The organism is Clostridium acetobutylicum ATCC 824, assembly GCF_000008765.1.
In the GTDB taxonomy this organism is placed as follows: Bacteria; Bacillota; Clostridia; order Clostridiales; family Clostridiaceae; genus Clostridium_S; species Clostridium_S acetobutylicum.
In genome coordinates this window covers 1,726,617-1,784,287 of sequence record NC_003030.1, presented here as the reverse complement: position 1 = coordinate 1,784,287, position 57,671 = coordinate 1,726,617, and the positions used below count along the sequence as shown (strand labels likewise).

At 30.9% G+C, this 57,671-nt stretch carries 59 protein-coding genes, 3 pseudogenes, 1 riboswitch and 1 other annotated feature (1 of these 64 only partly in view); of the genes and pseudogenes, 20 read left to right on the top strand and 42 right to left on the bottom strand.

The genetic code is table 11. From position 1 onward, the window contains the following. Nucleotides 1-392 precede the first annotated feature (392 nt). From CA_RS08555 to CA_RS08515, 10 genes and pseudogenes are all read right to left on the bottom strand, one after another. Complete coding sequence (locus tag CA_RS08555; RefSeq protein ID WP_010964950.1) at nt 393-941, bottom strand: T6SS immunity protein Tdi1 domain-containing protein; 549 nt, start codon at nt 939-941, stop codon at nt 393-395. A 10-nt stretch (nt 942-951) separates the two neighbouring features. Then, a complete protein-coding gene (locus tag CA_RS20420; RefSeq protein WP_207651125.1) occupies nt 952-1,350 on the bottom strand; it encodes a polymorphic toxin type 15 domain-containing protein in 399 nt (132 codons plus the stop codon). A gap of 114 nt (nt 1,351-1,464) precedes the next feature. Further along, a pseudogene (locus tag CA_RS20415) lies at nt 1,465-2,058 on the bottom strand (hypothetical protein); the annotation flags it as partial. A gap of 487 nt (nt 2,059-2,545) precedes the next feature. Beyond that, on the bottom strand, nt 2,546-3,031 hold the full coding sequence (locus tag CA_RS08545) for an ankyrin repeat domain-containing protein (RefSeq protein WP_010964949.1): 486 nt from the start codon (nt 3,029-3,031) through the stop codon (nt 2,546-2,548). 15 nt (nt 3,032-3,046) lie between these two features. Continuing rightward, complete coding sequence (locus tag CA_RS20210; RefSeq protein WP_010964948.1) at nt 3,047-4,180, bottom strand: GH-E family nuclease; 1,134 nt, start codon at nt 4,178-4,180, stop codon at nt 3,047-3,049. Next, complete coding sequence (locus tag CA_RS20205) at nt 4,092-4,886, bottom strand: T7SS effector LXG polymorphic toxin (protein WP_242663052.1); 795 nt, start codon at nt 4,884-4,886, stop codon at nt 4,092-4,094. Before CA_RS20205 ends, CA_RS20210 begins: the two co-directional genes overlap by 89 nt. Before the next feature lie 101 nt (nt 4,887-4,987). Then, nucleotides 4,988-5,260, bottom strand: coding sequence for a hypothetical protein (locus tag CA_RS08535; RefSeq protein WP_010964946.1), 273 nt, complete (start codon nt 5,258-5,260; stop codon nt 4,988-4,990). Between the two features lie 13 nt (nt 5,261-5,273). Then, on the bottom strand, nt 5,274-5,591 hold the full coding sequence (locus CA_RS08530) for a hypothetical protein (protein WP_241393156.1): 318 nt from the start codon (nt 5,589-5,591) through the stop codon (nt 5,274-5,276). Continuing rightward, complete coding sequence (locus CA_RS08525; protein WP_010964944.1) at nt 5,578-5,964, bottom strand: DUF4176 domain-containing protein; 387 nt, start codon at nt 5,962-5,964, stop codon at nt 5,578-5,580. Before CA_RS08525 ends, CA_RS08530 begins: the two co-directional genes overlap by 14 nt. A 158-nt stretch (nt 5,965-6,122) precedes the next feature. Beyond that, nucleotides 6,123-6,266, bottom strand: coding sequence for a hypothetical protein (locus tag CA_RS08515; RefSeq protein ID WP_165842652.1), 144 nt, complete (start codon nt 6,264-6,266; stop codon nt 6,123-6,125). A 466-nt stretch (nt 6,267-6,732) separates the two neighbouring features. On the opposite strand from CA_RS08515, the gene CA_RS08510 reads away from it, so the two are divergent. Beyond that, nucleotides 6,733-7,581: a CvfB family protein gene (locus CA_RS08510; RefSeq protein WP_010964943.1), complete on the top strand. Its 849-nt coding sequence runs from the start codon at nt 6,733-6,735 to the stop codon at nt 7,579-7,581. Nucleotides 7,582-7,652: 71 nt separating this feature from the next. On the opposite strand, the gene CA_RS08505 is transcribed toward CA_RS08510, so the two are convergent. Then, nucleotides 7,653-8,462 (bottom strand): flagellin, encoded by an 810-nt coding sequence (locus CA_RS08505; protein ID WP_010964942.1) that lies wholly within the window; start codon nt 8,460-8,462, stop codon nt 7,653-7,655. A 276-nt stretch (nt 8,463-8,738) separates the two neighbouring features. Between CA_RS08505 and CA_RS08500 the strand changes: the two genes are divergently transcribed. Both CA_RS08500 and CA_RS08495 read left to right on the top strand, forming a co-directional pair. After that, the gene (locus tag CA_RS08500) at nt 8,739-9,449 is read left to right on the top strand and encodes a ferritin-like domain-containing protein (RefSeq protein ID WP_010964941.1); all 711 of its coding nucleotides are present in this window, start codon (nt 8,739-8,741) and stop codon (nt 9,447-9,449) included. A gap of 120 nt (nt 9,450-9,569) precedes the next feature. Beyond that, nucleotides 9,570-10,388 carry a deoxyribonuclease IV gene (locus CA_RS08495; RefSeq protein ID WP_010964940.1) on the top strand — a complete coding sequence of 273 codons (819 nt, stop codon included), beginning with the start codon at nt 9,570-9,572 and terminating at the stop codon, nt 10,386-10,388. Here the strand turns inward: CA_RS08495 and hydE are convergent. From hydE to CA_RS08420, 15 genes are all read right to left on the bottom strand, one after another. Next, a complete protein-coding gene (gene hydE / locus CA_RS08490; protein ID WP_010964939.1) occupies nt 10,385-11,437 on the bottom strand; it encodes a [FeFe] hydrogenase H-cluster radical SAM maturase HydE in 1,053 nt (350 codons plus the stop codon). The two genes, CA_RS08495 and hydE, sit on opposite strands and share 4 nt — an antisense overlap. 14 nt (nt 11,438-11,451) lie before the next feature. After that, a complete protein-coding gene (locus CA_RS08485) occupies nt 11,452-12,672 on the bottom strand; it encodes a M16 family metallopeptidase (RefSeq protein ID WP_010964938.1) in 1,221 nt (406 codons plus the stop codon). 65 nt (nt 12,673-12,737) lie between these two features. Continuing rightward, the gene (locus CA_RS08480) at nt 12,738-13,304 is read right to left on the bottom strand and encodes a DJ-1 family glyoxalase III (RefSeq protein ID WP_010964937.1); all 567 of its coding nucleotides are present in this window, start codon (nt 13,302-13,304) and stop codon (nt 12,738-12,740) included. 12 nt (nt 13,305-13,316) lie between these two features. Next, the gene (locus CA_RS08475; RefSeq protein ID WP_010964936.1) at nt 13,317-16,181 is read right to left on the bottom strand and encodes a DNA topoisomerase IV subunit A; all 2,865 of its coding nucleotides are present in this window, start codon (nt 16,179-16,181) and stop codon (nt 13,317-13,319) included. Nucleotides 16,182-16,201: 20 nt separating this feature from the next. Then, complete coding sequence (locus CA_RS08470; RefSeq protein WP_010964935.1) at nt 16,202-18,154, bottom strand: DNA gyrase/topoisomerase IV subunit B; 1,953 nt, start codon at nt 18,152-18,154, stop codon at nt 16,202-16,204. 127 nt (nt 18,155-18,281) lie between these two features. Next, on the bottom strand, nt 18,282-19,343 hold the full coding sequence (locus CA_RS08465; protein ID WP_010964934.1) for an iron-containing alcohol dehydrogenase family protein: 1,062 nt from the start codon (nt 19,341-19,343) through the stop codon (nt 18,282-18,284). Beyond that, the gene (locus CA_RS08460) at nt 19,340-19,999 is read right to left on the bottom strand and encodes an MtnX-like HAD-IB family phosphatase (protein WP_010964933.1); all 660 of its coding nucleotides are present in this window, start codon (nt 19,997-19,999) and stop codon (nt 19,340-19,342) included. Before CA_RS08460 ends, CA_RS08465 begins: the two co-directional genes overlap by 4 nt. An 18-nt stretch (nt 20,000-20,017) precedes the next feature. Further along, nucleotides 20,018-20,860, bottom strand: coding sequence for a DegV family protein (locus CA_RS08455; protein ID WP_010964932.1), 843 nt, complete (start codon nt 20,858-20,860; stop codon nt 20,018-20,020). 106 nt (nt 20,861-20,966) lie between these two features. Next, a complete protein-coding gene (locus CA_RS08450) occupies nt 20,967-21,608 on the bottom strand; it encodes a lactate utilization protein (RefSeq protein ID WP_010964931.1) in 642 nt (213 codons plus the stop codon). A gap of 48 nt (nt 21,609-21,656) precedes the next feature. Further along, nucleotides 21,657-22,529, bottom strand: coding sequence for a pyridoxamine kinase (locus tag CA_RS08445; protein WP_010964930.1), 873 nt, complete (start codon nt 22,527-22,529; stop codon nt 21,657-21,659). A 12-nt stretch (nt 22,530-22,541) separates the two neighbouring features. Then, nucleotides 22,542-23,468: a radical SAM protein gene (locus CA_RS08440; RefSeq protein WP_010964929.1), complete on the bottom strand. Its 927-nt coding sequence runs from the start codon at nt 23,466-23,468 to the stop codon at nt 22,542-22,544. 215 nt (nt 23,469-23,683) lie between these two features. Next, nucleotides 23,684-23,878, bottom strand: a complete 195-nt coding sequence (locus CA_RS08435; RefSeq protein WP_010964928.1) for an alpha/beta-type small acid-soluble spore protein — start codon at nt 23,876-23,878, stop codon at nt 23,684-23,686. A 511-nt stretch (nt 23,879-24,389) separates the two neighbouring features. Continuing rightward, nucleotides 24,390-24,725 (bottom strand): hypothetical protein, encoded by a 336-nt coding sequence (locus tag CA_RS08430; RefSeq protein WP_010964927.1) that lies wholly within the window; start codon nt 24,723-24,725, stop codon nt 24,390-24,392. Nucleotides 24,726-24,758: 33 nt separating this feature from the next. After that, nucleotides 24,759-24,962, bottom strand: coding sequence for a hypothetical protein (locus tag CA_RS08425; protein ID WP_010964926.1), 204 nt, complete (start codon nt 24,960-24,962; stop codon nt 24,759-24,761). Nucleotides 24,963-25,110: 148 nt separating this feature from the next. Then, nucleotides 25,111-25,308: a hypothetical protein gene (locus CA_RS08420; RefSeq protein WP_010964925.1), complete on the bottom strand. Its 198-nt coding sequence runs from the start codon at nt 25,306-25,308 to the stop codon at nt 25,111-25,113. Between the two features lie 158 nt (nt 25,309-25,466). Between CA_RS08420 and CA_RS08415 the strand changes: the two genes are divergently transcribed. The 3 genes from CA_RS08415 to CA_RS08405 all read left to right on the top strand — a co-directional run bounded on the left by CA_RS08415 (nt 25,467) and on the right by CA_RS08405 (nt 27,507). Continuing rightward, entirely contained in the window at nt 25,467-25,862 is a 396-nt protein-coding gene (locus tag CA_RS08415) for a hypothetical protein (protein WP_010964924.1), read from the top strand. 117 nt (nt 25,863-25,979) lie between these two features. Next, nucleotides 25,980-26,732 carry a glycosyltransferase gene (locus CA_RS08410; protein ID WP_010964923.1) on the top strand — a complete coding sequence of 251 codons (753 nt, stop codon included), beginning with the start codon at nt 25,980-25,982 and terminating at the stop codon, nt 26,730-26,732. 4 nt (nt 26,733-26,736) lie between these two features. After that, the gene (locus tag CA_RS08405; protein WP_010964922.1) at nt 26,737-27,507 is read left to right on the top strand and encodes a glycosyltransferase; all 771 of its coding nucleotides are present in this window, start codon (nt 26,737-26,739) and stop codon (nt 27,505-27,507) included. Between the two features lie 57 nt (nt 27,508-27,564). Here the strand turns inward: CA_RS08405 and CA_RS08400 are convergent, their stop codons facing one another. Both CA_RS08400 and CA_RS08395 read right to left on the bottom strand, forming a co-directional pair. Beyond that, the gene (locus CA_RS08400) at nt 27,565-29,304 is read right to left on the bottom strand and encodes an ABC transporter ATP-binding protein (protein WP_010964921.1); all 1,740 of its coding nucleotides are present in this window, start codon (nt 29,302-29,304) and stop codon (nt 27,565-27,567) included. A gap of 111 nt (nt 29,305-29,415) precedes the next feature. Next, nucleotides 29,416-30,796, bottom strand: a pseudogene (locus CA_RS08395) (MATE family efflux transporter). Between the two features lie 364 nt (nt 30,797-31,160). Continuing rightward, nucleotides 31,161-31,438 (top strand) — a binding site (T-box leader). Between the two features lie 61 nt (nt 31,439-31,499). Here CA_RS08395 and brnQ point away from each other — a divergent pair. Further along, nucleotides 31,500-32,822: a branched-chain amino acid transport system II carrier protein gene (gene brnQ / locus CA_RS08390; RefSeq protein WP_010964918.1), complete on the top strand. Its 1,323-nt coding sequence runs from the start codon at nt 31,500-31,502 to the stop codon at nt 32,820-32,822. A gap of 149 nt (nt 32,823-32,971) precedes the next feature. After that, nucleotides 32,972-33,346, top strand: a complete 375-nt coding sequence (locus tag CA_RS08385; protein WP_010964917.1) for a Zn-finger containing protein — start codon at nt 32,972-32,974, stop codon at nt 33,344-33,346. A gap of 41 nt (nt 33,347-33,387) precedes the next feature. Here the strand turns inward: CA_RS08385 and CA_RS08380 are convergent, their stop codons facing one another. Then, a complete protein-coding gene (locus CA_RS08380) occupies nt 33,388-33,756 on the bottom strand; it encodes an HIT family protein (protein ID WP_010964916.1) in 369 nt (122 codons plus the stop codon). A 189-nt stretch (nt 33,757-33,945) separates the two neighbouring features. On the opposite strand from CA_RS08380, the gene CA_RS08375 reads away from it, so the two are divergent. Next, nucleotides 33,946-34,221 carry a DUF1599 domain-containing protein gene (locus CA_RS08375; RefSeq protein ID WP_010964915.1) on the top strand — a complete coding sequence of 92 codons (276 nt, stop codon included), beginning with the start codon at nt 33,946-33,948 and terminating at the stop codon, nt 34,219-34,221. 19 nt (nt 34,222-34,240) lie between these two features. Further along, complete coding sequence (locus CA_RS08370; RefSeq protein ID WP_010964914.1) at nt 34,241-34,972, top strand: DUF434 domain-containing protein; 732 nt, start codon at nt 34,241-34,243, stop codon at nt 34,970-34,972. Between the two features lie 39 nt (nt 34,973-35,011). Here CA_RS08370 and CA_RS08365 read toward each other — a convergent pair whose 3' ends face one another. From CA_RS08365 to CA_RS20200, 8 genes and pseudogenes are all read right to left on the bottom strand, one after another. Next, the gene (locus tag CA_RS08365; RefSeq protein ID WP_010964913.1) at nt 35,012-35,917 is read right to left on the bottom strand and encodes a 2-dehydropantoate 2-reductase; all 906 of its coding nucleotides are present in this window, start codon (nt 35,915-35,917) and stop codon (nt 35,012-35,014) included. Nucleotides 35,918-35,966: 49 nt separating this feature from the next. Further along, on the bottom strand, nt 35,967-36,416 hold the full coding sequence (locus CA_RS08360) for a methylglyoxal synthase (RefSeq protein WP_010964912.1): 450 nt from the start codon (nt 36,414-36,416) through the stop codon (nt 35,967-35,969). 163 nt (nt 36,417-36,579) lie between these two features. Next, nucleotides 36,580-37,113, bottom strand: a complete 534-nt coding sequence (locus CA_RS08355; RefSeq protein WP_010964911.1) for a 2'-5' RNA ligase family protein — start codon at nt 37,111-37,113, stop codon at nt 36,580-36,582. Between the two features lie 44 nt (nt 37,114-37,157). Further along, nucleotides 37,158-37,469: a DUF2325 domain-containing protein gene (locus CA_RS08350; protein WP_010964910.1), complete on the bottom strand. Its 312-nt coding sequence runs from the start codon at nt 37,467-37,469 to the stop codon at nt 37,158-37,160. 135 nt (nt 37,470-37,604) lie between these two features. Then, the gene (locus tag CA_RS08345; protein ID WP_010964909.1) at nt 37,605-38,444 is read right to left on the bottom strand and encodes a methyl-accepting chemotaxis protein; all 840 of its coding nucleotides are present in this window, start codon (nt 38,442-38,444) and stop codon (nt 37,605-37,607) included. 27 nt (nt 38,445-38,471) lie between these two features. Then, nucleotides 38,472-40,493 (bottom strand): methyl-accepting chemotaxis protein, encoded by a 2,022-nt coding sequence (locus tag CA_RS08340; RefSeq protein ID WP_010964908.1) that lies wholly within the window; start codon nt 40,491-40,493, stop codon nt 38,472-38,474. 431 nt (nt 40,494-40,924) lie between these two features. Further along, on the bottom strand, nt 40,925-41,395 hold the full coding sequence (locus tag CA_RS08335; RefSeq protein WP_010964907.1) for a hypothetical protein: 471 nt from the start codon (nt 41,393-41,395) through the stop codon (nt 40,925-40,927). A gap of 137 nt (nt 41,396-41,532) precedes the next feature. After that, nucleotides 41,533-42,389 (bottom strand): annotated as a pseudogene (locus tag CA_RS20200) (IS1595 family transposase); the annotation flags it as partial. A 244-nt stretch (nt 42,390-42,633) separates the two neighbouring features. Here CA_RS20200 and CA_RS08320 point away from each other — a divergent pair. Beyond that, nucleotides 42,634-44,265, top strand: a complete 1,632-nt coding sequence (locus CA_RS08320; protein WP_010964904.1) for an NAD-dependent malic enzyme — start codon at nt 42,634-42,636, stop codon at nt 44,263-44,265. Between the two features lie 62 nt (nt 44,266-44,327). On the opposite strand, the gene CA_RS08315 is transcribed toward CA_RS08320, so the two are convergent. Further along, the gene (locus CA_RS08315) at nt 44,328-44,888 is read right to left on the bottom strand and encodes a tyrosine-type recombinase/integrase (protein WP_010964903.1); all 561 of its coding nucleotides are present in this window, start codon (nt 44,886-44,888) and stop codon (nt 44,328-44,330) included. A 291-nt stretch (nt 44,889-45,179) separates the two neighbouring features. Here CA_RS08315 and rpsD point away from each other — a divergent pair, with 291 nt between their 5' ends. From rpsD to CA_RS08280, 7 genes are all read left to right on the top strand, one after another. Continuing rightward, a complete protein-coding gene (rpsD, locus tag CA_RS08310; protein ID WP_010964902.1) occupies nt 45,180-45,770 on the top strand; it encodes a 30S ribosomal protein S4 in 591 nt (196 codons plus the stop codon). 147 nt (nt 45,771-45,917) lie between these two features. After that, complete coding sequence (locus CA_RS08305) at nt 45,918-46,814, top strand: metal ABC transporter substrate-binding protein (protein ID WP_010964901.1); 897 nt, start codon at nt 45,918-45,920, stop codon at nt 46,812-46,814. 107 nt (nt 46,815-46,921) lie between these two features. Next, nucleotides 46,922-48,025, top strand: a complete 1,104-nt coding sequence (locus tag CA_RS08300; protein WP_010964900.1) for a permease — start codon at nt 46,922-46,924, stop codon at nt 48,023-48,025. 12 nt (nt 48,026-48,037) lie between these two features. Further along, nucleotides 48,038-48,775, top strand: a complete 738-nt coding sequence (locus CA_RS08295; RefSeq protein ID WP_010964899.1) for a TIGR03943 family putative permease subunit — start codon at nt 48,038-48,040, stop codon at nt 48,773-48,775. A gap of 134 nt (nt 48,776-48,909) precedes the next feature. Beyond that, a complete protein-coding gene (locus CA_RS08290; protein WP_010964898.1) occupies nt 48,910-50,340 on the top strand; it encodes an anion permease in 1,431 nt (476 codons plus the stop codon). Nucleotides 50,341-50,362: 22 nt separating this feature from the next. Next, complete coding sequence (locus CA_RS08285; protein WP_010964897.1) at nt 50,363-51,994, top strand: NAD-dependent malic enzyme; 1,632 nt, start codon at nt 50,363-50,365, stop codon at nt 51,992-51,994. Between the two features lie 122 nt (nt 51,995-52,116). Next, nucleotides 52,117-52,998, top strand: a complete 882-nt coding sequence (locus CA_RS08280; protein ID WP_010964896.1) for a LysR substrate-binding domain-containing protein — start codon at nt 52,117-52,119, stop codon at nt 52,996-52,998. Here the strand turns inward: CA_RS08280 and crcB (CA_RS08275) are convergent. Further along, a complete protein-coding gene (gene crcB / locus CA_RS08275) occupies nt 52,993-53,346 on the bottom strand; it encodes a fluoride efflux transporter CrcB (protein WP_010964895.1) in 354 nt (117 codons plus the stop codon). The genes CA_RS08280 and crcB (CA_RS08275) overlap by 6 nt on opposite strands. A gap of 13 nt (nt 53,347-53,359) precedes the next feature. Next, nucleotides 53,360-53,779, bottom strand: a complete 420-nt coding sequence (crcB, locus tag CA_RS08270; protein ID WP_010964894.1) for a fluoride efflux transporter CrcB — start codon at nt 53,777-53,779, stop codon at nt 53,360-53,362. A 48-nt stretch (nt 53,780-53,827) separates the two neighbouring features. After that, nucleotides 53,828-53,891, bottom strand: a riboswitch (Fluoride riboswitch). Between the two features lie 260 nt (nt 53,892-54,151). Here crcB (CA_RS08270) and CA_RS08265 point away from each other — a divergent pair. Further along, entirely contained in the window at nt 54,152-55,429 is a 1,278-nt protein-coding gene (locus tag CA_RS08265; protein WP_010964893.1) for an MFS transporter, read from the top strand. Between the two features lie 2 nt (nt 55,430-55,431). Here the strand turns inward: CA_RS08265 and CA_RS08260 are convergent, their stop codons facing one another. Next, complete coding sequence (locus CA_RS08260; protein ID WP_014518928.1) at nt 55,432-56,361, bottom strand: ribonuclease Z; 930 nt, start codon at nt 56,359-56,361, stop codon at nt 55,432-55,434. Between the two features lie 364 nt (nt 56,362-56,725). Between CA_RS08260 and CA_RS08255 the strand changes: the two genes are divergently transcribed. Next, nucleotides 56,726-57,289 carry an AAA family ATPase gene (locus tag CA_RS08255; RefSeq protein WP_010964891.1) on the top strand — a complete coding sequence of 188 codons (564 nt, stop codon included), beginning with the start codon at nt 56,726-56,728 and terminating at the stop codon, nt 57,287-57,289. Between the two features lie 24 nt (nt 57,290-57,313). Here CA_RS08255 and CA_RS08250 read toward each other — a convergent pair whose 3' ends face one another. Then, nucleotides 57,314-57,671, bottom strand: the end of a protein-coding gene (locus CA_RS08250) for a sensor histidine kinase (protein WP_010964890.1). 1,001 nt of this gene lie beyond the right edge of the window; 358 of the gene's 1,359 nt are visible here — the last part of the coding sequence; its start codon lies beyond the right edge, outside the window; its stop codon occupies nt 57,314-57,316.

The window sequence follows — 57,671 nt, the reverse complement described above, 5'->3', positions numbered from 1 at the left end:
TGCTTATACTTGTACAACTGTTAAAAAGATTTTAATTACCTATCAATTTCTATTAAATCAGTATCTTTAGCCTTTATTTAACACTTTTAAAATTTTAATGCCACTCTTGTTCACAGTCTTTAAAATCTCTGTTTTCTGATGTGTTATCGTCGCTTTTGAATATAGTTCTTTTGAATTATGTATTTACAGCATATATTAACTGCTAAAAAAATGAACCAGCCTACTTGACTTAAGCTGATTCATTTCATCTTTTCACTGCATTATTTAGATTATGCAGTGAATAAATTTATTAAACTATTATACTTCCAACAATATTTTATGAGCTAAGTTTTATGCATTTATATTTTTATAGTTTTGTAATAAGTGCTCATCTGTAAATAGGCTAATTTTTATTATTCAATTTTACCTACCATTTGTGTAATTAATTCTATATGCTCTTTTATCTTTACTTTTTTTAAGTTTTCTACTTTTTCACTGCCGCCAAGACCTAGTAAAGGTACATATCCAAAGCATTCATCATATTGAATTAATCCTAGATTCTTTATAGCCTCATTATATTTATCTATTTCTAAATATTTTTCTATGAAATAATCATCTTGTAAATCGCTAAAGAAGTATTTAAACCCCGATGATATTATCTGAAAATTCCCTTTTTTATATCTAATTATCCCTATATATTTATTTTCTTCCCATGTAATAATATCTCCAAAAGCCGTTATAAAAATAGGTATTGATACATCTGCTCTAAAATAAGACATTTCTATAATTGGGCTATATTCATCTGGATTAATTACTTTTAAATATCCATCTAAGATGCTTCCAAATCCATATTCAGTCCAAACTGATAATAATTCTGTTGGTAATTTTTCTCTATACTTTTTAATAGTATCATCATTAGCTCTAATATTTATATCAAACTTTTTAAATAAATAATTATTCATTTTTTTCCTCCTAATATGTTAATTTTACATTTAAGTAATTACTTTTCCTTTCAGCATCAGTCATATTTTTAGCCATTGATTGAATTTGCTCATCAACAGCATCTATTCTATATTTCCATTGAGCCCCAATGGATGAGTTGATTCCTTTATCACCCATTCCACCAATATTCAATGGATTTCCTCCTGCAATTTGGTCTGGATTATGCAATGCCGCTTGTGTATCTAACCAATTTTGTGCTTGTGTTTCTGCTTCTTTTAATGACATTCCAGAGCTTCTTAGTTCATCAACTTTATCAGCTAAGGCTTTATCTCTTGCAGCCTGCTGAGCCATATTTCCTTCTATTGCTCTACCTTCTTCAATATATCTTTCTCTATTCTTTAAATACTCATCAACTGTCAATTTGTTCATGCCAGCTTCTTGGTCAGCTAATTGTCTTGCAAATTCATCCTCGTCATATTTAGTCTTATAATTAAACTTTACTTCAACTTCATCTATTTTTGATATAGATTGCTCAGCTTTAACTGCCCCCTTATCTCCACTCTTAACGGCCTTCACAAAGTTATCCTTAATATCTCCAACTCCATTTTTAAAATTCTTCACTACTTCACTAAACTCTATATTAGGTCCTACACTAACTCGACCTACACCGGGCATTTCAACTTCTACTTGACGAGTTAATCCTTTTAAATCTTTTCCTGTATTTTTTAATACCTTGCCAAAACTTTTTACCGCTTCTCCTGACGCTGGTAACAGCTTTCCATTTACAAATCCTGCTTCTTTTTTAACATCATCAAGTGTTCTTCCTTGTAAATTAATTATATTCTTAGCACTTTTTGCACTTGAAACAACGACAGACTTTGTTAAATCACCTATAGCACCTTTACCTTCACTAAGTACTGTACGCAAATCTGCAACCTTACTACCAAGGTTATCAACGGTTCTCCATGGTAAAGTAGCAATATTCTTAGCATTTTCTACACTTGAAACAGCGATGGATTTCGAAAATGTACCTACTTTACCAAGTAAACTTTCCGCCTTGCTTGCCTTACCAGCCGCGGCACCTATATCTCCTGGAGCAACAAGTACACTTGCGACAACTCCAGTTGTTTGTCCTATAGCATAGGCATTTCCACTGCTTTTTAATATTGATATATTATATTTTTAGATTGCTATTATTGAAATATTTATCACTTGATTTATTTCAATCTTATATCTTCTTATCAGTCATATGCACCCTACCACTCGTTACAATTTCCTAGTGCCTAGTTCCAATTCTCTAGTCATTCTACTCAGTTAACTTATTATTATGTCCATAATTTCGTTAACTTTTAAGTGAAATTATTGAACCTAGAATTTCCTTAGCTTTCAGCTTACGGTGCTTTTTATCCCTAGTTATCTTAGATTCTATAAATATCTCCTAATATAAAAAAAGATTAATGCCCCAATCACTGAAACATTAATCTTTTTAACTTCTTTCACTGCATTATTTAAGTTATGCATTATTACATTTCTTTCATTCTATTGTTTTAACTATATTCTGTTATTTATTATTTTTATGCAGTTAATTACTTCTTCATTTTATATCCACTTTAAATTATTAATGCTATTCTTTTTTTCTTAGCATTTTTATTAACTTTTCATTTCCTACTTGGATAGCAAAATCTAATGGTGACCTTCCAGCATTATTTTTAGTTTCTACATCTGGACTATACTCCATAAATAATTCTACCATATCATAGTATCTACCTTTACAATTAAAAACCGCAGTCCATAATGCATTATTATAATACTTATCTCTTATATTTATGTCCCCTCCATGTTTTAAAATACATTTAGCTACATCTATATTGGGATAATTACATATATAATGTAATGCAGTTTGTCCAACTTCGTTAGTAATATTTACATCAATCCCATTTTCTATCAAAAACATTGCTATATCAAATTTTAATCCTGAAATTGCATAATGCAATAATCCTGAACCTGATTCACTTTTATCATTTATATTTTCAATTTTAAAAGATTCTTTAAAAGCACCTAAATCTCCGAATTTGGCTAAAGTATAAATATCTGCTTTTTTTGTTGGCATTTTATCATCTCCTCTTTATTCATATTTATGGCTTCTATTTGCTGATGGGCTTTCTGGTCTATAATTATTAGGATTTCTATACCATTCTAAAAATTCCTTCTTTGTAATTTCTCCATCTATATATTTTTTATGCCACTCGCTATATTTATTTTCTGGTGTATGTCCCATATCCCATTGACCAGCTCTAGATTTACTTGTGTCCCAGGATAATTCTTCTCCAGTATTTGGGTCATAAACCTTACCATCAATATCCTTTGCACTATTCCATACATCTTTTACTTGATTTTTCCCATATTTAGGTCTCATTTTGGGATTAGAATACGCCTTAGGTTTCTGAATTTTTATCTTATTAGCATCAGCCGTCCCCTCAGACATCTTACCTTTAATCCATTGTGCATACCTATCTTCACATATTTTATCTGCATCTACATGTTCTATATTTTCCTCATTTATTTTGCTAAAAATTGAGCCATCATCGCCTGCAGCCTGAAACGCATATCTGATACCATTACCTTGACCAAGTGCTGTACTCAAATCTGTAAACTTACTCCTAAGATTATCGATCGTTCTTCCTGGTAAATTAATTATATTCTTAGCACTTTTTGCACTTGAAACAGCAACGGATTTTGAGAATGTACCTACTTTACCAAGTAAACTTTCCGCCTTGCTTGCCTTACCAGCCGCAGCACCTATATCTCCTGGAGCAACAAGTACACTTGCGACAACTCCAGTTGTTTGTCCTATAACATAGGCATTTCCACTACGAATCTGATTCCACCAGTTTCCAATACTTTTACCAACTTGTGCTTGTGCTTCAGGATTTGTTGCCAAAGTATAAACTGCTTTTCCCGTATCATATACACTAAACTGCCACACTCCTCCAGCCGTTTGAATAGCACTATCGCCTAAACCAGCTACAAACTTTGCGACGGGATTTCCTGTTTTCACTAAAGGCTCTCCAATGTTTTTGTTATACCATTGTAAAGCCCCATTTGTCAAGTTTCCCATTATGTTAAAACTATTGCCAGTTGTTGCCATTGAGGCATGATTGATAGCACTATTAATACCACCTGCAATGAGAACAACACCAAAACCCGCTCCAACTCCTGTCACAACAAGCACTGTTCCTGCAGCAACTTGCAATAGCATCCCAAATTAGTCCGATGCGTCCATCTTTTTGAGCTTCCTCTTTTGCTTCTTCAGCCATTCGTTTCTGGTCAGTAGTATAGTTCTTACTAATACTATTCCAATTAGCCTTAAAAGCTTTCTGATTATCGGGATTTTGCGCATAATTTGCATTAACCTCAAAAGCATTCACAAAATCCTTACTTATAAGCTTGCTAAAGCTTCCCGGACTATAAGAATATCCACGTGGAACCGAAAGCGTACTCTTCAATAGAGATGTTGTCTGTGCAATTAAATCTTGAACTTGATTGAAGCCTGGGTCTGACTGTTCGTAATCATTCCATTTATTATTGAGATTACTTACTATTTCTTTCATGGTGCCCATATCTTTAGCAACATTGAAGAGACGTTTGCTGCCTGCTCCTCTTAGCGATATAATATCCTCCGCTTCATCTGAAATAGCTTTTAACTTATTGCCAATAGAGGTAAAATCAGATTGGTGTGAGCTTAGATTATTCTTATGGGCATCAAAATCCTCTTTAATGAGCTTGAAACTCTCGTCACTATCCACTTCTAAATAACCTTTAACATACTTTCCAAGTGCCATTTCATAATTGTTAAGGAGCAGCTCTAGTGTTTGAATCAAGGTCATATGTACTTCGTTAATATAGGCTTTCATTGCATTAGCTGCGTTGCCTTTTATGGCATTAGTTTGGCTTAATTGAGTCATTGCCTGACTCAATTCATCAAGGGGCTCTGTCCTATTTTTAATTCCTAGCGCAATCCTAACGGAAAGGTCAGTCAGTTCCTCATAATATAGTTCACTATTACTCATCGTTTTGCCCCCTCAGCATCCGTTTTCTCAATATTGACACCCAATTGGCGAAACTCCTTTAAGTCATGTGCTGCCATTTCTCCATAAGAACTCACCAATTTTGTGAGATCATCGTAAATTTTGAAAATGGTATGTATTTTATCGACTTTAAGGTGATCATATTTGTTGTCTAAACCATTTCTAACTCCTGCTACCTTCGATGCAATTTTTCCAACCTTCATAACTTGAGTTTTATGTTTGTTAGTATTAACTGATACCTCGTTTCCCATATCCTTCCCCCTCCTAAAAAGCTGTAATGGCAAGGGCTTTTGTCTTCATCCATTTATCATCAATGGACCAAGCTAAACTGTACATCTTACTCTTACATGTTGAAATCGCTTCTTCAATTTCTGGTGCTGTCCTTGCTAATTCGTCACTGGCTTTTTTATATTCATCGTCAAACTGACTTTTTTTCACTTTTCCGGACCAATTCGTTGTTCCAGCTGTTTTGAATTGTGTAAAGTCCAAGCCATAAGTATCATCTAACAAATCCGAAAGTCGATTAACATAACCCTTTAGGCGTATGACTTTATTATATTTTTCTGAATCACTCATCGTCATCCTCCATATCTCTCACAGCTGCAAAAGGATCATCATCAAAGTTTCCTGCCTCTGCTGCGGCTGTTTCTGGTGCTGAAACATTTTCTTTAATTTCTACGCTAGACGCTAAGTACTCTTCTTTAGCTTGACATAGTTGCTCAACCATCAAGGCATCATCATCATCTGTGTATGCTTCTGAAACCACCTTCAAGATGTCTTTGCCATTAAAGTAAGCTACATTTTCATCAATCATCCCTTCAGGATAAAGTATTGCACCATAATCAAAATAATTGTTATTGACTACATTTGCTCTGCTGACAATCATCAATTTTTTGATTGCACCTTTGAGAATTACAATACTTCCAAGTGGTAAAAAACTTTTTTCTTCCATCATTTTTTAACTTCCTTTCCTTTATGTTTCAGTTTATAAAATGGATCATAAGGATTTTCAGGCTCTTTTTTGTGGAGTCTACTGGAGTATCAACGGCTTTTGCCAGACCTTAATCTATAAAGCTTTCAGTTGGCTTGTCCTCATAATCTCTTTGAACCACTTCAGTAATCAAGCATCTTATATTCTATTTTCTTCAGTGAACTATCCACCTTGCTTGCCTTACTATCCATAGCACCTATATCTTTGGGACCCCAAGTACTCTTAAAGCCACCACAGCTGTTTGTCCTATTTCTAGGCATTTCCACTACGAATCTGCTTGCCCAAACTTTCCATGTGTGCTCTTACTTGAGGATTTGCACACAAAGTATAAACTGCTTTTTCTATGTAATATACGCTGAACTAACACATCCCTTCAGCCATTTTAATAGAACCATCTACAAAAACAGTCACAAACTTTGTAGCCTTGCTTCTTTTTTTACTAAATGATCCCTAATATTCCTGTTGTACCATTTTAGAAGCCCACTTGTCAAGTTTATGACTATATTCAAACTATTAACATTTACTGTTATTGACTTCACCTTTAGAAGGAACAATCAAATACTACATGACATTTACATCTCCTACGTAATAGACTACCATTTCAAGTTTTTTCTGAATAATTAATTTAATTTTATACATTAGATAAAAGTGTGTTAAAATAATATAGCGAAAAACTTTATTTAGCTAAAAAGTATAGTTTTTTTGCATTAACTACAAAAGGAGGATTATAACTTGGTTAAAATCGGAGAATATAACGAACTTAAGGTTGCAAGAAAGAGTGATTTTGGTTTATTTCTTGATGCTGAAACCGGAAGCACTAGCGATGATATACTTTTACCAATGAAAGATGTTGAAGAAGATACCATAGAGATAGGTTCTACAATAAAAGTATTTATATATAGAGATTCAAAGGATCGACCTATAGCTACAACAAGAGAACCCTATGCTAAGGTTGGTGACACAGCCTACTTAAAAGTAGTATCAAACACTAAAATAGGTGCTTTCTTAGATTTTGGTCTTGAGAGGGACTTATTTGTTCCAATAAAGGAGCAAAGCTACTTACTCGAACCTGGTAAAAAATATTTATTTTATGTATACCTAGATAAAACAGGAAGGCTTGCTGCTACAACCTATATAGATAAAATACTAGAAGTTTTAGAAGATGAGGATTTACTTAAAAACGAGCTTTCTGGAACTGTATACGGTTTTCAAAGCAACGGAACTATAATGGTAGCCATAGAAAATAAATATCAAGGCGTAATACTTAAAAATGAGTGCTTTATTAAAGTATCTCAAGGTGATGTTTTAAACAATTTAAGATTTAAGAGAAAGTTTGAAGATGGTAGAATTGGCCTAACAACAAGAAAATATCCTAAAGATGAAAGAGTAGAATTAGAGCACAAAATCTATGAATATTTGAAGAAAAACAATGGATTTATGCCTTATAACGATAAAAGCTCTCCTGAAGATATAAAAAGAGTATTTCATGAAAGCAAAAATTATTTTAAAAATGCATTGGGAGGCTTAATGAAAAAAGGTTTAATATCCCAAGATAAAGATGGAACTAAACTTATAAAATAATTTAGTTTTTAATATCATTATAAAAAGGAATCATTTCAAAATAACTATGTCATTTTGAAATGATTCTATTGTTATCCTAGTACACTTAAAGATTCTTTACTTATATCTGTAACTTGAGAAAAAATAGCACTAGTAGCATTTTGAAGCATTGAAAGTCTTGTTTGCTCCATTTGTCCACTTGCCATTTCAGTATCATTTATATTGCTTTCTGTTGCATTAAAATTATATGACATATTTGATAGTGTTTCACTTATTTGCTGAAGATTATTTTGTCCTGCTCCATTTTTAACAAGATATCCGTTTATCTTATCAAATGCAGAATTAACTTGTCCTAAAGCATCATTTGAAGAATCTATGCTGGTCAAATCCAGATTAGATATTCCAAGAGCCTGTGTTGAACAGTCATATAAATCCAACTTAAAATTCACATCTGGATCGTCCATTACCTTTATCTTAATGCTTGCATCCTGTCCTAATATCTTTATTCCATTAAACTCAGAATCCTTAGCTGTACTGTCAATTCCATTTTTTATCTGGTTTATTTCAAGCTGAATTTGCTTTCTATCCGTATCTGTAAGATTTCCATTTAAAGACCTAACCGCAAGCTCTTTTATTCTACCAAGCTGCTTTTCGGTATCCTGAAGTCCTCCATCTATGGTTTGCATAATAGATATACCGTCCTGTGTATTCCTATTAGCCATTTCTAATCCACTTATACGCATGTGAATGTTCTTATATATAGCCAAACCAGAACAATCATCAGAAGCTTTATTCATTATTGAACCAGATGACATTTTATCAGCATTCTTAGACCTCTGAGTGCTTATAGAATAGTCCCTATTAACCAGTTTCTGCAAAACACCAGAATGATTTATTACCACTACTCAATTCACCCCCCGCTCATTAGTAGAATTATATTACAATTTATTTATCGTAGCAGTATGACAAAACTTAAACTATCCCTCTTTATTTTTGGTAGATAACTTGCTAATCTGTCTTAATATGTATTATAGATACATATTAAATAGCATTTAGTAGAATTTATCATGTGACATTTTAAAAGTATTATTAATAAGATATATTGAATACAAATTTATTACAGCATAACAATTTATATAGAATTTAAATTCAAACTAAATTATAGGAGAGATAAAAAGATGGATTACTATGATAAAATAGAGGAAAATTCATATGATGAATATCCAATGGACTACTATGATGAAATAGACGAGCACTTTGAAAGTAAGTCTCATGAAAACTGCTATGATAAGAGAAATAAAAAGTCTTCAGATTGCTACGATAAAAAAAGTAAAAAACCAAGTACTAAAATTTCATGTGAGTCAAAAATACCATTTCCACCAATAGAAGTATGTAAATGCAATATTAGATATGCAAATCTTTTATACGATTCATATGCTTCAAGCGGCGGAAGTGAACTTCAAGCAATAACACAATATATCTATCACCATGAAACTATCTTCAACAAAGAAGTTTCAGATACCCTCTTAAATATAGCAATAGTAGAAATGAGACATCTTGATGCACTAGCTTCCTTGATAGTTAAATTAGGCGGAAGACCTGCTTTCTTTAACAGCAATAGAGATTGGTTTTCCACTGGTCAACTAGCATACGGCGAGAATGTATACAAGCTAGAATGTCCACCTTGTAAGGAAGATTATCTATGCGAAAAATTAACTGCCGATTTAGCAGGTGAAAAAGCTGCTATACGAGGCTATAAAGATTTAATTTGTGAGATAAGCGATCCAAAAGTAAATGCTGTTATTGAAAAAATTATATCAGATGAACAAGTCCATGCTAGAATATTGGAAAGCTTTATAAATAAATACTGCTGTGGAAGTAAAGGTTGAACTTTGATATAATATTTAATAGATTAATTTAGATTTCTAAGATAACAGATGGCATTTTAAACTTTGTCATCTGTTATTACTAATATACACAAAAATTTTCTACATGAAAGGAAGACTATTTTGGATAAATTATTATTTGGAATTTCAGGAATACCTAATGGAAGCGGAAATGAAAAGTTTACATATGAAACAGGAATAGACTATTTAAAAAGCATAGGACTTGATGCCATGGAACTTCCATTTGTTAGAAGCGTTAATATAACAAATAAAAATAGAGAAGGTATTTTAAATAAAAAACATGAGAAGGATTTCTATTTATCTGCTCATGGTTCTTACTTTATAAATTTAAATGCAGAGGAAAATGAAAAACAAGAAGCCTCACTAAAAAGAATTGTGTCTGGTGCTGATGCCTTAAAAAGTGTAGAAGGAAAAAGCTTAATATTTCATCCCGGTTTTTATTTAAAAGATTCAAAGGAAGAAACCTTTAATACCATAAAGGAAAATCTAAAAAAGCTGCCCGATATAGGTGTTGACTATAGGCTTGAAACTACGGGTAAACCTACTCAATTTGGATCTTTAGAAGAAAATGTAGCACTAGCTTCAGAAGTTAAGACCTGCAAGCTCTGTATAGATTTTTGCCACCTTCACGCAAGATATAATGGTCTTTTTAAAACCATAGAAGATTTTGATAAAGTTCTTTCTTATGTAGGTGAAAAACTTGGGGAGGCTGCTCTTAATGATATGCACATACATATGTCTGGAATAAATTACGGTATAAAGGGAGAAAAAAATCACCTTCCCTTTAAAGAAAGTGATTTTCCCTATGAAAAGTGTATAAAATCCTTTGTGAAATTCAACATAAAAGGCTGTATAATATGTGAAAGCCCTCTTCTTGAAAAAGACTCTCTTCTTTTAAAAAGCATTTATGAAGCTTCTTAACCAATAGATTCTTTGTAGCTTTTTTTTCTAAAGCCCTTTGTAGCAGACACTTTTCTATTTATCTTATTTATTTTTAGTGATATACATTGTCTGCAGTGCCCAGGAGTGTCGTTTACGCATATTTTTCCTGGGTAAAGGGCATAGAGCTTTCTATACTCACCTTCTGTAACATTAGGCATAACAACATTTGCACCGCTTGTAAGAGCTATTGATCTTCCATTTGGATAAAGGGATTCCATTGCCGTAGTTGCCGGTATATTTATATCTGGCAGAAGAAGTCTAATCAATGCAGTTACCTTTACACTCATGAAAAACTCTCCACCCTTTTCCTCTCCAAGAGGAGTATCCTCGTTAGGTATAAAAGGTCCTACCCCTATCATATCAGCATCTATTTCCTTAAAAAATAATATATCATCTGCCAAGGATTCTATAGTTTGATTTGGAAGACCTACAAGACATCCAGAACCAACTTCATATCCAAGCTTTCTTAAATTTTTAAGGCAGTTTATCCTATTTTCATGGCTCATTTTAGGGTCTAACTTTTCATACAGTTCTTTATCTGTTGTTTCTATTCTTATTAAATATCTATCAGCTCCAGATTTTCTGTACTCTTCATACTCTTCAAAGGTTTTTTCTCCAATGCTTAAAGTAATAGCCATGTTTAGCTTTTTAATTTCGCTTACTATATATTTCATTTTTTCAACAGTATAATAGTCATCTTCACCAGATTGAAGTACAACTGTTTGATACCCATAATTCTTTGCACTCTTAGCAAGATGTATTATTTCATCAGGTTCTAGTCTATATCTTTTTATATTTTTATTATCACGTCTTAAACCACAATACATACAATTTCTTTTGCAAATATTAGAGAATTCAATAAGACCTCTTAAATGTACTTCTTCTCCAACATATTTTTCACGTACTCTATCGGCTGCTTTATATATCTCTTCATTATGAGTATCATCCTTCAATAAAGTTACTAATTCATCCTTTGTTAAATCATGTGTTACCTCTGCTTTATTAATTAACTTTATTATATTATCCATAATTTCTCCTATCCTCACTTATTAGGTTTAACTACTTGAATTGAAGGTGTTACTAATACACTTCTTACCACTTCAATTATGTAGTCCTCATTTAATAAATTAATATCCTTTACTTCGTCATATACATTTTCCGCTTTACCATACATTAATTCATAGGTGGCAAGCTCTTTCGCCAACTGAATAGATCTTTCAAGCTTAAGGCTTCTTTTTAAAGACATAGTTTTTTCTATCTTTAAAAGTTTATCACTTGAAAATTGTCCTTTTAAATTTTTAGCTTCACAAATTGTATCATTTACAAATTCAATACTTTTGTCAAAGTTTTCAGACGCTGTTCCAAGTCCTATGTAGAATAATTTTATTCCACCATCGTTATTTATTTTACTATATATATCATATGCAAGTCCATATTTAGTTCTTATTTTATCATACAGCATGGAGCTAGTCCCTTCACCGAATATAACATTAAAAGCTCTAAGTGCCTTTATTTCATCATCCTTCAATTTATAAATGGGAAACAAATACTGTATAACCGCTCCCTTTACATCCATTTTACTTGTAAATATTCCTGAAGTATTTTTTTCATACTCATAATCAAATAAAGAAGGTTTTTCTCTCTTACTTAACGTCATGTAATTATTAATAATATCTGTAACCTCTTCTTCTTTAAGAGAGGTTACAATACCTATAACGCAATTATCTGATGTATAATATTTTTTGTAAAATTTTCTTAACTCATCTATTGAAAAATCTTTTATGTTCTTTTCATTTCCTATTATGCATTCTTTTAACCTTATATTGGAAAAAGAATTTTTAAGAAGCTCATCTTCACAAAACTGCTGCTTATCATCTTTCCATTCCGTTAGCTCTTCACATATAATGCTCTTCTCTTCCTCAAAGCCTTCCTCACTAAAAGTAGGATTTACTATGATATCACTGTAAAGCTCAAAGCCTTTCTCAAAATCCTTTGAAAGCGTGGTTCCATAGTATATGACATAAGGAAAATTAGTCATAGCATTATTAAAGCCAAAGATCTCATCAAACTCACTATTTATCTGTGCTTCACTTCTTTTTTTAGTTCCTTTAAAAATACAGTGTTCTACCACATGAGCAAGCCCGCGCTCTTTCTTTCCTTCGCGTTCTGCCCCTGCATTAAATGCAACACAAAAGGATGTAATGTCACTTTCCCTGTATTCGTATATAATTTTCATTCCATTTTTCATACATATCTTTTTCATATAAAATTCACTCCAAATATTAAATGACAAGCGAACTTAATCACCTGCCACTTAATTTAAAAATATTATTTTGAGAGTTCACCTTCAACAAATTTAAGCATCATTCCGTCCTTTAAGCCATTTGCTACTTCTTTTCCTTTTAATATTTCAACAAGCCTTAATCCAAAATATATAGCTGTTGCAGGTCCTCTGCTGGTAAGTATATTGCCATCCTTAACTGTTATCTTTTCAAGGTAGTTACAATTTCCCATTTCATCTCCATAGCCTGGATAAGAAGTTGCATCTCTTCCTTCTAAAACTTCTGCTTTTCCTAAAACTATTGGTGCTGCACAAATTGCTGCCACAATCTTTTTTTCTTTATTAAATTTTTTCACTGCATTTATTACAAATTCACTGTTCCTTAGATTTTCAGCTCCTGGCATTCCACCTGGAAGAACTAGACCATCATATTCAGCAATATCAATATCTTCTATAGTCTTATCTGCACAAACTTTTATTTTATGTGCTCCAACTACTTCTTTAGCTTCAAGAGAACACATATCACAAATAATATCAGCTCTTCTAAGTATATCAACTACAGTAAGTGCCTCTACTTCCTCAAAGCCTTCTGCTAAGAACAAAACAATTTTCATAATACACTCCTCCTATTTTATCTTTATTTCACTAATAAAATCTGTCATCAAAAGTGTAGTAAGATTCTTACCTTTACCACCTCTATTTTGAACTTTTATATCTTCAATTTCAACTTCAATTTTATCGTTAAGTTTAGATTTAAGTATTATTTTATTGAGATTTTCCTTAACCACGAAGCCATATTCAGTAATATCCTCTTCATTTAAACTTATTCCTGTAACCCCTGAGGCTATCTTACCCATTACACTCACAGATGAGGACAAGAATTTTATTCCCATTGCTTTTTTAGTTATAAGTACTACCTCTTCTTCCTCATTTTCTGAAACATCAACATTTACGAGCATATCCTCTTTATTTCTTAATTTATAACATACTTCTATTCCTTTACTCTCCACAAATTCACTGAGCTTAGTCTTTTTTACAAAGCCCTTAGAACTGAAGAAGTATATGAATTTATTTTCATTAAATTCTTCTATAGATAGAGTTTTTATTATTTTATTATTAGAATTGAACTCACAATAAAGCTCACTTAAATTAAGCACTTTGTCGTCCATATTTTTAAACATGTAGGATGGAATATTAATAACTCTACCATCATCTATAAATATTAAAAGGGTACTTGAAGTTGTTGTATCTATATAATTTCCACTTGATGAAGCCTTTGTTTTAATTATTCCATTTTTATTTATTTGTATTCCAAAAGTTCTGTAATCATCGTTTTCTACAAATTCAGACGAAACAATCCTATCCATAGGACAAACGCTTATACATTGATGCCCCATTTTATTTCTATCCATTTCTTCAATTAAAGGCTCTCTTACAGTAAAATCAAGACCTTTTTCTGTACTTACCTTAATAAAGCCCTCTTCTCTAGTTCTTAACACCAATTCAGCTTTTATAAGCTTCTCATCCTTTTTAAGCTTCAGTGCCATTATTTTAGAGTATATAGTATCAAATTTATCAAGTGAGGTTTTCTTTAAGCTTCCTCTATCTGTTATGAATATAATATCTTTCTGCTCTGTTAAAGATTCAACTGAATATATATTCAAAATCTTCTCTTTACCCAAATCGATACCTTTTATCAGGTTATCAATTTTCTCTCCTTTTTCCTTCCACTTGTATTCTGGAATACTATTACCTCTGAGTTTATACATATTACCTTCATCGGTAAACATAAGAAGATTGTGGGCTGTATTGGTCTCTATTAAGAACCTGTTAAAATCTCCCTCTCTATACTCTATATCAGAAACATCTGAATTAGATCTTAAATAGGTTTTTTTAGGAACACTTTTTATGTAACCATCATTAGACATTGTAACAACTATGTCCTCTACTACAGTAAACTCCTCTACATCAATTTTAGCCTCACTATCATCTTCAACAATTGATGTACGTCTATCTTCTCCATACTTCTTTTCAACCTCTTTAAGTTCATTTTTTACAACTCTAAGAAGTTCCTTTTCATCACTCAATATCTTTTCCAACTTTTTAATTAATTTTGAAAGCTCATCATATTCCTTTTTAAAGGTTTCTATCTCAAGTCCTGTAAGTTTATAAAGCATAAGCTCAACAATAGCAGTTGCTTGTTCATTATTAAAGCCAAACTTAGCTACAAGATTGTTTTCCGAATCTTTCTTTGACTTTGAAGCTCTTATAGTGCTTATAATTTCATCCATTATGTCTATTGCCTTTATAAAACCTTCAACTATGTTAAATCTCTTTCTTGCTGCATTTAAATTGTGCTTAGTTCTTCTTGTAACTATATCTTTTCTATGATTTACATAATGACCTATAATAGTTTTTAATCCCATAGTTTCTGGTTTTCCATCAGCTAAAGCTACCATATTAAAGTTAATATTACACTGAAGTTCAGTTTTCTTAAATAAATACTTAAGAATTTTATTTACAGTATCTTCGTCTGATGATTTTTTAAATTCTATTACTCCTCTAATTCCTCTTCTATCTGATTCATCTCTTATATCCGATATACTCTCAAGAATTTTGGCATGCTTTTTATCTGCCGTCATCTCTGAAATTGTCTGAAGTATCTTTGCTTTATTTCTTCTATAAGGAAATTCACTTATAACTATAGCAAGCCTTCCATTTTCAAGCCTTTCTATTTTTGTTCTTGCTCTTAAGGTTACTTTACCTTCTCCTGTTTCATAGGCTGCTATAAGAGAATTTTTTCCTATTATTATTCCTCCTGTTGGAAGGTCAGGTCCTTTTACACACTCCATAAGTTCATTAACCGTAACATCTTTATTATCTATATATTTTAAAACAGCATCTATTACTTCTCTTAAATTATGAGGTGGAATGTTAGTAGAAAGCCCAACCGCAATACCAAAGGCTCCATTTACCAAAAGGTTAGGATATGCAGCTGGAAGCACTGATGGTTCTTTTTCTGATCCTGAATAGTTATCCACCATATCAACTACATCTTTATCTATATCGTTTATCATCTCTAATGCTATTGGAGTCAATCTAGCTTCAGTGTAACGCATAGCCGCAGCACTATCTCCATCTACACTTCCCCAGTTACCGTGACCATCTATAAGAGGATGTCTTGTTGTGAAGTTTTGAGCTAAAATAACCATGGATTCATAAACTGAAGAATCTCCATGTGGATGATACTTTCCTAAAATATCACCTACTATTCTAGCTGACTTATAGTATGGTTTATCAGGAAATGCCTTCAGCATATATGAACCATATATAATTCTTCTGTGAACTGGTTTTAAGCCATCTCTTACATCTGGAAGCGCCCTATCCCTTGCAACTTCAACTGCATAAGGAAGGTAATTTTCAGGCATAGCCTCCTCTAAGGGTATTTTTATAATATTGCTGTCCTTAGGTATATTAATTTTTTTTGCCATCTTAAGTCCTCCCCAAACTATTAAAATTCAGCATATTTATACATATAATTTTTTCTAGGTTCAACCACGTCTCCCATAAGCAGAGATACCATTTTTTCAGCCTTTGCAGCATCCTCTATTGTAACCATCTGAAGAGTTCTTGTTTCAGGATTTAATGTAGTTTCCCAAAGTTGATCCGGATTCATTTCTCCAAGACCTTTATATCTTTGTATAAGATATCCTTTTCCAACCTCTTTTTTAGCCTTATCAAGCTGTTCATCGCTGTAAGCGTATTCTACTACCTCACCCTTCTTAGAGTTTTTGTACACTTTATATAAAGGTGGTAGTGCTATATAAAGGTGCTCATTTGATATAAGCTGTCTCATATACCTATATATATAAGTCATCCACAATGTTCTTATGTGATAACCATCTACATCAGCATCACTCATTATTATTATCTTGTCGTACCTTAAATCCTCTTCTCTGTAGTTATCAAGTATTCCTGTTCCCACAGCAGTATTAAATATTTTCAATTCCTCACTTCCAAGCACATTTTCAAGCTTCTGCTTTTCAGTATTCATTATTTTACCCTTAGATGGCATTATACTTTGAAATCTTCTATCCCTAGCTTGCTTTGCGCTTCCTCCTGCTGAATCTCCCTCAACTATTATAAATTCGCATAACGATGCATCCTTAAGAGTACAGACAGCTATCTTTCCTGCTAAAGGTGATGTTCCTTTTCCTATTTTCTTTTTTTCAGCCTCATTTATTTTCTTTATTTTTTCACGTCTTGAAGCTGCATTTACAGCATTTTTTATTATCATTGTTGCGGTATCCTTGTTGTCTTCAATCCATTCAGAAAATCCTGAATATGCCAAATCATTCATCATAGTGTAAGCTTCATTGTTTCCAAGTTTTGTCTTAGTTTGTCCCTCAAAAACCGGATTTGTAAGCTTTATTCTTATTATAGCTGTCATACCTTCTCTTACGTCATTACCTTCAAATTCTTTATCCTTTTCTTTCAATACTCCAAGTTTCTTGGCCCACTCCTTGAACGCTCTAGTCATACCTGTTTTAAAACCTGCCTCATGCGTACCGGCTTCTGTTGTTGGAATATTGTTTACATAACTTGCAATATATTCTGTAGTTGAATCTGTAAATTGAAGACATACTTCTCCATAAAGTTTAAGTCCGTTAATTTCTCTCTCACCATCAAATATTATTGGGTTCTTATGGATAACCGTCTTGCTTTCATTAAGATAATCTATAAAATCAAGAAGTCCCCTTTCAGAATGATATGTTTTTACTTGAGGCTCATCTTCTCTATGATCTTCAAGTATTAATGTTATACCTTTATTTTGAAAAGCTATCTCCTTTAATCTTTCATCTATAACATCAAATTTAAAGTCTGTACTTGTAAAAACCTCTTCATCCGGTTTAAATGTTACTTTTGTTCCCTTTTTATCAGTTTTACCTATTTTCTCTATTTCAGTAACAGGAGTACCCGGCATATCTCTTTTGAGTTCCTTGTCATAGGCATATTCGAATCTTTGTCTATATATGTATCCATTTTGATAGACCTCAACTTCAGTCCACTTTGAAAGTGCATTTACAACTGCTGCTCCTACTCCATGAAGACCTCCTGATGTCTTATAATTCTTATTGTTGAATTTTCCACCAGTATGAAGTTCTGTATACACCATTTCAACTCCAGACTTTTTCTTTATTGGATGTATACCTGTTGGTATTCCTCTACCATTATCTATTATAGTAACACTCTTATCTTTATTTAATATTATCTTGGCCATATCACCAAAGCCATTTGTAAGCTCATCTATGGCATTATCAAGTATTTCCCATATGCAGTGATGAAGTCCCTTACTTCCAGTTGAACCTATATACATTCCCGGTCTTATTCTTACAGGTTCAAGTTTTTCCAGAGAGGTAAGGGAGGTAACATCATAATCTTCAATATTTTCATTTTTATTCATTAAGTCCGTCCTCCGATAATCAATATAAAAAATAAAGTAATGAAACTAAGTCATTACCCCACTAATTTTAAATCATAAAATGTTTTTTATAATTTGTCAACATATGAAAAGTATAAACGTCCTTATTTTATACCAATATATTCCTTAATATTTCGTCAGTATCCACAATCTCTTTAGCTGTCTCACAATTTTTTTCTACATGAAGATAAGTATATCTAGCTGGTTTTATAAGATGCGCCTCAGAAATTGCCCTCTTGAAATCACTCTTCTTCATATTTAATCCCTTCACATAGTTGAAAAAGCCAGTATCACTCAAAATCTTTTTTATTCTTTCTTCCCTATGCTTATGAACCTTAGACATTATATAAGTTGCAACTCCCACTTGAATTCCATGCAACTGAGGATTTGGTAAAAACTTATCTAATGCGTGTGATATCAAGTGTTCAGCTCCACTTGCAGGAGAACTATTTCCTGCTATTTCCATAGCTATACCATTCATTGTAAGTGAATCTACAAGCTCCTTTAAGAATACCTCATCTTTTATACTTTTAAAATCAGTTCTCACAAAACTATTAACTGACTTTTTAGATATCATAACCGCAAAGTCATCTATAATTGACTTATGGTTTTCTTCTTCAAACTTCCAATCATAAAGAGCTGTTATATTTGATACCAAATCTCCAATTCCAGAGTATATAAATTTTTCAGGAGAACCCTTTATTACATCTATATCAACCACTATTCCATCCGGAGTCTTTGCAGGAACTGAGGTTCTTTTTCCATTTATTAAAAGTGATGCAACTGGACTAGAAAAACCATCGTTAGAAGTCGATGTTGGTACACTTATAAATGGAAGCTTTCTTAAAAATGCCATGTACTTAACTGCATCTATTGCCTTTCCTCCACCTATACCTATAAGTGCATCCACCTCTGCTGGTATTTTAAAAGCATTTGTTCCAATTTCATCAAAATCTATATTTTTAACAGTTTCTACAGCTTCAATTTCTATATTTGAACTTTTTATAGATTTCTCAATAGTTTCACCAAATAACTCATATATTCCCTCACCAAAATAAAGTGAGACTCTTTTAAAATTCCCTTTTTTTATTATTTGCCCTATATTATATATTTTATTGTTTCCAACCTCAAGTATTAAAGGAATTGCTATTCTATGAGATATTCCTTTCAAATTCCCCACTCCTTTAAGTATTTTTCTACATGCTTTAATATTTCATCAAAGCCTTCAAAGCTTATAAACTCTTTATTTCTTTCAGTTAAAAAATTGCAAAGCTTGCTCTTAGCAAATACCACATCTGATAAAAGAGAAGGTGCTATGTCAGGTGTACTATCTCCTGCATAAAAAACTTTTTCATAGTTTTCTCTTAATTTTTTTACCACTTTACCTTTATCTATTCCATAAACGTCAGAATAAAATTCATCCTTTGGATTTAACACAAAGTGAAGTCCATTGTCTTTAAATACTGTCTTATTTGAATATATATCAACATTATCTATGCCAATATTTTGGAAGACTTTATCAATATAGTAGTTAGTTCCAGCACTTACTACTACAAAATCTCCTCCCTTTTCCTTTATCTTTTTTATAAATTCCTTTATATAAGGATCTATGGATATTGTAAGTATATCCTCAAGTATTTCCTTCTCATTTCTTCCTATATGGCTAAATACATAGCCTAAATAATCAACATCTGTTATCTTATTACTTCTCCATTCTTTATATAAATCCTTTACTTCATCCTTTAAGTATTTGTCAGTTATTATCTTATAAAAATCCCTCTTACTTATTGTTCCATCAAAATCAGATACAAATACAAAATTTTTCATTTGATTTCCCCCCATGTTCTATTTTTTAAATATTACTACTCCAAGAAGTCCAGGTCCCGTATGTACCCCCGCCACAGGACTAATCTCCCCCGAATTTAAATTATTGATATTTTCAATACCTGAAACCAAATCCTTTAACTTATCTATTTCATCATAAGCACCGCCGTGCATAACCCATATATCGCAATGCTTTTCAGAAAGTGTTCTTCTTAATATTTCAATAAGCTTTTTAATTGCCTGCTTTTTTCCCTTTGCTTTGCAGTGAGTATAATATACCCCTTCTTCATTTATAGAAATTATAGGCTTGATATCAAGCAATTGTCCAACTGTTCCTGAAACCTTACCTATTCTTCCTCCCTTTATCAAATACTTTAATGTGTCCACTATATAATAAACCTTTATGTTTTCTCTCATCTTAGGCATTTTTTCAACTATATAATCAAAATTTTTACCTTGAAGTATCATTTCCCCACACTCTTTAATGATAGCTCCTTCTCCCATTGTTATTGATCTCGAATCAAAAATAAAACTTTTAATATTTTCATGTCCCTCACTAACAAGCTTTAAACTGTTATAGGTTCCTGACAAATTCGAAGATATTGTAACTCCAATAACGTGAGTATAACCCTCAGCTTCAAGCTTCTCATATAGACTCTCCATATCTCCCATAGATGGCAGTGATGTAGAAGGAACTTCTATATGTAGGTTGTCATAAACTTCTCTTGGGGAAATTGTTACTCTGTCTATATATTCTTTATCCTTATATATTATTCTAAGTGGAAGTACCTTTATATCATATTTTTCTATCATATCTTTATCTACATCTGATGTACTATCCGTTATCAATGCTATTTTTTCCATGCGTTAATCTACCTGCCCTACATTAAATTAATTTAAACTATATTTATAATATTTACTACACTCATTTTTCTATTCACAATTGGAACTTACGCTTTAAAATATTTACTTAGTAACCGAGCTCCTCTTCCACTATAATTACTTTAATTCTTCCCTTTACTCCTTGTCTTTTTATTAAAGTATACTCATTACAAATTCTGTCCTGACTTTTACAATCCATGCAATATCCAACTTTTGTACATGGAGTAGCTTTATTCAGCCTTTTTGCATTTATCGGAGCAGACACAAATTTATTTCTCTTTATTGCTTCATCCACATCCTTTACTATTTTGTTTATCCCTGCAATAACTATTACCTTATCAGGACCGAAAAGCATTGCTGCAACTCTGTTTCCATTTCCATCAACATTATAAAGCTCTCCATTTTCTGTTAAAGCATTAGTACTTACTATATAGCTATCTGCAAAAAAGCTTTTTCTAAATACATCTTTTATATCTTCTTTACTTAAACCTTCCTTGTATCTATCTAAAAAATTATAATTCTTACTTCTTATATGGTCTATTATACCTGTTTCAAACAGCGTCATAGAACCTCCAACTGCAACTGTTTCACCTTCAGGTATAAGCTTGTCTATAAGTTCTATTAATTGTTTAGAATTTTTTACATTGTATGCTTCAATATTATTCTTTTCAAGGTTCTTTATAGTTCTTTCTATTTTTTCTCTAATCATCCATGAAACATTTGAATCCATAATCACTCCCTGGTAAACGTCATATTTCGCCTGCCAGCTTCCCTCCTCTTAAATTAATTTATAATTACCATTCATAAAAGGTAAATTTAGTACTTCAAGAGATTTTTCTATAAGAATCCCTTCACGAGTAGGATAATCAAATCCATAGCTTTCTTTTATAGCTGAAGTAATAAACTGCATTCCTCTTCCCACAGCTTGAGGAAGGTTATCCCCTTTTAAAATACGTCCAAGTATAGCACTTGCAAAACTATCACCTGTACCTGGGTAACTTACAGGTATATATTCACTTGTAATTTTCCAAAACTTATTCAGCTTTTTTTCATAAGCTATAACGCTTATAGTACTCTTATCTTTATTTTCTGGTACGCTTGTCATAATAACAATATCCGGTCCCATATTAGCTAATTCTAAAATCCATTCTTTTATAGTTTCTTCATTCAATTCTAGGTTATAGTCCTTATCTAGTAAATATGCTGCTTCAGTAAAATTTGGCGTTATTATATCAGCACTTTTTATAAGCTCTCTCATGCTTCTTACAATTTCACTATTCATAGTTTGATAAAGTTCTCCCTCATCACCCATAACAGGATCAATAAGAACTAATGTACTATCACTTGAAAATTCCTTTACAAAATCACTTATTATTTTAACTTGTCTTGGCGAACCCAAAAAACCTGTATATATAGCGTCAAATTCCAAATTAATCTTCTTCCAGTGATTCATAAAATCCTGCATACTGTCCGTTAAATCAACAAAACTATACTCATGAAAATCAGTAGTATGTGTAGATAGAACTGCCGTTGGCATAGGACAAACCTGAATCCCCATATAGGACATTATAGGAATTATGGCTGTCAAAGAAGCTCTACCAAATCCTGATAAATCATGTATTGCAGCAACTCTTTTTACTGATCTTGTCATATTAATCCTCCGTTATTTAAGTCTATATGTAGTGTAGTTTTTGTAACTTACCACATCTATATCAGCGTGATTTTTAAGCTTCCTTAAAACTTCTTCTTTATCACGGCATTTTCTTGAGTTAAGAAAACTTTCTACCTCAAACTTATTCATAGGATGCCTCGATATTATACTTTTAATGGCCTCAAAATCATCTGTAATCTCACTAAAAAATGTTCCAGATGAAAGCATTTGTATTGAAGTTCCTCTTAGTATTCTTATAACCTCATCTAATTTTTCTTTAGATGGTTCCTCAACATAACTCTCTGCAGGAGGCCTTACAGGAGTATTTATATATAACCTATCATAATCTATTCTATCTAATATTTTTCTTATAGCATAAAGCTCCTCTGTTTTATCATTAAAACCCTTTACTATCATAGTTTCCATCCATAATTCACCATTATATTCCTTAGAAAATTGTACAAGTGCCTCTGTGATTTTATTAAAATCTATCTTTGCATTTGGCCTATTTATTTTTCTAAAAGTCTCTTCATCCCCTGCATCAAGAGACGGAAGCACTATATCTGCCGCTTTAAGAGCTTTTCTTACCTTTTCATATACCAGCATAGATCCATTTGTTATAACAGCAACTGGCTTGTCTGTAATTGCTTTTAGCCCTAGTATTAATTCTTCTAAATCATCGCTAAGAGTTGGTTCCCCTTCACCAACTACTGTTACAACATCTATATCTACATCTTCCTTAAGGTACTCCTTAAATTCCTCCAAAATATCCTCAGTTTTAAAAAACTTCTTAGGCTCTTTCATTAAATTTTTAGTTCTCCCAAGCTGACAATAAACGCATGAGTATGTACAGCTTCTTTTTTCTATTGAACTTATTCCTAAAGAATTTCCCATTCTTCTTGAAGGTATAGGCCCAAAAATATAATTATATTCTTTCATTTTGATTTTCCCCCCCGATGCAATTTATAATATGTACACTCTAGCTTTAGGATATTTGCATAAATTTATAAATATCTTCACTAACCATATTTTAATTATACCACAATCTGCTATTAAAATTTCTTCATTATGGTATTCACTTTACTATATGCTTTACATCAATTATAATAATTTATTTTATAATGAAAATAGGATATAAGCTGTTTGCCTATATCCTATTCTATTTTATCCTCGTAGCCCTGCAAAATTTTATCTATCATTTTTCCTCCAACAGAACCAGCTTCCTTTGATGTCAAATCCGAACCGTATTCTGCTTTCAAATCAACTCCAATATCATTTGCAGTTTCCATCCTAAATCTATTTAATCTTTCCGCCTTTTCTGGCACTAGCTTTTTATTATAATTTGCCACTATTTCACACTCCAACTCATAAAACATTTTAGTAACCCTTTATAAGTTTTTGTATATATGACATATATTATACAAAATTCTATATACCAATATAAAAAAATGCGAAAAGTAGAGAAATCTCATACCTTTCGCCAAAAGTAGGATAATAAATTTATCCTAATACCATAGATTGAAAGATGGAAACGAAAATAATCGAATATGTACTCAATTATTTTACATTACACAGTATACAGCGATTCTGTATACTTAATAATTAAGGTACTTTTTAATTAAAATTTTAATGTATTTAATTAAAATTTTAATGTACAAAATACTTCTTAACTAATGCAACATATTATATCATATTTTTACATTAAAAGTAACCATTTAAGTGATTTTTTTCACCGCTTAATTCGTTTATTCTTCTTTTTTCAAACTCAATCGTATTTTTTCTTTACTTAAACATAACCAATTAATAATTGAATATAAAAAAGATAAGATTATTAAATCAAATAGTCTTATCTTTTTAAATCTATTTTTTTAATATTTTTTTTAACACATTTATTATTTCTTTAAATATGTTTAGTCCATCTAACATTCTATCTGTTTTGTCAACAATTGAAGCTGTCATTTCTGTAGCAACCTCGCTTACCAAGTTAACATTTTCAGTAATATCGCCCACATTTTTTAAGACTTTTGGCATTTCTTCTACCGTACTTGAAATATTTTTGCTGTTTGAATCCCAAAATTTATTTATCTTATATATTAAACTGGCTGTGCGTTTTAATAGTATAATTAAGAAAACCAAAGCAACTATTCCTAATAATCCTAGTATCACAAAAAAAAGTGTATAAATATTTATGTACAACTTGTACCACCTCTTACTCTATAGTTATAAGTCTCAAGCTTCTGTTTTATCCAAATACTCTCTTAACTTATTCTTGGACTGCTTAAGACTAAGCTTCTTTCTTATATCTTTATGTTCCTTATGACTCTTGTCCTTTTTAATTGCAGAAAACATCAAAATAGATACGATTCCTACTCCAGCAGCACCTATGTATTTTAATAGCTTATTTTTCTTGTCATCTTTAAACTCTATTGGCAATTAAATCCCTCCTTATTAGCTATATTATATATCATCTTTAATGTAACTTCTACAACAACTTCATAATAAAATATGCAATTACAACATAAAGATTAAATTTCACCAAAAAAATAGAGAGATTCTTTTCTCTCCAAACTCAAAATTATAACTATTTATCTTTTTGACTGTATTTATCTATCAATTGCTGCAGTTCTTTTGCCTCCATAGCTGCTTCATTTGCAAATTTTCTAAATGTTTCTATAACCTCTCTGTCATCTGTTCTTTTTGCATACTCTTGAAAATCTCTTACATTTTCCTGAACATCAAGAAGCTTAGTTTTTAATATATCCTGAGTTGATAAATCCACCTTATATCACTCCTCTCAATAGTATGTTTTACTGCCAAAGAAATTTTTATTCACTTAAAAACTTCACTTTTTCAAAGAAATTTTATTTTGTATGGAATATTCTTGCTAAGAAATCAAATACTACACATAACATAAAGCTTATTAAGGAGGTATTTACAATGAAAACAAATATACTACATAAAGCTACTGTAATGCTTTTAATAACCTTAACTTTATCACTTTCTATTTCTACAATTTTCACAAAAAATTCCTTGGCTGCACATCAAATTACTGTTCCGGAAAAATCAATTGAATACAATATGAAGCTTAGATGTAAAAATACCCTTCAAGAACTTGTGGAAAATAAAACCATAAATCAAAGTCAGGCAGATAAAATTTTCGATGTCTTAAATGAAAAACACTGCCATTGCCGAAATTGTCAAAAACACAAAATCCATCATCATTTTGAAAAAAAATTTTCTAACCCTCTGCATTCCCTGATTCAAGACGGAACCCTTACTAAATCACAAGCTAATATAGTTCTAAAACAACTAAAATTAAACTCTCATAAATAAAAAGACATCTGCTGCAGAAAGTTTTTGTGCAGTAGATGTCTTTTTATTTTTGTAACATGTAGCACAAGGCTTTTTAAGTTCATATTATATAATAAAATTAAATTAGGTGATTTTTAAATGACTATTGATAAATTAAAACTAAACACCATCAATTTAAGAAATACATTTTCCAATAGAAGTAAACCTCCCATATCAATAATAACTTCCACCAATAAGCCTAAATATTTTCGTAATACAATTAAAAATTATACTAGATTAAACTACAGGTATAAGGAGCTAATATTGATTTTTAATATAGATAATATAGACATTGATTATTACAAATCTTATGCAGAAAAGATTCCAAACGTGATGGTTTTTCAGCTAAATGAATGCTATTCCTTAGGATATTGTTTAAATTTTGGAGTTAATCAATCAAAATACAATTATATTGCTAAGATGGATGATGATGATTACTACGGCCCAAATTATTTAACTGATGAAATTAACGCCTTTAATTATACGGATGCTAAAATAATAGGTAAATGTAAGTACTTCACATATTTTGAAGACACAAGAGACCTATCTATTAACAATTATAGTCAAAGCTATGATTATACCAACTTTATTGCTGGTGGAACTTTTCTTATAAAAAAAGAATTATTTAAAACCTATAAATTTAGAGATGTCAACATGAGTGAGGATGCAGGATTTTTAGATGATTGCTCAAGTCATGGTATAAAAATTTACTCAATTGACCCATTCAATTATGTATATATGAGACATAAGTCCTTAAATGAGCATACTTGGAAAATACCAACTACAGCACTAAAAAAACAATATTTTCATTTTTATAAAACCACTAATTACATTCCAATAGTAAAAATATAGGAAGGTGATTAAAATTGTAACTGATAACTTTTTGTACGAAAAAGAAAAAGTTCTAGCTTTGAGATACATGTATGATTCCGCAAAAAAACCTGGAATCACAATAATAACAGTAACTAACAAACAAAAATATATAAAGAATATAATGGATAATTTTCGCAGATGTTTGTATCCCAAAAAAGAGTTTATAATTATATTAAATGATACAAAGCTTCAAACCTCATTGTACAAGAATTATTTTTCAAAAACAAAGAACTTAAAGCTTTTTAAAGTAGATTCTTCTTATTCCTTAGGAGAATGCTTAAATTTAGCGATAAGTAAATCTAATTACAACTATATTGCTAAAATGGATGATGATGATTATTATGGTTCCCATTACATCTTAGATTCAATGAATGCATTTAACTATACTGATGCTAGTATTATTGGTAAGGCAACTCATTTTATATACTTTGAGGATAGAACGCTTTTAAATCTGTGGTGTCAGGGCAATGAAAACACCTATGCAACAAGTGTAGCAGGTGCTACCTTTGTGATGAAAAAAAGCATTTTTAATAAGGTTAAGTTTAATAGTTTAAATAATGGAGAGGATATAGATTTATTATCTCAATGCAATAATTTAGGAATTAAAATATACTCCTGTAGTAAATTCAACTATGTATACAATAGACATGCATCTCCAGATAATCATAGTTGGAAAATAAGTAATGATTTATTAGTTAAAAGGAGTATTAAATTATGCATCACTAAAAGCTATAAGCGTATAGTTCATATATAAAAAACAGTGTGTTAGATTTATAGCACACTGTTTTTTTCATTATTACATCATTGTTTTTTAAGCATTAAGCCCCTCAAACTGCATGTTGTAGTAGTAAGAATAGACTCCTCCCTTTTTTAGAAGCTCTTCATGATTTCCTTTTTCCTTTATCCCTCTATCTTTTATAACTATTATTTCATCTGCATTTCTTATGGTACTTAATCTGTGGGCTATTACAATACTTGTCCTTCCTGATGAAAGTTTTTCTAATGACTTTTGTATATATTTCTCGCTTTCATTATCAAGAGCTGAAGTTGCTTCATCCAAAATAAGTATTGGAGGATTCTTAAGAAATACCCTTGCTATAGAAATTCTTTGTTTTTGTCCTCCTGAGAGCTTAACTCCCCTCTCTCCAACAAATGTATCATAACCATCTTCAAGACTCATTATATAATCATGAATATTGGCTCCTTTTGCAGCTTCAATAACTTCTTCTTCTGAAGCTTCTGGTCTTCCATACGCTATGTTGTCCCTTATAGTGCCTGAGAAGATATATACATCCTGTTGTACTACACCAATTGCATTTCTAAGTGAATTAAGAGTAACGTCCCTTATATCATTATCATCAATAGTTATTGAACCTGAGGTAACATCATAAAATCTAGGAAGTAGTGAACATATTGTAGTCTTTCCTCCGCCTGATGGTCCAACAAGAGCAACTGTCTTACCAGCGTCTATATTTATATTAAGGTTGTGAATTACCTCGTGAGCGTCATCATACTTAAAGCATACATCTTTAAATTTTATATTACCCTTCACATTTTTAATTTCCTCTGCTCCAGGTTTATCTAATATACTTGGTTTAGTTTCAACGACCTCTATAAATCTTTTAAATCCAGCATATCCCTTTTGAAATTGCTCCATAAAGTTTATAAGTACATCAATAGGATTAATAAATATATTTATATACAATGCGTATATAGCCAAATCTGATATTTTTAAAGTACCGTCCTTTATAAATACAGCACCTGACACTATAATTGAAAGATAAAGCATTCCCTGAAAAAGTGAGCTTCCAGCAATAAATTCTCCCATTGCCTTATAGGATTTAACCTTTGATTTTAAGTAGTTATTATTGCTCACATCAAATTTTTTCTGTTCAACAGACTCATTAGCAAAGGATTTTACAACTCTTATACCCTCAAGACTATCCTGGACTGAAGAATTTACATTAGCTATTTTCTTTCTATTGTCAAAAAATATCTTTTGCATTTTTGTATTTCTGTTTATAGAGAAAATAACCATAATTAAAGTCACAACAAATAATATAAAAGTCATCTTAACGTTAATCATCATTAGAATAACAAAAGATCCTAATATCTTAAGTGCTGAAATAAATACATTTTCTGGTCCATGATGTGCAAGCTCTGATATATCAAAAAGATCAGAAACAAGTTTAGACATCATTTCTCCCGTATTGTTTTCATCATAATATGAAAATGGAAGCATTTGAAGATGATAAAATAAATCCTGTCTCATATCTGTTTCCATCCTGGCTCCCATAATATGCCCCCAGGAAGCTATAAAATACTGACAAAAATATTTTGCCACATACATAATTGCTAGTCCTACTGCAATATAAATAATACCTGTTAATACTGTATCTCTATCCTTAATGAAAAAATTCTTAGAAAGATAACTTAAAATTATTGGAAAGGATAAATCAACCAAACAAACTATAAGTGCACAAATCATATCTGTAAAAAATAAAAATTTATACGGTTTATAATACTTAATAAATTTCTTAAATACTTTCATTTACTTCCTCCACTTCTAAAAATAATTTAAATATTTATTTCATATAATTTTAGAACACTGCCTTAAATATTTAAAGCAGTGTTCTAAAATCAGTTTATATGACATGATTAATTAGGCTTTAACTGAAGTCTTCACTCTTTTAACTACAACATGATTCTTCCACTTTCCGCTTCTAAATCTTATTATATACAAAATTCCTCTTACAAGCCAGTCAGTGTACATACCAAGAAAAATTCCCAAAAGTCCAAACTTCATTGTATTTCCAAGGAAGTTTCCAAGAACTATCCTAAAAAGCCACATTCCTATTATTGAAGTAACCATGGTATATTTAGCATCACCAGCTCCCTTAAGCCCTGCTGGTAAAGTAAATGCCGAAGACCATATAATCATGGCAAATGCATTGGCAATTAATACTTTAGATGACAACTTTATAATATCATTATTTCCAGTATACAGGGGAAGGTAAATGTCTTGAAAAAAGAATAGATAAGATACCAACTATGGCTAAAAGAACAGTTGATAGCTTTGTTATATACGAAAGACACTTCTCTGCTCCTTTATCATCATCTCTTCCCATATGTTGTCCTACTAAAGCCGTGGCTGCAATGACAAGAGAGTTTCCAGGTATATTCAAGAAATTTGATATTGAATTTACAATAGTGTTAGAAGCCATAGCTACCGTTCCCATTCCAACTATAAAAATCTGCATAATAAGTTTCCCACCATTGAATAATAGTGATTCTACACTGGCTGGTACTCCTATTCCAAATATTGGCTTAAGAAGTGTCATATCAAATTTAAATTCCGTTAGTTTTTTAAGCTGAACTATTCTAGATCCTCTAACCATAACTATAAGTATAATTATACCGCCTATTGTTCTGGCTGTGGCAATACCAAGAGCAGCACCTGTAATTCCTAGACTTTTCACTACAACAGTGCCATTGATTTTTATTCCCCATATAAATAATGCTGTAAATGCCACATTTAATACATTCATAAGTATGGAAATTTTCATAGGAGTTTTGGTATCTCCTGCACCTCTTAATATCCCATTAGATACTAAATCTATAGTTATAAGAGGATAAGTAAGAAGCGTTATACCAAAATAACTGTTTGCATCTAATATAACTTCTTTTTCAGCACTTCCAAACAAAAATCCCAAAAGAGGTCCTTTGAGTATAGCCATTATAATAGTTATAACAAAAGCTATTATAATAGTAGAATAAAGTGCCTGCTTGGTGCTCTCATTTGCTTTCTTTATATTGTTTTGTCCAATATATTGAGCTACAACCACTGTGCCCCCTACCGCAAGCGCTGAAAAAAAAGCTATAAATATATTGTTTATTGAGTCAATCATACCTATAGCTGAAACAGCTTCTTTACCTATGTGTCCAGCCATCATAGTATTTATCATTCCCATAAGAGTTACAAATAACTGTTCAACAAAAATTGGAGCTGCAAGTTTAACTACATCTTTTCTTACTAAAGCCATAAACATCATCCTAACAAAAAATACATCTCAAAACATCATACAACAAAATCAGTATTTTGTAATGTAATCTCCTTCTAATTTTATAGTAAATAGTAAATTTTCATCATGTATCCTTAAGAAATCTATTAATTTCTTCAATTTGCTTAATATCATTTCTATGTTTTAAAATTCCCTACACATTCATAAGGCTTTTAAGTTTGTAATATTGTATTATTACTTCTTTATTAATATTTAGCGTTATTTATAGGTATTTTAATTACTATTTATTGATTTTTTAATTATTTTGATTGTATTTATGCTTTATCATTAATATTATGATATTCATAAATTATTTACATTTAAAAAACTTTATGGTATAAGATATATAAATTCTATGAAAGAAAAGAGTAAGCTATATATCTGTTCTAAATATTTACTCTAAAGTAAATACCATAAGAGAGCTAACGCTTGGTGAAAGTTAGTGTTCAGAATATATCCGAAAATCCTTCTTGAGAAGTGAAACTGAAACTTATAATTTAAGTAAGTTTTACCGGATTTCCACCGTTAAAAAGAAAGCGTATCAATAGCGTACGTGTTTTGAGCTGCCATAAATTAATTATTTATGGAATCAGGGTGGTAACGCGAGTATAACTCGTCCCTTTATTGGGACGGGTTTTTTTATTATATAAATTTTAAAATTACAATTTTGGGAGGCATAATAACAATGAAAGAATTATCTAAGAAAAACACATTTTTTGTAGGTCTACTTCTTTTCTCAATGTTCTTTGGCGCTGGAAACCTAATATTTCCACCATTTTTAGGACAACTATCTGGAAAATATGTATGGATAGCTTTTAGCGGATTTATTATCACCGCTGTTGGACTACCTATTTTAGCTGTAATAATTGTATCTAAATCTAAGGGCTTGTTTAACCTTGCAGCACATGTAAATCCAACCTTTGCACTAATATTTACTGCATTAATTTATTTATCAATAGGACCTTTTTTAGGAATTCCAAGGACAGGAAGCCTTGCTTTTACAATGGGCGTATCACCATTCTTACCAAAAAGCCTTGCTTCAAGTCCAATACCACTTTTAATATACACCTTAATATATTTTTCAATTGCATTTTGGCTTAGTTTAACACCTTCCAAACTTGTAAATCGTTTAGGAAAAGTACTAACCCCTATATTGCTAGTACTAATTTTTATAGTATTTATAAAAAGCCTTATAACTCCTATAGGCGCTTTTGGAACTCCAAAGGGAGACTATTCGTCCTTTCCATTTTTTAAGGGCTTTTCAGATGGCTATCTAACAATGGACGTAATCGCTGCTTTAAACTTTGGAATTGTAATTTCATCCACTTTAAAATCTATGGGAGTTAAAAGTGAAAAATCTATAATATCTTACTCAATTAAAGCAGGTCTAATTGTAGGTGCTATGCTTATAATAATTTATGCTATGCTCTCTTATGTGGGAGCCTCAAGCAGAACTATTTCCTTAAATGCTCAAAATGGCGGTGAAATTCTAACAAGTGCTGCATCTCACTTATTTGGACATTATGGAATAATAATACTTGGTGTAATATTTTCACTTGCATGTCTTAATACAGCTACAGGCTTAATAACCTCCTGCAGTGAATATTTTACAACTTTAACCAAAAACAAATTATCCTATAAGACCTGGGTATTTATTTTCGCTTTCTTAAGTATGCTTTTTGCAAACATTGGTTTAACAAAAATACTTTCTATTTCTGTCCCAGTTTTAAATGCAATTTACCCTATGGCAATAATACTTATGATAATGTTTTTACTAAGTAATTTATTTAAAGGTTCAAAATATGTTTATATCTTAGGAATGTCTTTCACTGGTATTTTTAGTATTTTAGATTCTTTAAATCAAACATTGATAAAATCTAGTACTATAAATAGTACCTTTAATCTTTTGCCTCTTTACACAAAAGGACTTGGCTGGATTGTGCCTGCACTAATAGGTCTTATACTAGGATATTTAATTCATATTTTCAAAAAATCCCATACAGCTTAAAGAAAATATCCCCCCAATAGTTATTAATAAAATGTTAACACCTAGTTCATTGAATAAAGGGTATTTATATGTTAAAAATATATTTAAAACCTATATAGAGTTCATACATTTTTTTAACCATATACAAAAACTTTTAAGGGGGGATTACCTTGAATAAGTATACAAGATATTTTAAAGATTCATACGGATGGGATAAATTATCAACTTATCTATCCATTATTGGTTTACTTTTAATGTTAAGCAAATACAGTAGTTTATTTGGACTAATGCTAATTGCAGCAGCTACTTTTAGAAGTATTTCCAAAAACAAGTACAAAAGATATCGTGAACTTCAAGCCTTTGAGGATTTCTCTTTAATATTCCGTCAAAGAATCTACAGGTTAAAGCAAAATCTATATTCTTTTAGGAATTACAAAACCTTTAAATGCCCAAACTGCTCTCAGAAACTTAGAGTACCTAGAAAACAGGGAAAAATAGTTGTAACCTGCAAAAAGTGCGGAACCGAATTCAAGAAAAAATCTTAAAAGCTTTGTCTCAAGATAAAATTGAGACAAAGCTTTACTTTTTATATATTTCTTTTAAAATTTGTAATTCCACCTTTAGGATCATCAACATCTCCTTTATACCTAGGTATGAGATGTATATGCATATGTTTTACTGTCTGGCCTGCATAATACCCTACATTTACACCTATGTTATATCCTGAAGGCTCATATTGAATGTCCAGTATCCCCTTTGCCTCATGCAAAAGACTATACATTGCCATTACCTCTTCACCTGATGCTTCAAAAAAGAATGGAAAATGCCTTTTAGTAATTATCAAAGTATGCCCTTCATTTACTGGATTTTTATCTAATATTGCAAAGGCTAATTTATTTTCACATATTATATCAAAATTATTACTGCTGCAAAATGGACAATTATTATTTTCCACAAAATCATCTCCTTATAGCATAATTAATAAATTGGCTATACTAAATTATTATATACCTGTAATTACAAAAAACAAATTAAATGATAACCTCACTCAATTTACTTAATATCTTTCAATAATATTGTATAATATCAATGAATAACTTTGTATCCTTTTTGCAAATTCTATAAAAAAAGGAGGTTAATTTCAATGAATAAGACTGATAAACACAAAGAAATATGTAAGAGGTTAAATGAATTATATGCAGCAAAAAATAAAGATTACGGCGACAGTTTTGGAATAGGTTTTAAGGAATATGGTTTGGTAATGCCTTCTATAAGACTAGATGACAAATTAAGCCGATACAAACAACTAATAAAAAACAAAGCTGAAGTTAAGGACGAAAGCATAATCGATACTCTTATGGACCTTGCAAATTACAGCATCATGACTATTATAGAACTAGAAAATGAAGATACTGAATAAATTATCTGGAGGTATTTTTTTGAATTTTAATAATAAAGAAAGCTTAAGAATTGGAAACAGAGGTGTAGATCCTCTTGATAAAAGATTCTTTTCTATAGAAGAAATTTCACGATTAAAAAAGGCACATGAGGAACTATTTTGGCTTCTAAATAGAGGTTATAATATGAATTCATCTATAAATTTAATTGGAAATCACTATCAGTTTTCACTTCGTCAAAGACAGGCACTTAGACGTTCAACTTCTTCCGAATACTATACTAACTTAAGAAAATCAAAATCGCTTTGCATTTCAAATTTAAAGTATCAAAAGCTATATGTTGACGGATTCAACTTAATAATAACCCTAGAAGTTGCATTTTCAGGTGGCGTTTTAGTAATTGGTAATGATTCTGTCATACGTGATATAGCAGGAATACAAGGAAGCTACAAACTCATAGATAAAACAGATAAAGCAATAAATGCTGTAGTAAAAACCTATAAAGACTTTGAAATATCAGAAGTTAATTTTCTTTTGGATTCTCCAGTATCAAATTCTGGAAGACTAAAGGAAAGAATTTCAAACCATTTTAAAGAAGAAAAAATTAATGTAAATGTAGATTTGGTTCCAAATGCTGATGCGGTTCTATTTGAACTTGAAAATGTTGTAACTTCTGATTCTATAATACTTGATAGATGCAAAAGCTGGGTGAATTTATCTAAAGAAATAATAGAAAGATATATTCCCACTGCAAATTTAATAAATTTAAGCTGATAAATATAAAGCCAACCTTAAGTTGGCTTTATATTTAGTCTATTCAATAGATTTTACCATATTAAATAGAGTTCTATTAACAGGAGTATCAACTCCGTATTTTTCTCCCAAAGCACAAACTTCACCTGACAGCATGTCTATCTCTGTTTTTCTGCCCATCAGTATATCTTGACACATAGAGGTTTTACCGTGCAGTTCACATTCATCCAAAACAGCTAACCAATGATTAATTTCTTCAATTTTTAGATTAACACTTGCTTTTTGTGATATATTAATCACTTCCATCATAGCTGAAACCATGGTCTCTCTTGCATATTTGTTCTTTTGAAGCATTCCATAATTTGCTTTAAGTATTGCAGAAACAGGATTTATCCCAACATTAAACATGAACTTAGACCACATTGAATGAATTATATCAACAGGAATTTCATAATCTATTTCAGCATCATCAAATAATTCTCTAACAGCCTTGATTTTTTCATACTTATTATCACTTTCCTTCTGCCCAAATACTATTTTATACCCATCTGATACATAAACTTCGCTTCCTTTTCTAGTTGACTCAAGCACACAATAGGAATATAGTATTTTATCCATACCATAAACTTTGCCTATTTCTTCCTCGCTTTTAATACCGTTTAAAAAGGAAAGTATTATAGTATTTTCACCTACATAATTTCGTATTTCCTCTATAGCTTCTTCTAATTGATTATATTTTACAGCTATTATAATTAAATCATCTTTTCCTAAGTTTTCATTAGGCGATACGCACTTAAAATCATATTTTTCTCCATTTATAAGGAAACCATTTTTAGTGAGTTTCTCTTTCCTCTTGTCATCTGCTATAATTTTGAAATTGTTAGGATTTAATTTATATAACTTTCTACCATATGCACAACCAACAGCACCCATCCCTACTACAGAGATATTCCTTATTCTTTTCAATATACTCACTCTCCCAAAACTTTAAAAACAATAACTTTAACCTAATGTTTTAAAAATTGTCTTTTCTAATTTTTTGGTAATAATCTATGATGTGCCTTTCATGCTGCTCCTTCATAATAGGTGACTTAATTAAAAACTCTGCTGTAGATTCATTCATTGCTATTGGAATATCATAAAGTACAGAAATCCTAAGAAGTGCCTTTACATCAGGATCATGTGGCTGAGCTGTAAGTGGATCCCAGAAAAAAATCATAAAATCTATATCTTCATTTACTATAGCAGCTCCTATTTGTTGATCTCCCCCCATAGGTCCGCTTTTATATGGAAAAACCTCAAGTCCTGTTGCCTCTTTTATAAGCTTTGCAGTAGTGCCTGTACCACAAAGGCTGTGATTACTTAAAACTTCCGAATTTGCCTCACACCAGCTAATCAAAGCTTTTTTTCTATTGTCATGTGCAACTAAGGCTATCTTTTTTTTACTATTCATTATAAGTGCCATAATTAATCCCCCTCTTTTGTATAAATATATTTATTATAATAAATTATATCACATAGAAAACTAATTTGTACCATTTAATTCTTAAAAGGTCGGTCCCCAAAAATACAGATACAATAAAAAAAGATTAATTAAATCCAGAGATAATTCTCCAGATTTAATTAATCTATTTTTGCAATTTATAACTTTCCTCTAATACCCAAGTGTTTGTGTCCCATTTGTATAATGTTATGTTGTCAAAATCAGATTTAAAATTGCATTCATAATCATTGACATACCTTAACATTTCATCAAAGTTTTCTCTAACTCTCTTACTCACAACAGTGCAATGGAAAACCTTGTTTTTTCCCTCGTTATTTTTCCACTCAAGCCACTTTAGTCCTTTAAGTTCATCAATTAACTTGTCGTGAACTTCTTTTGCCTCCTTTGATAAATTAATAGGCATATAAATTACATCTTTTCTAAAACTCGAAAATCCACTTATATCCATATTGTAGGCATTAAAACTACTTTCAAATTTCTTTAAAATGTTTTTCATATCATCTATGTTTTTTTCATCAGTTTCAAAGGGTGCCTTTATGGTAAAATGGGGCGGCAATTTAGAACGTCTAGCATTAAACTCATGCTTAAGTTCAGAAGCAAGCCTATTATTAAGCTTAGCTGCCTCTCCATTTATAATACAGACTAAAACATATCTCATTTAAATTGCTCCTTGTTCTTAAAAATTTTTATACGTATATTATTTTAAGCCATTTTATTTTTATTATCCACTATCTCTTGTATATATCCTTGGAGCTGATCCTCCATATATACCCATGACCGTCTTGAAAATTTCACTGCAACTCCTGATTTTTTAGATTCTCTTTTTATTATATCTACCAAGTTATGACCTACAAAATCCACCAATACTAGAACTAAATCTAAATTTGAATTTATCTTTATTTTTTTATTGCCTGATTTTCTTCCAGTAACATGTTCTATTTTACTAAATCCGTTTTCCTTTAATTTATCCTTTATATTTCCTAATTTATCTCCACCTATAAGCAAAACACTCATTAAACTCTCCTCCTTATTAAATGATTATGATTATCAATATCATTTAATAAGATTTTATAACATTTCCTCTATTAAGTCAAATTTAAAAGAGACAATACTATTATTAGACCATTGTCTCTTTTAATAAGGACTTTATTATAAATTTTCAGCTAAATCTCTAAGTATCTGAGATGTAGAATTCAATTCCTGAATTGATGCATTAACCTGTTCAAAAGCTGATACCTGTTCATCAAATGCTCCCCTAGTGTTTTTTGTATCATCGTAAATATTATTAATGGCTTTAGTTATTTCCTTAAGCACAGAATCTACCTTTCCTATTGACTCACTACTTGAATTAGATAATTTTCTTATCTCCTGAGCCACCACACTAAATCCCTTACCAATTTCACCTGCTCTTGCAGATTCTATAGCAGCATTAATACCTAATAAGTTTGTTTGCTTAGATATACTTTGTACAAATCCTAATATGTCATCTGTATTTCTTGTAGTCTCTATTGCTGAATTTACAATATTATTGGTGTTCTCATTTAATCTCACTAATTCTTGAACACCCAAAGTTAAATTTTCAATTACAGAAGCTATTTGACTCATCCCTTCAGCAATATTTTTAGATAAATCATATAATTTAATGCTTTTTTCCAGGCTCTTCCCTCCTACAACTATACCTTTAACTTCTCCACTTTCATCTTTTATAGGAATAGCATAAGATTTAAAATAAATTCCGTAAACCTCTTTAGGTACCTTTTTTATAATATTCTCACCTGAATTCAGAGAATCGTAAACCGCTCCTCCTTTGGGAATACTTTCATTAGCATTTGTTCTTATTGGCATTTTATCAGTACAAAAAACATCTATATATTTTTCCTTATCTGCAACAGCTACTGCTAACTCTTTATCGAAAAACACCTCTAAGTAAGGCATTACTATTGAAAACGCCTCTGCTAATTTTTCTGGTGACACATTTTGATTTATCATAAAATTCTACAACCCCTCTTTTTCTAATTAAACTTTGAATCTACTAATTATATTACTGAGTTCATTAGCACTGTTTTTATTATTTTCTACGCTCTCTTCAATAAATTTAACTTTTTCCACAATATTCAAGGACTTTTCAGCTATATTTCCAACACCTATAGCTCCATTGTTAACAACTATAGCAATTTCAGATATAGCCTTAGAAATTCCGTCAATAGATGAATTTAATTGTTTTGAAGTAGTACTAAATTCGCTCATTAATCCATTAACTTTTTCTGCATCAGCACTGTATGTTTCAGCAGAATTTATGAATTTATCATAATCCTTATATACATTTTCATCCACAAATTTTAAAAGTTTAACAGATTGATCATTTAACTCTTTAACGGACAAGTTTACTGTTTCAACAACACTCTGAATCTTACTAGCCATATCACTTGACTGCTCTGCCAAAGTTCTAACTTCTTCTGCCACTACTGCAAATCCTTTTCCTGCTTCTCCGGCTCTTGCAGCTTCTATTGCTGCATTCAATGCAAGTAAATTAGTTTGCTCTGTTATTTGAAGAATAGCACTAGCTAAATTATCTATTTCCTTTACAACTTCTGATTTTTTAATAGCACTTTCAAGTCCAACCTTAACATTAGCATATATCTCATTAGCAGACCTTTTTGAGTTTACAACGTCTTGTTTTATCATTGAAGACATTTTATTTGTATTATAAGTTAACTCTGACGCATTTTCTGCTTTTTCTGCTATATTAGAAATAGAACTATTTACTTCATTAGTGGAAGCAGAAACCTCTTCCACAGTAGCTGAATTTTCTTCCATTCCTGCAGAAAGATTTTCTGTTTCACCAGAGGTTTCATCAGCATAAGATTTAAGCTCTTTTGTTAAATCAAAAACCTTATCTGCATTTCCATTTATGTTTTCAGAAACAGAATTAAGTTGTCCTGCAAGTTTTCTAAATGTTTCCCTTATATCAGCTACAGAATTAAATATTATTCCTACCTCATCCTTAAAGTTTTTATATTTATCATATTTATGATCAATTACTAGATTAAGTTTAGCAGTTTCATCAGCAAGACCTGCTATGTCAAGTATAGGATCTGCAATTCTCTTAGAAAGAACTATCCCCACAGCACAGGCTATTACAGCCAATATAGCACTTAAAATAACAGACATAAGTATTGTATTTCTTGGAGCCACCATAATTTCAGATTTAAATGAAACAAGCACTAATGTCCATTTTAAATTAGGCATTTGGTAGTAATATACAACCTTTGATTGACCTTTATCTGTATACTCGACAAAGTCCTTTGTTTTTGCATTTCCTTCACTTAATGCATTAATTACTTCTTTCATTTTTCCATTTCCTATTGGTTTTCCTATATCCTGTGTTTTCTTATTGTATAATATGTTCTTCTTTTCATCTACCATATAAACATAACTTGAAGGTGAACTATAGGTTTTAACATTCTTTAAAAACTTTGAAAAACTAGCACCCTCAACAGATGACGCCACAACTCCAATAACCTTCCCATTACTAACTACTGGACTTGCAAAAACTATTATAGGTTTATGAGTTGTATTTGATATAGTTGTATCACTTATAGTTTCTTTTCCATTAAGTGCATCTTTAGCGTATTTCTTATCAGCATAGCTTTTTCCAACAAAAGAAGCATTGCTATCAGAAATATCTTTAAGGTTGCTATCAAGAACAAACGTATGTGATATATTTCCAGCTTTTTTCACATAATTTTGAAGCCATTCGTTGTTTTCAGTTACTTCAGGCAAGCTTTGCCCATCCGGGTTTTTAATTAATAATTGAACTATTGAATTCCTGGACGCAACCAAGCTGTTAACTGATTGTTCCTTATTTACAACAGCATTAATGTTATCAATACATTGGCTAGATACTGATTGCATTTCTCCTTTGCTTTGCTTGTCCATAGCACTTACTTCATTTATGCATATGGCAGCACCCACAGCTACTGTTGAAAATATTACTAAAGCTATAATTACAATTGACAATTTTTTCTTTATTGACATTCATTACCACCTCTTATTAATTTGTCCTTTAGTTTAAAATATCGTAGTTATATAAAACATCTTAAGTTAAATATTCTATAATTGGCAATTTAAGTTTCCTCTTGTAACTTGTATGATATACTTTAAATACCATAAATTCCTTTATATAAGTGTACTTTGTTATTAATCTGTTATTATTAAATTCTTTGTATTACTACATTACCAATTTTAAAAAGTTGTACTGTATAATAATTATTTCATTTTACATATTGGATATGTTTTAAAATTATGTTGAAAATTAATATAAAATTAGAGGATAGGTTAAGCTATCCTCTAATTTGCATAATGAGTAAATTTTTTACAACAACTTATAATAATTTGTTTTATGTTTTCAATTAAACAGATTGAAATTTGAGCCAATGAGTTAGCCTTTTTTCACATCAAGTACAACATCATTTGAGTACACCTCGTTTTGTTAACTTTCTGCAATAGAAGAATAACCCCCATGTTATTATTAATAATGTTATATCGAAAATAGATATAAAAGGACCAAAAACATCCCAACGGTTTCTAAATGCAAATGTTAGAACTTCTAAGAAGAACATAGAAACAGCAGAAGCAAATCCTATCCACATTGCCCATTGGATACGAAATAAAAGCAAAATTGGGCAAATCAACCCACAGAAAATATTCGTTGTATATAAAATCAAAAACACTATTGGATAATTTGTAAAATATGCAACTACAGCTTCTCCATAGTGCTTGGAATTATAATAGTCAACATTATGCCCTAACATCATAAAATAGTCATAAACTCCATTAGCGTAAATGAAAACAAATAACAATCCAATTAACCATAAATGCCATGGTATCTTAATATGTTGTTCAGTTGAAGTTTTAACTTTCATATTTTCTTTTTCCATATAATCCCTTCAAAATCCGAATTATAAATTAGTCTTCATAGAAATATATATACCATTTTGTAAATATATTTGATTATAGCTAAATTACATGTAAATTATAACACGAAAAATATGTAAAATGAATGAAATTTATACATAAATAGGTTTCCTTGTTTTATAATCTTTAATTTTAACAGTAGAATGTGCTGTATATGATATATACCTTCTTTGTAATGACCTCTTTTTATTCTTTGGTGTTCTAAACTTAAATCATTAGCAAATTGTATATAACTTTTATGTGAATCTGTGCAAAGAATAGACTTATCCCCTATACGTTCTTTATAGAGCCTTTCTAAGTCTTTGTGTGACATTCTTCCTTTACAAATAAGTTCAGCAATAATATTACCAGCTCTATCTATTGCGGTAGCAACACATACCTGTTCGTTAGATATACCCCTCTTTTTAGCTTTTTCACCACGTTTACGAGCTTTTCTTGGCATTACAAATGATGTACTCTTTTTATGATTACCTTTAAAAGATTCTCTAAAAAGATTTCATCTGCTTCGACAACACCATCAACAGAACCAACACCAATAAATGTTCTGATAGCCTCTAATATCTTATGCCTCCAAAAGAATGATGTTGCGATATTAATATTTACTGTCTTTGCACACTTTCTAATAGAATACCCTACAATCATACATTTTGCATATTGAAGCCATTTATCTAAAGGCTTTTTGCTACTTGAAATAGGTGAGTATGTAAAATCAGTAAAGGTCTTTTTACAAGTTTTGCATACATACCTTTGTTTTTCGTCATGCTTTCCATTTCTTGAAAACATTTCTAATTTACAATGAAGGTAAACTTTACCTTTTGAGAACCTATTTTCTCTAACTTCTTCTGTAATTTCACTTGCATAGGAATTAAGAACATCTTCTAAAAAAGAAAGTAACTGCTCTTGTTCATGTATATTAAGTGTTTCAATTTCGTTTATTATAGAACTCACACTTGACATAATGACAACCTCCTAAACAAGTAACTTTAATATTATTATACCGCAGTGCGAACACACGTTCAATATCAACATCTTTCTAAAACATAGCCTACATATTTAATGGTTATAGCTTATTTTATGTTTTTTATAAGCTATAATTTGGTATATAATTATATAAAGATATTAAAATGTATATAACTATGTTATAAAAAAAAGAAAAGAGGTGAATTTTAGTGAGCTGTGTTCTTCTCACTAAATGAATTTGATGAATAATTTAAAAGGTTTAGAATTACTAAGAAATCCCTTCCTCAATAAAGGTACTGCTTTTACTCTTGAAGAAAGGAAAAAATACGATTTAACCGGTCTTCTTCCTTGTGCTGTAATGACTCTTGAAGAGCAAGAAAAGGTGGTTTATGAAAAGCTTAAATCAATTGATGATGCTTTAGATAAGCATTTTTATTTAATGAACATATACGATACAAATAGAATTCTTTTCTATTATGTGGTAAAAAAACATATCGTTGAACTTCTTCCTATAGTTTATACCCCTACTATTGGAGATGCCGTAATTAATTACTCTAAGAATTACGATACTCCTAAGGATGCTGTCTTCTTATCTATAAACCATCCCGAAAATATAAAAAAATCTATAGAAGCTGTTTCCAATGATTTAGACGATATTAAGCTTATTGTTGTTACTGATGGTGAAGGTGTTCTTGGCATAGGTGATTGGGGTATTCAAGGTGTGGATATTTCCATTGGTAAACTTGCTGTATACACTGTGGCTGCCGGTCTTAACCCTAGAAATGTCCTTCCTATTGTTATTGATGCAGGTACTAATAATGAAGCTCTTCTCAATGATCCTTTTTATGTTGGCAATAAACACAAAAGAGTTACTGGTGAAAAGTACTACTCCTTCATTGATGAATTCGTAAAAACCTGCACCTCACTTTTCCCTGATGTTCTTCTTCACTGGGAAGACTTTGGACGCGGCAATGCAAGCACTATACTTGAAAAATACAGAAATAACATATGCACCTTTAATGATGATATTCAGGGTACAGGCGTTATGATGGTAGCTGCTCTAAACTCTGTAGCAAAAGTAACTAATACTCCTATTAAAAATCACAAAATACTTGTATTTGGCGGTGGTACTGCTGGTATTGGTGTATCTGATCAAATACTTTTAGAAAAAATTAGAAGCGGTCTTACTCTTGATGAGGCTTTAAAAGATTTTTATATTGTAGATCGTCAGGGCCTTATCACTGAGGATATGCAGGATTTAACTGAAGGACAGAAAAAATATTCTAGAAAAAAAGGTGAATTTAAAAAACCTCTAAAAGACCTTGCAGAGATAGTTGCTGAAGTTAAACCTACTGTACTAATTGGAACCTCCGGAGTTCACGGTGCCTTTACTGAAGCTGTTGTTAAAAACATGGCAAAATCCACTGAAAGACCAGCTATAATGCCAATTTCTAATCCAACAAAGCTTGCTGAAGCAAAAGCTGAGGATATAATAAAATGGTCCGATGGAAATGCTCTTGTGGTTACTGGAAGTCCTTCTTCTCCTGTAGAATACAAGGGTGTAACCTATACAATAGGTCAGGCTAACAATGCCCTTCTTTATCCTGGTTTAGGTCTTGGAATAGTTGTTTCTAAGTCTAAGACTGTTTCTGATGGAATGCTTGCTGCTGCTGCTCACGGTGTTTCTTCTTTAATAGACCTTTCCGTAAAAGGTGCACCTATGCTTCCTGTAATATCAAAGCTTAGAGAAGCCTCAAAGCTTGTAGCTACTGCTGTGGTTAAAGAAGCCGTTAAAGAAAATTTAAATCGTGCACCTATAGTTGATGCTGAAAATGCTGTTGAAAATGAAATTTGGGAACCATACTATAAATAATTAAAAAAACACTTATACATACGCTATTAAATAATTTTAGCACATGTATAAGTGTTTTCACTTTAAAACTGTACCAAAGAATAAAGATTGTCCTTTTGTTCTTGGTTTATTCCTATATACCTAAGTGTAATTGCTTGAGAACTGTGATTAAACGTATCCATAATTAAGCCTATATTATATTTTGAAGCTTTATACGTCCAATATCCCCAGGTCTTACGTAAACTGTGCGTTCCAAAGTTCTCAACCCCACAAATAATTGCCGCTTCCTTTAATATCCTGTAGGCTTGTACCCTTTCTAAATGTCCTCCTTTTCTACTGTAAAATAAATACGAGTCCATGCTCATCTGCTTCTTTTTTACAAACCCTAGTAAAGTTTTTTTTATTGCCGGATTTAACTTAATCTTTTTAACCTTACCAGTCTTCTTTTCTTTTAATGTAAAATAGTATTTATATTCGTAGTTTGGGTTAAAAATATCCTTAACCTTCACAGGCAGTATATCACTTATTCTGAGCCCTGTATTTAATCCAAATTTAAATAGCACTCCATATTTAATATCCTTACCATTTAAATAATAATAAATTTGTTTAATTTTCTTTTTGTCTCTTATAGGTTCTACAACCATGAAATTACCTCCAAATATACTTAGAAGAAAAAGTAAAACGTTACATTACATTTTTCAACATACGTAAACATTATACCATAATAAATTTAACTTAATTCCATTAAATAAGTAATTTTTCTATATTTTATAAAGAAACAAATTAAGCATATTGTTTCATTAGTATGTTTTTCATACGAGCAATACCAATTTCACTTAAAAATCTTAAAAGTTAAGTAACTATAAATAAAAAATAACTTTAAGCTCATACTATATTTAATATTATTTTTTAAAATTTAAGGAGGCTATTACACAATGGCAACTATGCGTGAACCAAGATTCAAATTATCCAGGCGTCTAGGAGTAAATATATATGGTCATCCTAAGGCTATGAAAAGATTTGAAACTACAAACACAAGAAAGAAGAAGATTTCTGATTATGGAATGCATTTAATAGAAAAACAAAAATTGAAGGCATACTACGGTGTTCTCGAAAAACAATTTAGCAGATATGTTAAAGCTGCGATGAAAAATAAAGAAGCAAGCGGAAGCTCTTTATTAAAAATTTTAGAATGTAGATTAGATAATGTAGTTTACAGGATAGGTTTTGCTAATTCTATACGTCAAGCAAGGCAAATGGTAAGTCATGGTCTTATATTAGTTAATGGAAAAAAACTCGACATTCCTTCTTATGAAGTGCAAGTTGGAGATGTAGTATCATTAAAAGAAAAACACAGACAAAATGAAATGTTCTCAAACAACTTTATGAATCTTTCAACTTTTAATGTACCCTATATAGAAAAAAATCCCGACGAATTCTCTGGAAAATTATTAAGACTGCCTAATATAGATGAAATACCTATAAAGGTAAATGAGGTTGCTGTAATAGAATTTTACTCAAAATAAAAAATAAGCCCTAACTGTTAATTCAAGTGGGCTTATTTTAATAAATACTATTCTCTAATGAATGGTTGACAAATTCTACATATGAGCATATTATTAATTTTGTTAATGCAAATTATTTGCAAGTACATTTTAGGAGTGGTAAATAATATGATAAAAAAATTCTTTTCTTTAATTGCTGTTTTAATTGGCTTAGTAGTACTCGCCTCGTGCAGCAACAATCAATCCAGTAACGGAAAAATGAAGGTTGCTGTATCCTTTAATGCAATGAAAGAACTTACATATGCCATAGGTAAAGATAAAATTGATATAGTAACTATAATACCAAATGGTACAGAACCCCATGATTTTGATCCTAAAGCAAAGGATATTAAAACTTTATATGATTCTAAGGTTTTTATATACAGCGGACTTGGAATGGAGACCTGGGTAGATAAAACTTTAAAGTCAGTTGACAATAAGGAGTTAATTACCCTTGAGGCCTCAAAAGGAATAAATGCCATAAAAAATTCAGATTCCAAAGAAATATCCGAACATGGAAAATACGATCCTCATTCTTGGCTCAGTTTAAATAATGCAAGAATAGAATCTAAAAACATAAGAGATGCCCTTGCCAAGGCAGACCCAGCTAACAAAAAATTTTATTACGATAATTATGATAAATTCTGCAAAAAAATAGATTCATTAAATCAAGAATATGTAGAAAAATTTAAAATCGTTAAAAGCAAGAATTTCGTAACAGGACATGCTGCCTTTGCTTATCTATGCAGAGACTATAACCTAAAACAAAAGAGTGTAGAAAATGTTTTTGCTGAAGGTGAACCTAGTACTAAACAATTAGCAGATTTAACGGAATACTGCAAAAATAATAATGTAAGAACTGTATTTTATGAAGATATGGTAAGTCCTAAAGTATCACGTACTCTAGCCGAAGAGGTCGATGCAAAAACACAAAAAATATATACTGTAGAAAGTGCTGAAGATGGAAAGGACTATCTTTCTTCAATAAAAACTGATTTAGATGAAATTTATAACAGCTTAAAATAATTTTTTTCATAACCCGATATAAAATAGAATATCTATAATTGTATTGAAAAAGTAAAATCAGTATTGATTTTACTTTTTTATTTAAATATATTAGGTGGTGATATAAATTGGAAAATAGTCGTCATAATGAATTTTTCCTTCCCCTTCTTTTATGCATAATTTTACCCATAATATTTATGCTTACCACAAATATTAAAATACTCAGAAAAACTTTTTCTTTTATACTTCAAAACTCTTTTTTGCAAAGTTTTGTTACTATCTTTATAAGCATTATTTTAGAAGCATTACCTTTTATTATTATAGGTGTATTTTTATCTTCTCTAATTCAAGTATTTATATCAGAAGAAACTCTCTCTAGAATAATACCTAAAAATATTGTTCTTGGAATTTTATCAGCTGCTACTATAGGTCTTATATTTCCTGTATGCGATTGTGCTATAGTACCCATAGTTAGAAGATTACTAAAAAAGGGACTTCCCCTACCAATAGGCATAACCTTTATGCTATCCGTACCAATTATAAATCCAGTGGTTCTTACCTCAACTTATTACGCATTTTTAAGCAATCCACATGCACCACTTATACGTGCTGTTGCTGGATGGATAAGTGCAGTACTAATCGGTTTTATAATAAATAAATTAGACAAAAGTAAAACTAAACAAGCTAAACTACATGAAATTTTATTTAACGAGAGAGTGTACATGCCTAAGAACAATCCTATTGTTACCAGTAATCATAATCATGAACATCATAAGTGCAGTTGTGGTCACGTTCATCACGAAGAAGAAAAATTTTCAGCTCTTACTTTAGTACATGTATTAGATCATGTAAGCTTAGAACTTCAAGATGTGGGGAGATTTGTAATAATGGGTGCATTTCTTTCAGCACTTATGCAAACCTTTATTCCAAGAAAATATATACTATCAATAGGCCATGGTAACATATCATCAATTATAGTTATGATGATTTTGGCATACGTACTATGCGTTTGTTCTGAAACTGATGCTTTTATAGCACGTACTTTTGTAAATCAATTCACCAATGGTTCTATAGTTGCATTTTTAATTTTTGGACCAATGATAGATATAAAAAATACTCTTATGCTTTGTGAAACCTTTAATTTAAAATTTGTATTCAAATTAGTGTCCATAATAATTGTTGTATGTTTTCTCATAGGACTAGCCTTTAATTTTGTTAAAATTCCATTATAAAAGGAGATTGAAATGAAGAACGAATTTAAATGGTTTATAATACTTTTAGGTTTTACATATTACATGTACTATCTTATATCAAGCAAAAAACTTTACCTATTTATACACCCTAAAATGACAGCTTATATAATCTTTGCTTTTGTGATTTTTTTTATATTAATTATTTTCCAACTTAAAAAGCTTTTTACCAGAAAAAATCACTCTTCATTAAAAGCAGCTTCATCTATTTTCTTCGTTCCACTTATACTAGCCTACATTATAAATCCACAGGGATTAAATTCAAATATTGCTGAAAAAAAAGGAATAACAGAACTATCTTCTATAGAATCTACTTCAGGCGCTTCTAAAAGCAAATCCGATTATATAAAATTAAACGATGAAAACTTTTCAGATATGACAACTGAAATAACAAATAATATAATTAAGTACAAAGGTAAAAATATAGAACTTTCCGGTTTTATTTACAAAGACAATTCTTTTCCAAAAAATCATTTTGTAATTGCTAGAATGCTTATAGTATGCTGTGCTGCTGATGCGGAGGTTATAGGACTTACTTGTTATACTGATACTTTTACGGACTTGAAAGAAAATGATTGGGTTACCATAAAAGGTACTATTAGCTCTATGAAAAACTTCGACAAAGAGGATACAAGTCAAAATATAATTCCAGTAATTAATGTAAAAAGCGTTCATTCTATTCAAAAACCTTCTAATCCATATATATATCTTAAAAAAGACCTATCAAAATAATACTTTTCCAAATTTCAAAATATATTTATCAAGTTATAAATAATATTTATAACTTGATAAATAAACTATATTTCTAATTTTACTTCTTCTCTTTTATAATAAACATGAAAAATAAAAGAAAGGAAGCCTTCCATATGAATACCAGTGAAATAAGAAAATCTCATTATAACATTTATCTTAAACTTCTAATATGTATCTTATTTGGAGTTTTTATATGGTTTATACCACACTCAAAGAGTATACAGCCTTTAGCTTGGCATATGCTAGCAATTTTTATAGCTACAATATTGGCCTGTATACTAAAACCACTTCCTATAGGAGCTGTTTCCATAATAGGTTTAACCCTTGCAATAATTACTAACACTATTAATGTAAATACAGGACTGCTAGGCTTTAGTGAAGGAAGTATTTGGCTCATAGTAATAGCATTTTTCATTTCACGAGGATTTATTAAAACAGGTCTAGGCTCAAGGATTGCATATCACTTTATAAAATTATTTGGCAAAAAAACCTTGGGACTTTGCTATTCAATTATATTTTGTGATCTTGTAATAGCACCTGCAACACCAAGCAATACTGCAAGAGCCGGTGGAATAATCTATCCAATAATAAAATCTCTCTCGGAAGCTTTTGGTTCAAAACCAGAGGATAACACTGAAAGAAAGATAGGTTCTTTTTTAATATTCTCTGAATTTCATGGTGATATTATAACTGCCGCAATGTTTTTAACTTCTATGGCCGCAAACCCTCTCGCTAAAACCCTTGCTAAAACTCTTAATGTTAATATTACTTGGTTTGGGTGGTTCCTTGCAGCATTAGTTCCAGGCATAATATCCCTCGTTTTAATTCCACTTATTATTTATAAAATTTATCCACCTGAAATAAAAAATACTCCCAATGCTCCTGAACTCGCTAAAAAGGAATTAGAAAAAATGGGTCCTATGAAAAAAGACGAAAAACTTATGTCTATAGTTTTTGTTATAATACTCTTTTTATGGATCACTGGAAGCTTAACAAAAATAGACGCTACTTTAACTGCTTTTATAGGACTTTCACTGCTTTTAATTTTTAAGGTTATTACCTGGGATGATGTTAAAGGTGAAAAAGGAGCCTGGGATACTTTAATATGGTTCTCAGTTTTAGTTATGATGGCAAATCAGCTTAATAAACTTGGCTTAATCAAATGGTTCAGCACTCTAGTAAAAAATAGTGTACACGGCTTTAGTTGGCCGATTATACTCCTTATTCTTCTTGTTTGCTATTTTTACATTCACTATATATTTGCTAGTGCTACAGCCCATGTAAGTTCCATGTATTCCGCCTTTTTGGCTATTGCTATTGCAGGAGGTGTCCCTCCCCTTCTTGCAGCTTTAAGTTTAGGTTTTTTCGGAAATCTACTTGCTTCAACTACACATTACAGCAGCGGCCCAGCACCGATTCTATTTGGTTCGGGCTATGTTAACCAAAATAAATGGTGGAGCTTAAACTTTATTCTTGGAATAGTATATTTTATTATTTGGCTAGGTATAGGCTCCATATGGTGGAAAGTTATTGGAATATATTAAATTAAAAGGAGATGCATAATTAATGAATAATTTAAAAGGTTTAGAATTACTAAGAAATCCCTTCCTCAATAAAGGTACTGCTTTTACTCTTGAAGAAAGGAAAAAATACGATTTAACCGGTCTTCTTCCTTGTGCTGTAATGACTCTTGAAGAGCAAGAAAAGGTGGTTTATGAAAAGCTTAAATCAATTGATGATGCTTTAGATAAGCATTTTTATTTAATGAACATATACGATACAAATAGAATTCTTTTCTATTATGTGGTAAAAAAACATATCGTTGAACTTCTTCCTATAGTTTATACCCCTACTATTGGAGATGCCGTAATTAATTACTCTAAGAATTACGATACTCCTAAGGATGCTGTCTTCTTATCTATAAACCATCCCGAAAATATAAAAAAATCTATAGAAGCTGTTTCCAATGATTTAGACGATATTAAGCTTATTGTTGTTACTGATGGTGAAGGTGTTCTTGGCATAGGTGATTGGGGTGTTCAAGGTGTGGATATTTCCATTGGTAAACTTGCTGTATACACTGTGGCTGCCGGTCTTAACCCTAGAAATGTCCTTCCTATTGTTATTGATGCAGGTACTAATAATGAAGCTCTTCTCAATGATCCTTTTTATGTTGGCAATAAACACAAAAGAGTTACTGGTGAAAAGTACTACTCCTTCATTGATGAATTCGTAAAAACCTGCACCTCACTTTTCCCTGATGTTCTTCTTCACTGGGAAGACTTTGGACGCGGCAATGCAAGCACTATACTTGAAAAATACAGAAATAACATATGCACCTTTAATGATGATATTCAGGGTACAGGCGTTATGATGGTAGCTGCTCTAAACTCTGTAGCAAAAGTAACTAATACTCCTATTAAAAATCACAAAATACTTGTATTTGGCGGTGGTACTGCTGGTATTGGTGTATCTGATCAAATACTTTTAGAAAAAATTAGAAGCGGTCTTACTCTTGATGAGGCTTTAAAAGATTTTTATATTGTAGATCGTCAGGGCCTTATCACTGAGGATATGCAGGATTTAACTGAAGGACAGAAAAAATATTCTAGAAAAAAAGGTGAATTTAAAAAACCTCTAAAAGACCTTGCAGAGATAGTTGCTGAAGTTAAACCTACTGTACTAATTGGAACCTCCGGAGTTCACGGTGCCTTTACTGAAGCTGTTGTTAAAAACATGGCAAAATCCACTGAAAGACCAGCTATAATGCCAATTTCTAATCCAACAAAGCTTGCTGAAGCAAAAGCTGAGGATATAATAAAATGGTCCGATGGAAATGCTCTTGTGGTTACTGGAAGTCCTTCTTCTCCTGTAGAATACAAGGGTGTAACCTATACAATAGGTCAGGCTAACAATGCCCTTCTTTATCCTGGTTTAGGTCTTGGAATAGTTGTTTCTAAGTCTAAGACTGTTTCTGATGGAATGCTTGCTGCTGCTGCTCACGGTGTTTCTTCTTTAATAGACCTTTCCGTAAAAGGTGCACCTATGCTTCCTGTAATATCAAAGCTTAGAGAAGCCTCAAAGCTTGTAGCTACTGCTGTGGTTAAAGAAGCCGTTAAAGAAAATTTAAATCGTGCACCTATAGTTGATGCTGAAAATGCTGTTGAAAATGAAATTTGGGAACCATACTATAGATAAACTTTCTATCAATTAAGTTTTGTGGTTTTTCCATATAAAAGGTGATTTTTAAGATCACCTTTTATATTTATGTGTTGTTTATATTTTATATTTATTGTATCCTATTTTAGGAGGGATGTACCATGAACTTAAGAGATTTAGAATACTTTAACTGCCTTTGTCAGTATAAAAGCTTTACCGAAACCGCAAAACTTCTTTATGTTTCTCAACCTTCTATAACCATGTCGCTGCACAGATTAGAAAAGGAATTGGATACGGAACTAATTATACGTGATCATAATAAAAATAAATTTTCACTAACCGAATCTGGAAAAATTCTTGAGAAACATTCTTCAAATATCCTTAATGAAATAGAGACAGTAAAATTTGAAATTTCAAAATTAACTAGAAACAAGATTAAGCTTGGCGTTCCCCCAATAATCGGAGCCTACTTTTTTCCACCTTTTATGAAAAGTCTTATAAAAAATAATTTAGCTGAGGAAATACAGCTTGTAGAAACAGGTTCAGCTGCAATGAAAAACTTAATAATATCAGGAAAAGTTGATATGGCCCTTCTAGGTTCTCTTAGTCCTATAGAAAATTCAGCTGTAAACTCAATAATATTGAAAAAAGATGCCTTTATGTTATGCGTAAGTAAAGATCATCCCCTATCTTCTGCAAGTAACCTAAATATCAAAAGCCTATCTAAAGAAAAATTTATAGTACTTGGCGATTCCTATCTTCACAATAAAGTATTCAATGACATTTGTTCAAAAAATAATATTTCACCAGATAGTGTATACTATACTAATGAAATACAAACTGCAAAGTCATTAATAGCTTCTGGACTTGGTATAGGAATAATGATAAATATGGCTGTAAAAAACATGGATACAATAAAAGCAATACCACTTTTAGAGCCCATTATTTTTTATATTTCTATTGTTATAAAAAAGGATCATTATATGACTTTGCACGAAAAAAAAATTAAATCTATATTAACTGAAAAAATAAACAACCTATAATTGACTTATAAATTCACCCATGTAAAAACCTAAGATTCCAATTATTATGGATGATAAAATATATATTAAGGCATTTAATTTCTTCTTATTTTCAAACAAATTAAATCCTTCATACATAAATGTAGAGAAAGTAGTATATGCTCCTAAAAAGCCGTCAGCTAAAATCATTGAAAGATTTTTACCTGCACCTGACTTAGTTATAATTCCGAGTAAAAAAGCTCCTGTTATATTTATTATGAATGTACCCCATGGGAATTTTGATTTAGTTCTTTTTGAAATTATATCTCCAATTTTATATCTTACAATACTCCCACAAGCTCCACCAATACCTATTAAAAAATAATCCATCCTTATTTCCTCCCTAAGATGCCTTTTCGTCTTCTTTTCTAACCTTAAGTAACCTAGATAAAATTTTCCTTGCTGACAATGCACCAAAGTATGCAAAAAGTAGTCCAAACACTACCGATACTGTAACATAACAAAAAGCTAAAAAATACAAATTTTTATTCATAAGAATAATTGTTTCTTTGCACATAGTCGAAAAAGTAGTATATGCTCCTACAAAACCAGTTGCAATACCTAGTCTTATTTCTTCATTAAAGCTCCATATTTCATTTGCTGTTATCAAAATTACTGCTAAAATAAATGCTCCACTTAAATTTATCATAAGTGTACTAATTGGAAATTCACCTTTATATACAGGAATTTTTGTGTTCCTTATAAAACACCTTAAAATAGCTCCAATTGCTCCACCTAATCCAATGAGAATATATTTTTTCATAACTCCCTCCTAAAACAATTAATAAAAAGCAAAAAACCCCTACATATTAATTATGCAGAAGTCATCAATCCAAACAGGATATTTACGGGCGAACCTCATCACCTATGAAATTAATTTAATTTTATCAATTAACCTAAAACTTGTCAAATATTTATACTTATAAGATCTTAAATAACGCATTTATATATTAAATAATAAATATTTTTGAGGCATAATCATTTATCTTACATATTGTCATTTATGATCCTTACTTTTAATCCTCACCTAATTTTATAAAAAATTCTATTTACATCCATAAATTCATCCTCTAAAATATATTTAGTGTGTAATTACATATAAATGACAAAATTCAAAAAATGAACGGAGGATTATATGAGAAATTTAAGTAAAGGTGAAAAAAGCTGGATTATGTACGACTGGGCAAATTCTGCTTATAGTACAGCTATAACAGCTACTATTCTTCCTTTATATTTTAAATCAATAGCTTTAAAAAGTGGTGTAAGTGCGGCTTCTTCTACAGCGTACTGGGGATATTCCAATTCAATAGCAACTCTTTTAATAGCTATTTTATCTCCAATATTAGGGACTATGGCAGATTATAAAGGCTATAAAATGAAGCTTTTCAATGTTTTCTTTATTTTAGGAACAAGCTTTACCCTTCTTCTCTCTGTAGTTCCAACTAATTATTGGCTTTTAATAATTTTATTTTATATTCTGACTTCCATAGGTTTCTCTGGAAGCTGCATTTTTTATGATGCCTTTTTAGTAGATGTCAGTGACAATGACAATATGGATAGAGTGTCTTCTTTAGGCTTTGGAATGGGTTACATAGGTAGCAACATACCTTTTATATTGTGTATATTAATAATAGCCTTAGCTCAACTTAAGATAATTCCAATATCCTTTTTTACTGCTTGTAAAATATCCTTTGCAATAACAGCTTTATGGTGGGCAATATTCACAATACCTATGATAAAAAACGTAAAACAGACATATTCAATCAATATAGAAAAAAATCCTGCAAGAAAAAGTTTCTTAAGGTTAAAATCAACTTTAAAAGATATAAAAAAGCATAAACAATTATTCATATTTTTATTATCCTACTTTTTTTATATTGATGGTGTAAATACAATAATTACTATGGCTACTTCGTACGGCTCAGATCTTGGAATTAATTCTACTACAATGTTAGTAATTCTTTTAGTAATGCAATTTATAGCTTTTCCATTTTCCATTATTTTTGGAATGCTGGCAAAAAAGTTTCAAGGCAAAACAATGCTTTATGTAGGGATAGTAATATATTCAATAATTTGTGTATACTCTTACTTTTTAAGAAGCACCTTAGACTTCTGGATATTAGCAATACTTGTAGGAACTTCCCAAGGCGGAATACAAGCATTAAGCAGATCCTACTTGGGAAAGCTGGTACCTAAAAATAAAGCAAATGAGTTTTTTGGCTTCTATAACATATTCGGTAAGTTTTCAGCAATTCTAGGACCTTTTATGGTTGGGATAGTATCTCAAGTTACTGGAAACTCCAACAAAGGCGTGCTTAGCATACTTGTTCTATTTTTAATTGGAGGCATCATCCTAAAAAAAGTACCATCTTATGAAAAAAGTGAAAAAGAATCTAATGTCTACTCTACGTAGGACTAATTATTTTCAAAGTTAATTATCTTAATTTTTCTATCCGAACCTATATGTGTATTTTCAAAAATCTCTTTAGCATTTTCCAAATACTTTTCAGGCTCACTTAATGCAGGACTAAAATGAGTGAGCCACAATTCTTTAACTTCTGCCGCTTTAGCAATTCCTGCTGCCTCTGAAAATATCATATGTTTTTTATCTACTGCCTTCTCCTTTTTCTCCTCTTCTCCATACATGCCTTCACATACAAACAAATCAGATTTATATGCAAACTTATGTAAACTATCAACCGGTCTTGTGTCTGTACAATAGGTTATTTTTATACCTTTCCTACTTTCTCCAAGAACCATATCAGGAACATATAATTTATTTTCATATGTAATTTCTTTTCCCCTCTGAAGCTCATTCCATATTTTTAACGGAACTTCATTTGCCTTTGCCTTATTTACATCGAATTTTCTTTTTCTATTTACCCTTACAGAATAAGAAAGACACTCTATACTGTGATCCACCGGAAGAGCAAAAATCTCCACGTCTTCAATTTTAAAAACCTTATCTAAAAAGTTGTCACTGCATTTAGAATCTAATTCTATTAACTCTATTTCATAAGGAAAAAATGGAGCAACCACTGTAAGTCCTTTTACAACCTCCCTTAAACCCTCAGGTCCTATTATTGTAAGAGGATCTATTCTTCCTGAGTTTGCTATAGTAAGTAGAAGTCCTGTGAGTCCCATAACATGATCTGCATGATAATGAGTAAAACATATTACATCTATATCTTTAAAACCCCATGCAATTTCTTTCATGGACACCTGAGTTCCCTCTCCACAATCTATTAATATTTTTCTTCCATTGTACGATATTAAAAGAGACGTTAAATTTCTATCTGAAGTGGGAAGACTTCCTCCACACCCTAAAAGACAAATATCTAACATATTTATTAACACCCACCTTCCAAAATTCCAAGCTTATATCAATTTTTATATTTAAATTAGTTTTACCAAAATGAAAAAATCATATTTATGTAATTCCCATATGATAGTTTTTTATTTCTAATTTCACAAAACAATTTTTTAAGTTTCAGTATAAATACCTAAATATCCCTACATAATATCAATATAACAATTAATAAAAGTATACCCTTGGCAATGTTCATTGTAAAGTCAACACCTAAAAATTTATTATTTTTTATTATTTTTTATTATATTTCAATAATTTTTAATCACAACAATAAAATTTATGGTATAATAAAATCGTGTTTATGTTAAAATTTCTACATGCAAAAGGGAGTGTTTTTTTATGAAAAAATATTTAATATTAGTAGGTTCTCCACCAGCTTGTGGTAAAACTTATGTTTCTGGAGAATTAGCAAAGAGACTTAATAATCCAGTATATCTTGATAAAGATACTGTAATTCCTCTATCAAAAATGGTTTTTAAGGCTGCAAATCAGCCATATAATAGAGATTCTGATTTCTTCAAGGAATACGTTAGAGATGCTGAATACATAGTTACATTTGACTTAGCTTTTGAAAGTCTTAATTACAACAATTGTGTAATTGTTAATGCACCTTTTTCTAAAGAGTTTAGAGACAAGGGCTACATGAATAATCTAAAAAACAAATTAAAAAAATACAATGCTGAATTAATTCCTGTTTGGGTAAGCTGTGATATAGATGTGTGTCATAAAAGGATGATAAAAAGAAACTCCGATAGAGACACATGGAAATTAAATAACTGGGATGAGTACGTAAAAGGACAAAACTATACTACTCCTGATTTAGAAGGACTTTTTGTTGTAGATAACTCATCTAATGAAGACTTTGAAGCTGGTCTTAAGAAATTATTAGAAAAGGTTTTATAGGAATTATCCTATAAAACCTTTTTCTTATATACTAACCATTATGTTAAGTATAACCATGTTTTTTTCTTCCTTTATATCAAAAGTTCCACTATACTTTTTTACAGCTTCCTTAATATTAGAAATACCAATGCCGTGATTGGTCTCACTTTTTTTAGTACTTATAATATTATTATTGCAGTATTTAATTCCCTCTTCACAACTGTTTGATATTTCTATTATTAAAAAAGAATTCTTAACAATAGATTTAATAGATATTCTTTTATGTAATTCTAAATTTTTTATTTTTCTGCAAGCCTCAATAGCATTATCAAGTGAATTATTTAAAATAATACTCAAATCGATAGGTTCTATACCTGCCTTTTCTGGCATTATAAAATCACAA

Excerpts from the sequence above, each read along its gene's own strand:
- CA_RS08555 (WP_010964950.1), bottom strand. The coding sequence starts at position 941 with ATGAATAATTATTTATTTAAAAAGTTTGATATAAATATTAGAGCTAAT.
- CA_RS20420 (WP_207651125.1), bottom strand. The coding sequence starts at position 1,350 with ATGAACAAATTGACAGTTGATGAGTATTTAAAGAATAGAGAAAGATAT.
- CA_RS08545 (WP_010964949.1), bottom strand. The coding sequence starts at position 3,031 with ATGCCAACAAAAAAAGCAGATATTTATACTTTAGCCAAATTCGGAGAT.
- CA_RS20210 (WP_010964948.1), bottom strand. The coding sequence starts at position 4,180 with ATGCTATTGCAAGTTGCTGCAGGAACAGTGCTTGTTGTGACAGGAGTT.
- CA_RS20205 (WP_242663052.1), bottom strand. The coding sequence starts at position 4,886 with ATGACTCAATTAAGCCAAACTAATGCCATAAAAGGCAACGCAGCTAAT.
- CA_RS08535 (WP_010964946.1), bottom strand. The coding sequence starts at position 5,260 with ATGGGAAACGAGGTATCAGTTAATACTAACAAACATAAAACTCAAGTT.
- CA_RS08530 (WP_241393156.1), bottom strand. The coding sequence starts at position 5,591 with ATGACGATGAGTGATTCAGAAAAATATAATAAAGTCATACGCCTAAAG.
- CA_RS08525 (WP_010964944.1), bottom strand. The coding sequence starts at position 5,964 with ATGATGGAAGAAAAAAGTTTTTTACCACTTGGAAGTATTGTAATTCTC.
- CA_RS08500 (WP_010964941.1), top strand. The coding sequence starts at position 8,739 with ATGGATTACTATGATAAAATAGAGGAAAATTCATATGATGAATATCCA.
- hydE (WP_010964939.1), bottom strand. The coding sequence starts at position 11,437 with ATGGATAATATAATAAAGTTAATTAATAAAGCAGAGGTAACACATGAT.
- CA_RS08485 (WP_010964938.1), bottom strand. The coding sequence starts at position 12,672 with ATGAAAAAGATATGTATGAAAAATGGAATGAAAATTATATACGAATAC.
- CA_RS08480 (WP_010964937.1), bottom strand. The coding sequence starts at position 13,304 with ATGAAAATTGTTTTGTTCTTAGCAGAAGGCTTTGAGGAAGTAGAGGCA.
- CA_RS08475 (WP_010964936.1), bottom strand. The coding sequence starts at position 16,181 with ATGGCAAAAAAAATTAATATACCTAAGGACAGCAATATTATAAAAATA.
- CA_RS08470 (WP_010964935.1), bottom strand. The coding sequence starts at position 18,154 with ATGAATAAAAATGAAAATATTGAAGATTATGATGTTACCTCCCTTACC.
- CA_RS08460 (WP_010964933.1), bottom strand. The coding sequence starts at position 19,999 with ATGAAAAATTTTGTATTTGTATCTGATTTTGATGGAACAATAAGTAAG.
- CA_RS08455 (WP_010964932.1), bottom strand. The coding sequence starts at position 20,860 with ATGGAAAAAATAGCATTGATAACGGATAGTACATCAGATGTAGATAAA.
- CA_RS08450 (WP_010964931.1), bottom strand. The coding sequence starts at position 21,608 with ATGGATTCAAATGTTTCATGGATGATTAGAGAAAAAATAGAAAGAACT.
- CA_RS08445 (WP_010964930.1), bottom strand. The coding sequence starts at position 22,529 with ATGACAAGATCAGTAAAAAGAGTTGCTGCAATACATGATTTATCAGGA.
- CA_RS08440 (WP_010964929.1), bottom strand. The coding sequence starts at position 23,468 with ATGAAAGAATATAATTATATTTTTGGGCCTATACCTTCAAGAAGAATG.
- CA_RS08415 (WP_010964924.1), top strand. The coding sequence starts at position 25,467 with ATGAAAACAAATATACTACATAAAGCTACTGTAATGCTTTTAATAACC.
- CA_RS08410 (WP_010964923.1), top strand. The coding sequence starts at position 25,980 with ATGACTATTGATAAATTAAAACTAAACACCATCAATTTAAGAAATACA.
- CA_RS08400 (WP_010964921.1), bottom strand. The coding sequence starts at position 29,304 with ATGAAAGTATTTAAGAAATTTATTAAGTATTATAAACCGTATAAATTT.
- brnQ (WP_010964918.1), top strand. The coding sequence starts at position 31,500 with ATGAAAGAATTATCTAAGAAAAACACATTTTTTGTAGGTCTACTTCTT.
- CA_RS08375 (WP_010964915.1), top strand. The coding sequence starts at position 33,946 with ATGAATAAGACTGATAAACACAAAGAAATATGTAAGAGGTTAAATGAA.
- CA_RS08360 (WP_010964912.1), bottom strand. The coding sequence starts at position 36,416 with ATGGCACTTATAATGAATAGTAAAAAAAAGATAGCCTTAGTTGCACAT.
- CA_RS08355 (WP_010964911.1), bottom strand. The coding sequence starts at position 37,113 with ATGAGATATGTTTTAGTCTGTATTATAAATGGAGAGGCAGCTAAGCTT.
- CA_RS08350 (WP_010964910.1), bottom strand. The coding sequence starts at position 37,469 with ATGAGTGTTTTGCTTATAGGTGGAGATAAATTAGGAAATATAAAGGAT.
- CA_RS08345 (WP_010964909.1), bottom strand. The coding sequence starts at position 38,444 with ATGATAAATCAAAATGTGTCACCAGAAAAATTAGCAGAGGCGTTTTCA.
- CA_RS08340 (WP_010964908.1), bottom strand. The coding sequence starts at position 40,493 with ATGTCAATAAAGAAAAAATTGTCAATTGTAATTATAGCTTTAGTAATA.
- CA_RS08335 (WP_010964907.1), bottom strand. The coding sequence starts at position 41,395 with ATGGAAAAAGAAAATATGAAAGTTAAAACTTCAACTGAACAACATATT.
- CA_RS08320 (WP_010964904.1), top strand. The coding sequence starts at position 42,634 with ATGAATAATTTAAAAGGTTTAGAATTACTAAGAAATCCCTTCCTCAAT.
- CA_RS08315 (WP_010964903.1), bottom strand. The coding sequence starts at position 44,888 with ATGGTTGTAGAACCTATAAGAGACAAAAAGAAAATTAAACAAATTTAT.
- rpsD (WP_010964902.1), top strand. The coding sequence starts at position 45,180 with ATGGCAACTATGCGTGAACCAAGATTCAAATTATCCAGGCGTCTAGGA.
- CA_RS08305 (WP_010964901.1), top strand. The coding sequence starts at position 45,918 with ATGATAAAAAAATTCTTTTCTTTAATTGCTGTTTTAATTGGCTTAGTA.
- CA_RS08295 (WP_010964899.1), top strand. The coding sequence starts at position 48,038 with ATGAAGAACGAATTTAAATGGTTTATAATACTTTTAGGTTTTACATAT.
- CA_RS08290 (WP_010964898.1), top strand. The coding sequence starts at position 48,910 with ATGAATACCAGTGAAATAAGAAAATCTCATTATAACATTTATCTTAAA.
- CA_RS08285 (WP_010964897.1), top strand. The coding sequence starts at position 50,363 with ATGAATAATTTAAAAGGTTTAGAATTACTAAGAAATCCCTTCCTCAAT.
- CA_RS08280 (WP_010964896.1), top strand. The coding sequence starts at position 52,117 with ATGAACTTAAGAGATTTAGAATACTTTAACTGCCTTTGTCAGTATAAA.
- crcB (WP_010964895.1), bottom strand. The coding sequence starts at position 53,346 with ATGGATTATTTTTTAATAGGTATTGGTGGAGCTTGTGGGAGTATTGTA.
- crcB (WP_010964894.1), bottom strand. The coding sequence starts at position 53,779 with ATGAAAAAATATATTCTCATTGGATTAGGTGGAGCAATTGGAGCTATT.
- CA_RS08265 (WP_010964893.1), top strand. The coding sequence starts at position 54,152 with ATGAGAAATTTAAGTAAAGGTGAAAAAAGCTGGATTATGTACGACTGG.
- CA_RS08260 (WP_014518928.1), bottom strand. The coding sequence starts at position 56,361 with ATGTTAGATATTTGTCTTTTAGGGTGTGGAGGAAGTCTTCCCACTTCA.
- CA_RS08255 (WP_010964891.1), top strand. The coding sequence starts at position 56,726 with ATGAAAAAATATTTAATATTAGTAGGTTCTCCACCAGCTTGTGGTAAA.